We start from the raw sequence: 56371 nt of genomic DNA, 5'->3' as shown, positions 1-56371 counted from the left end.
GTACTGGGGCTGGCGGGGCGGCGGCGGCGGCGAACCGCTGCCGGCCGTGCTTCCGGCGCTGGCGGCCCTGGAGCTCCTGCACACGTTCGCGCTCGTGCACGACGACGTGATGGATGCCTCCAACACCCGACGCGGCCGGCCGACCGCGCACCGGGCCGCCGCCGCCCGGCACGTCGCCGCCGGCCACACCGGCGACCCCGACCGGTTCGGCGAGGCGGTGGCCGTGCTCGTCGGCGACCTCTGCATGGTCTGGGCCGACCGGCTGATGGCCCACGCCACCGTGTCGCCGGCCCGGCTGCTCGACGTCCGGCACTGCTACGACCGGATGCGGATCGAGACGATCGCCGGGCAGTACCTCGACGTCCTGGGCGAGAACGACGCCACGAACTGGTCGGTGGACCGGGCGCTGCGGGTCGCCCGCTACAAGACCGCCAGCTACACCGTCCAACGGCCGCTGCTCTTCGGCGCCTGCCTGGCCGGCGCCGACGCCGACGCGCCGCTGACCGCCGCGTACACCCGCTACGGCCTGGCCATCGGCGAGGCCTTCCAGCTCCGCGACGACCTGCTCGGCGTCTACGGCGACTCGGCGACCACCGGCAAGCCGACCGGCGACGACCTGCGCACCGGCAAGCCGACCGTGCTGCTGATGCTGGCCCGACAGCTCGCCACCGGGACTCAACGCCGGGCCCTGGAGCGGGCCGGCGCGGTCACCGACGCCCGGGAGGTGGGCCGGCTGGCCGAGCTCGTCGCCGACACCGGGGCGGTAGCCCGGGTCGAGCGGATGATCTCCGACCGGGTCATCGAGGCGCTCGCGGCGCTCGACACCGCACCGATCGACGAGACCGCGCGCACCGCGCTGAGGGGTCTCGCTACCGCCGCCACCAACCGGCAGGCATGATGAGCGACATTTCGAAGGAGGTGGTCCCGTGCGGACCGTGACGGGACGTACGGACCAGGTGGTGATCGTCGGTGCCGGGCTCGGCGGGTTGGCCTGCGCGCTGCACCTGGCCGGCAGCGGCCGGCAGGTGACGGTGGTCGAGCGGGAGGCGGTGCCCGGCGGCCGGGCCGGCCGGCTCAGCGTCGACGGGTACGAGTTCGACACCGGCCCGACCGTGCTCACCATGCCCGACCTGATCGCCGAGGCGCTCGGCGCGGTGGGTGAGGAGCTGAGCGACTGGGTGGAGCTGATGCCGCTGGACCCGGCGTACCGGGCGTACTACCCGGACGGCTCGACGCTGGACGTCATCACCGACACCACCCGGATGGCGGCCGAGATCGCCTCGGTCTGCGGGCCCAGGGAGGCCGACGGCTACCTGCGCTTCGTCGACTACGCCCGCGAGCTGTGGCGGCTGGAGCGGACGGACTTCATCGAGCGCAATCTCGACGCACCGACCGACCTGCTCACCGGCAACCTGTTGAAGCTGTTGGCCAACGGCGCGTTCCGGCGACTCCAGACGAAGATCAACCAGTTCTTCCGGGACCCACGCACCCAGCGGATCTTCTCCTTCCAGGCGATGTACGCCGGGCTCTCCCCGCACGACGCGCTGGCCATCTACACGGTGATCGCGTACCTCGACTCGGTGGCCGGGGTCTACTTCCCGCGCGGCGGCATCCACGCGGTCTCCCGGGGGATGGCCGGCGCGGCGGAGAAGCACGGCGTGCAGTTCCGCTACGGCACCACCGTGGCCCGGGTGGAGACCGCCAACGGCCGCGCGACCGGGGTGGTCACCGCCGACGAGGAATTCATCCCGGCCGACGTGGTGGTGCTCAACCCCGACCTGCCGGTCGCCTACCGGGACCTGCTCCCGCCGGCCCGGCAGCGCCGGCTCACCTACTCACCGTCCTGCGTGGTGCTGCACGTCGGCTCCCGACAGGGCTATGAGAAAATCGCCCACCACAACATCCACTTCGGACGGTCCTGGAAGGGCACGTTCGACGAGGTGATCCGGCGAGGGGAGCTGATGACGGACCCGTCGCTGCTGGTCACCAACCCCAGCCGCACCGACCCGTCGGTCGCCCCGGCCGGCCGCCACACCTACTACGTGCTCGCCCCCGTGCCCAACCTCGACCGGGCCCCGTTCGAGTGGCGCGGCGACCTCACCCGCCGGTACACCGACCAGCTCGTCGGGACGCTGGAGGAACGCGGGTACGTCGGCTTCGGCGACGGCGTCGAGGTGCTGCGCGCGGTCACCCCCGCCGACTGGGCCGAGCAGGGCATGGCCGCCGGCACCCCGTTCGCGGCCGCGCACAGCCTCTTCCAGACCGGCCCGTTCCGCCCGTCGAACCTGCACCGGACCCTCGACAACGTGGTCTTCGTCGGCTCCGGCACCCAGCCCGGCGTCGGTGTACCGATGGTCCTGATCTCCGGCAAGCTGGCCGCCGCCCGAGTCACCGGGGGTGACCAATGAGCTCCCGGGAGGCCCACCTGGTCGAGCTGGTCGACGACGACGGCCGGGCGCACGGGGAGAGCACGGTGGCCATCGCCCACCAGCCGCCGGGCCGGCTGCACCGCGCCTTCTCGGTACTGCTGGTCGACCCGGACGGCCGGGTGCTGCTGCAACGCCGGGCCGCCGCCAAGACCCGCTTCCCGCTGCGCTGGGCCAACTCGTGCTGCGGCCACCCGGCACCGGGCGAATCGTTGGTCGAGGCCGCCAACCGGCGGCTGGGCGAGGAGTTGGGCGCCGGGCCCGTCGACCTCACCGAGGTCGGGGTGTACGTCTATTACGCCGAGGACCCCTTCACCGGCCGGGTCGAGCACGAGTACGACCACGTGCTGCGCGCGGATGTGTCGACCGACACTCCCCTGCGGCCCGATGCGGGCGAGGTTGCCGAGGTGCGCTGGGTCGACCCGGCCTCGCTGGAGGCCGACCTCACCGTCGACCCCCGCGCGTACGCGCCCTGGCTGGGCGGGGTGGTGAACCGCCTGCTGCACCCCTCGGGGCCGGCGGCGGACGTCCCCGATCCCAGCTCGGCCCCGTCCGGCTCCCCGGCGGATGACGCGTCGGAGCGGTCGGGTGGCCGATGAGGCGCTGAGCGCGGGGGCCGTTGCACGCCGACTGGGTGTCGCGGTCACCACGCTGCGCACCTGGCACCAGCGCTACGGACTCGGCCCCAGCGAGCACGTACCCGGCCACCACCGGCGGTATACGCCGGCCGACCTCGCGCGCCTGGAGATCATGCGCAGGCTGACCGCGGAGGGGATCACTCCGGCCGAGGCGGCCAGCTGGGCCCGGCAGGCACCCGCTCAGCCCCCGGCCGGGCAGCCGCTCACCGGCGGCCTCAGCAAGGTGCGCCCGGTCGCCACCCGCGACGGGGGTGGCCAGGCCATCCCGGTCGGCCGGGCCGGCCCGGCGGCCCGAGGGCTGGCCCGGGCCGCGATGCGGCTGGACTCCGTGGCGATCAGTGTGGCGATCGCCCGCGCCCTGGCCGCCGAGGGCGTCGTCGCCACCTGGGATGGGCTGCTGCGGCCGGTGCTCGTCGGCATCGGCGAGCGGCACGCCGCCACGGCCGGCCTGATCGAGGTGGAACACCTGGTGTCCCGGTGCGTCTCGGAAGCGTTCGCGGTGGTCACGCAGGCCCGCGTGACCACCGGTCCGGCTCGGATCCTGCTCTCCTGCGCCGATGAGGAGCAGCACACTCTGCCCCTGGAGGCGCTGGCCGCTGCACTGGCCGAGGCCGGCGTGGCGTACCGGATGCTCGGTGCCCGGGTGCCGACGGCGGCGCTGGTGGAGGCGATCAACCGTACCGGCCCGGCCGCCGTGGTGGTCTGGTCGCACACCCGGGCGACCGCCGACCCGGCACAGCTCACCGCGCTGCTGGCCGGCCCTCGTCGGCCGCTGCTCGTGCTGGGCGCCGGCCCCGGATGGCAGGCGGACTCGCTGCCGGCCGGCGTGGTCCGCCCGGTCGACCTGGCCGAGGCGGTCTCGCTCGCCCTGGCGATCCGCGACTCCCTGGAGCAGTCGACAGTGGACTGAGCGCCGCTGCCGTTTTCGCGCCTCGTCCACTAGCGTCGGGTGGCCACGTTCCCGGCCCTCGGAGTGACGATGAATGCACGCGCCGTCCTGGCGTTCGGCATCACCCTGATCCTGTTCCTCTCCGGCTGCGGCGAGCGGACGACCACCCGGTCACCGCAGGCCGCCGGCCCCTCCCCAGGGGCCTCGACACAGCCGAAGCCGACACCGAAGCCGACACCGAAGCCGACCACGCCCAAGCCGACCAAGGCCGCCCCGCTGCCGCTTCGGCCGCTTCCCACCATGCTCCCGGCGGGGCTGCGCCGGAGCACCGGCGGCCGGGCGGTGGCGTTGACCTTCGACGACGGGCCCGACCCGGTCTGGACGCCCAAGATCCTGGACCAGTTGCGCCAGGCCGGAGCGAAGGCCACTTTCTGCGTGATCGGCAGCCGGGCGAGGGCACACCCCCACCTGGTCGCGCGGATCGTCCGGGAGGGGCACCAGCTGTGCAACCACAGCTGGCGGCACGACCTGGACCTCGGCCGGCGGCCGGTCGCCGAGATCCGGGCGGATCTGGTACGGACCACCCGGGCCATCCAGGCGGCGGTGCCGGGCGTCCGGGTGCCGTTCTACCGGCAGCCGGGCGGGCGGTGGAGCCCGGAGGTCGTGGCGGTGGGCCGGCAGCTCGGCATGCAACCGCTGCACTGGCGCGTCGACCCGCAGGACTGGGCGAAGCCCACCGCATCGACGATCCGGCACCGGGTGAACGGCACGGTCCGGCCCGGCGCGATCGTGCTGCTGCACGACGGCGGCGGGGACCGGGCGGCCACCATCGCCGCCTGCGCCCACCTGATCGGCGACCTGAAGCGACGCTACGGCCTCGCCCGCCTCACTTAGCCCTGCCCTGAGCTGCGGCTTTGCGAGCCGGCCCGCCGCCGGCCATACCGATTTGTTCGGCGGGCCGACCGTCACGTATGCTTTCTAAGCCTTCGGCGGGGCCGGATGGGAGCAAGTCCGCAGAAGTTGCGAGTGTGCAATGATGGCGGGGCCGCCCTCATCGTCTAGTGGCCCAGGACGCCGCCCTTTCAAGGCGGTAGCACGGGTTCGAATCCCGTTGGGGGTACGACCGGCGCAAGCCGGAGCAACACCAGTAACATCAGCAACATCAGCTAGGTCCTGTGGAGCAGTTGGAGTGCTCGCCGCCCTGTCAAGGCGGAGGTCGCGGGTTCAAGTCCCGTCAGGACCGCAAGCGCTGACGCCGCGTGTAGTTTGCGCGGCGTTCTGCGTATCGGAGCAGGTCCCCTGCCGACGGCGAACCCGCCGCTTGGGTACCATGACCCGAGCAGCACGGCCAGGTAGCTCAGTTGGTACGAGCGTCCGACTGAAAATCGGAAGGTCGGCGGTTCGACCCCGCCCCTGGCCACATAGCCTTTCGCCGGGCTACACAGCGCCGACCAGCGGAAACGATGGTCGGCGCTGGCTTTTCCGGCCGTACGGTTGCCACCCTGAGCTACGGGTTGGCCTCGCAGTAACTCAGGCGTTCGACCACGCAACAGCGTTCGAGGATCTTGCGAGAGTGCCGAACTCGGCCAAGCCTGGCCCCGTGCTCTGCTCCGTAGAAGCCGGTTGCCGCGCCCCGATCCGCGGAGTCGGAGGCGGGAAGGCGCACGGTCACACGTCCAGGTCGGCGGCTCGTCGGTGCTTCCACGCTGTCGACGGACACGACCCTCGAAGGACGAAGGGCTACGGCGCGATTCGGACTCTGTGAAGGCCAAGGTCGGGCTCGACCATTGCCAGGTCCGGCGTTACGACGCCTGGTAGCGACACCTGACACCTTCCTCGGTCCGCAGCCGCTGCCTCAGGCCACCGCCGGTCAGCCCCGCACCGACGTCCGCCAGGGACCACCACCGCCCGGCGTGCGGACGTCCGTGTCCGGAATCCAGCGCTAGCGATGCTGCGACACCAAGGCATCAGCCGGTACTGTCCGGGCCTATGGGACAGGAAACGGCTGGTCCGACAGGAATCCGGCAGGACGTCGCGCGGTACGCGCTCCGCAGCAGTCTCCTCGTTCCCACCCCCGCCGACCGGGCCTTCGCGGTCTTCACCGGTTCGCTCACCGACTGGTGGGTTCCGGAATACACCTGGTCCGGGCCGGCGGCCCTGGCCGAGCTGGGCATCGAGCCGCACGCCGGCGGCATGCTCTACGAGATCGGCCCGTACGACTTCCGCATCGACTGGGGCCGGGTGCTCACCTGGGACCCGCCCCGACGCCTGGTGTTCGTCTGGCAGATCGGCCCGGACCGGGCGCCCGTCCCCGACCCCGCTCGGGCCAGCGAGGTGGAGGTGCTGTTTGTCCCCGAGAGCCCGGAACGGACCCGGGTGGAGGTCGAGCACCGGCACTTCGACCGGCACGGCGAGGCCGCCGAGGGGTACCGGCAGGCGCTCACGGCGGGTTGGCACGAGCTCCTCTCCCGCTACCTGGCCTCGGTCACCCGCCCCTGATCGCAGCCCCGCGTCGGGCGGGAGCCGCCGGGGCGGGTCAGTGGCCGATGGGCCGGGGACGCCCAGCGGCGGGATGCAGACCTCGGGCGCCCAGGTCGGCGCGGCGGCCCGCGGCGGCGCCCGAGCCGAAGCCGGTTCCGGCGAGTCGCCGGGGCGCGGCCGAGCGTAGCCGGGGATAGGCCTCGGCGACCCGGCGCTGGACCCGATCCGAGCGGTCGGCCAGCACCAGCGCGACCGAGGGCACGCCGGCCTCGGCGGCCTCGGCGACCGCGCCGGCCTCCGCCTCGGCCAACCGCCCGCCGACCACCTGGGCGAATCCGGCGAGCCAGGAACGCCGAAACGCGGCCGGGTGCTCGTGCGCCGGAACGGCGGTGCCGGCCAGCCCGTGCGCCGCCTGTACCAGCAGGGAGGTGAAGAGCAGGTCGACCCGTTCCAGGTCGCTGGCGAAGCCGAAGAGGTGCATCGCGAAGCCGCTGCCCTGCCGGCGACGCACGCAGCGGCAGCGCAGCGGGTCGGCGACGGCGGCGAGCAGGCCGGCCTTGTCCCGGGCGTACGGGGCGATGACCTCGACCACCCGGTCGCCCACCGGGTCGGTAGCCGGGTCGCGGGCCGCCAGCAGTGCCCGGTCCACGCCGTAGCGGGCGATCAGCTCGGTGGCCTTGGCGGTGAAGGCGGCCGACTCCTCCGGCGTGCAGGCGGGATCCTCCGCCTTCGCCAACAGCTTGCGCACCTTGGCGAGCATGGCCTCCGACATGTCACCAGAGCTATCACACGACGCCGACAGCGTTCGGGCCAGCATCCGGAGGGATCGACCCGTATCATCGTCGCGGTCGGTTCACCGTCCCACACGGACGGCCATCAACAGTTGGAGGCATCCCATGTTGTCCCCGGTCGTCCGCCTGCTGTCCACCACGACGGCGGTAGCGGTGTCGGCGCTCGCCCTCGCCACGCCCGCCCAGGCCGCCCCCGCCCAGCCGGAACCCGCCATCAACCTCGCCGGCTCCTTCGCCACCTGCTACGGCGGCGAGGTGCGCTCGTACTTCCAAACCGGGGGCTGGGGTGGTGAGGCCGGCACCTACCGGGCCACCAGCCGCTGCTCGGACGTCAACGTCCGCAACGCGAGCAGCTTCGGCACCCAGGCCTGCGTGGTCTTCGTCGACCGGACGAACAGCTGCAACTACTGGACCTACCTCCCCGCGAAATCGGGGTGGATCACGGTGGCCACCAACGTCCGCGACGGGGTGAACTTCCGGGTCCGCTTCTCCAACCTGCGCTACGAGTACGAGCCGCTGACCGCCTACCACGCGTTCTGAGCGACCGCGCCCCGGCGCCCGTCCCCCCGGGTGTGGACGCCGGGGCGTCAAGCGGCCCGGCTGCGCAGGGTGGCCACGGTCGAGCCGGCGAGGGTGAGCAGGCAGTCGGGGAGCAGGCCGTCGGCGACCGCCGCGCCGAAGAGCGCCTCCCCGGTGTCGGCGTCGGCGTTGGCGTACGCACTGACGAAGCGGGCCACCCAGCGGGTGTCGTAGCCGGCCTCGTCGATGCCCGGGAAGTCCAGCGCCGCGCCGCCGGGGTCGGGCACGTCCCCGAGCATGGTGGCCGCCAGACACCAGGCCACCCCGTACGCCCCGGCGAGGCCGGACCGGTCGACCACCTTGTCGAAGGCGCCCACCACCGCGTCGCCGTCCCCGGCCAGGGCCGAGTGGAGCACAGAGGTCGCGTCGTTCAGCGTCTGCTGCGGTACGTCCGTCACCCGGCGCACTGTACGACGGGTGGTCAACCCGTGACCACCTGACAGCATGGCCCCGATCACCGCACGTACACGTGCGGGGCTAGCAGGCAATTGACAGGCATCCACGGTCCCGCGGCCCCGCCAGGCACGCTAAGGTGCGCAGCGGACCTTCGCCGGAGGAAGGACGACCATGCTCGTATCACACGGCTCGCGCGCCGCCGCCCTGGTGGCCTGCGGGGCGTTACTCCTCGCCAGTGCCGGCTGCGACGCCGACACGTCCAAGGAGGCGACCACCACCCCACAGGTCCGCCTCTACGGCTCCGACGGCAACATGACCAACGCCTATGCCGAGGCACTGAAGGAACGCGCCAACCTGATCGACGGTATGAAGGGCACAATCCCGCTCACGCCGTTGCCGGACTCCTTCAAGAACCGGCTGCGGGCCGTCGACCCGAAGCTGGGCGACTACATCTACGCGGCCGAGGCGTACGACGCGGTGATCATCAGCGCCCTGGCCGCGCAGCTGGCCGGCAGTACCGGCCCGGCGGAGATCGCCAAGCAGATCATCGGCGTCACCAACAACGGCCAGCGGTGCGAGCAGGCTGGCGACTGCCTCAGGCTGGCCCGCGACGGCCAGGACATCGAGTATCGGGGAGTGTCGCTCAACCGGGCCGGGTTCACCGATGCCGGGGAGCCGGCCACCGCCAGCTACGCCACCCTCACCTTCGGGCAGCAGAAGCTCGACGACGGCAAGACCGAGTTCGTCGGCGCCGGTGACGACTCGGGGGCGAGCACCAAGAACCCGCCCCGGCCGCGCCGGCAGGGCAGCGGGAAGGTCCCCTCGGCGCCGCTGGTGCTCGGCGGGCTGCTGCCGCGCACCGGCGACCTGGCCCTTGCGTACGCGCCGATGGCCGCCGGGGCCGCGCTGGCGGTCAAGGACATCAACGCCGCGGGCGGGGTGCTCGGCAAGCCGATGGTCTGGCGCGACGGCGACGACGGCACCAACCCGGACGTCGCCAAGGCCACCGTGGCCAAGCACGTCAGGGACGGCGTGCACGTCATCATCGGCGCCGGCGGCTCGGGCATCTCCCGGGCCGTGCTGCCGGACGTGGTGGCCGCCGGCCGAGTGCTCTTCTCGCCGTCCAACACCGACGCCGGGCTTACCTCGATGGACGACCAGGGGCTCTACTTCCGTACTGCCCCGCCGGACAGTCTCCAAGGCCGGGCGTTGGCGGACGTGATCCTGCGCGATGGGCCGCACAAGATCGTGCTGGTCTCCCGGAAGGACTCCTACGGCGAGGGTCTCCAGGAGACGGTCCGCGCCGAGCTGGAGCGGGCCGGGCTCGGTGCGGACCGGGTAAAGCTGCTGACGTACGACCCGCCGGCCGACGCGGCGGCCCCGCCGCTGGACTTCAGCGCCGGCGCCCGGGAGATCAAGGAGTACGGCGCGGAGGCTGTGCTGATCATCGGCTTCGCCGAGTCCGCACAGGTGATCCGGGCGCTCGCCGACTCCGGGGTGCAGATCCAGCACTGAACCGCCGTGCGGGGTCAGCGGGGCCGCCGGCGCTCCAGGAACTCCGTCATCCGCCGGTGCTTCTCCTCATCCTCGAAGAGCACCGCCTGGCTGACCAGGTCGAGGTGCGGGTGGGCGGCCAGCGGCGCGTCCACGGCAAGCTTGGTCAGCCGCAGCGCCAGGGCCGACCCCTTGGCCATCTCGTCGAGCAGCCCGTGGGCGACGCCCAGCAGCTCCGCCGGCTCGGCGACCACCCGGTTCACCAGGCCGATCCGCAGCGCCTCCTCGGCGTCCACCCGGCGGCCGGTGAAGAGCAGCTCCTTGGCCCGGGCCTCGCCGATCAGCGCCGGGAGTCGGTGGGTGGCGCCGGCCCCGGCAAGGATGCCCAGCCGCACCTCCGGCTGCCCGAAGACCGCGCGGGCCGTGCACACCCGCAGGTCGCACGCGTACGCCAGTTCGGCGCCGCCGCCCAGCGCCGGGCCGTCCACGGCGGCGACGGTGGGCATCGGCAGCGCCCGGATCCGGGCGAAGGCGGCGCTGTTGATCGCGGCGAGCGCGTCCAGCCGGCCCCGCTCGCGGAGCTGGCCGATGTCGGCCCCGCCGGCGAAGATCCCCTCCGCGCCCCCGGTGAGCAGCAGCAGCCGGGGCCGCGCCTCCAGCTCGGCGCAGACGGCGTGCAGCTCGCCGATCAGGTCGGCGTCGATCGCGTTGCGCTTCTCCGGCCGGTCCAGCGTCACCACCAGCCGGTCCGGGTGCTCCTCGATCCGTAGGCCGTTCACCGCTTCTCGCCCCCTTCCCAGCGGTAGAAGCCCTGACCAGCCTTCTTGCCGAGCCGGCCCGCTCCGACCATCTCGACGAGCAGCGGCGGCGGTGCGAACCGGTCCCCGTACGCGGCCTGGAGGGTGCGGGCGATGTCCAGCCGGACGTCCAGCCCGACCAGGTCGGTCAGCTCCAGGGGGCCCACCGGGTGCCGGTAGCCGAGCACCATGGCCTTGTCGATGTCGGCGGGTTCAGCCACCCCGTCGGCGACCATCCTGATCGCCTCCAAGCCCAGGGCCACCCCGAGCCGGGAGGTGGCGAAGCCCGGCATGTCGCGTACTACAACGGGGTCCTTACCCAGTCGGCCGGCGAGCGCGACGGCCGCCGCGGTGGTCTCGTCGGCGGTGTCCGGGCCGACCACGACCTCCAGCAGCGCCATGGCCCAGACCGGGTTGAAGAAGTGCAGCCCGACGAAGCGCTCCGGCCGGTCCAGCCCGGCGGCCAGCTCGCCGATGGAGATGCTGGAGGTGTTGCTGCCCAGCAGCGCGGGGCGCAGCGCGGCGGCGTCCCACAGGACCGCCCGCTTGAGCTCCAGCCGCTCGGGCACAGCCTCCACGACCACGTCGGGCTCGGGCGCGACCTTCGCGAGGGACGCGACCAGCGTCACCCGCTCCCGGCTCGCGGTCGCCTCGTCTTCGGCGATCTTCCCTCGTCGGACGGCGCGTTCCCACAGCTCGCCGAGCCGCGCCCCGGCGGCGCTCGCCCGGTCGGGGTCGACCTCGACGAGTTCGACGCGGTAGCCCGCACCGGCCGCCACGTAGGCGATTCCGAGGCCCATCGTGCCCGCCCCGACGACGACAAATCGACTCATGATGTCTCCTCGCTGCGTTCGACGGCGCGCGGGGTTTCCGCCGCGCCGGGCCGCCCGCTCCGCTGGCTCATGCGTGCGACCCTATGCAGCACCGTCACCGGCGGCATGCGTGGGGGAGCACCGAACCGGGTAACACGGCCGTCAACCGAGGGAAGGACCGGACATGAGCCAGGCACCCGAGAATGTGGAGAACGCGGCCACCGTGGAGACTCGCGGGGACGAGCGGGTCGACCTGCTCCGCGCGGACACCAACAACGATGGCAAGGCCGACGTCTGGGTGGTCGACACCGACGGCGACGGTCGGGCCGACCTGTTCCAGTTCGACACCGACGGCGACGGCAAGGTGGACATCACCATGGTCGACATCGACGAGGACGGCACCCCCGACGAGGTGGTCGACGGCGACGGCGGTCTCCCGCCCGAGCAGCACACCCCGACCGTGCAGGTCTGAGGCCCGGTCAGGGCCCCTGTCGACGCATTCGCCTCGACGGGGGCCCCGGACCACGGCCACCATCGGGGCCGGCCCGTGTGGCGTCACTCAGCGGGCCAGCGTCAGCGTCGCCAGATAGTACGGGGCGTCCCGGTCGTCCACGTCGGTCAGCCGCCACGGGGTGTCCCGGACCAGCTCGGCCAGCTCGGCCACCGAGCAGAACAGGTAGTCGAACCACTCGGTGCCCAGCTCCCGGTAGCGCAGCCGCAGCCGCAACTGGCCGCCGAGCCGGCCGCGTCGCCGGTTGAGCTCGTGGTAACCGGTCTGCACCGGGTCGGTGGTGCCGTACGGGTCGGTGCCGTGCGCGATGACCTGCGCGCCGGGCCGGGCGAGCGCGGCGAGCGCGGCGAGAAACGCCGGCGCCCGGTCCCGGCCCTCGATCAGCCCGAGGTTGTTGCCGAGCAGCAGGAGAGTGTCGTACCGCCGCCCGTCGGCGACGTGCTTCTCGACCGTTGCGTGCACCAGGTCCCGCACCCCGCGCCGGCGGCACACCCGCAGCGCCCCGAGCGAGGTGTCCAGCCCGGTCACCGGCACCCCGCGTTCCTGCAGCAGCAGCGCGATCCGCCCACCGCCGACGCCGATGTCGAGCGTCTCGCCCCGGACCCGGTCCACCGCCCGGTGGTCGTATGGCTGCCACTCGGCGGGGCCGGCGAGGTAGTGGGCGGCGGGGGCGCCGTTGATCAGGCCGTCGTCCCGCTCGATGATCTCGATGACGGGCCGGGGTAGCCGGCCGCCGGCCATCGGGCGGGGGCCGACTCCGGTCTGCACGGCGAGCGCGTCGCGCAGCAGCTCGCCGAAGACGTCTCCGCTCCTGGGTTCCCCGATCACAGGGTTCACGCTAACCCCGTTGTCGTCGGGCTGCGCGGCCGTATCCTTGCGGGCGTGACCACCTTGGACCGCCTGGCTGCGGAGAAGTACGTACTCCTGACGACGTTCCGCAAGGACGGGCGGGCGGTGTCCACCCCGGTGTGGGCCGTCCGGGACGGCGACACGCTGGCCGCCTGGACCGCCGTCGACTCGGGCAAGGTGAAGCGGATCCGCCGCAGCGGTGCGGTGACGGTGGCCCCGTGCGACCTGCGGGGCCGGCCGCACGGCGAGGCGGTGGCCGGTCACGCCATCATCTGCGACCCGGCGGAGACCCGCCGCATCCGCGAGCTGCTGAAGCAGAAGTACCGGCTGATGGGCCGGCTGAGTCTGCTGGGCAGCCGGCTGCGGCGGGGTGAGCGGGGAACGGTGGGCATCCGGATCACCCTGCCCGAGTGAGCGCGGCGGGCCCGAACATGAAAGGGCGGCAGACCATCGGTCTGCCGCCCTTACGCATACGTCTCTCTGCGGAACTTGCAAACGTTCAGTCCCCCTGACGCTGCTGGGGGATCTGCCCCTGCAGCAGGGCCCGAACCTCCGACTCGCGGTAGCGACGGTGCCCCCCCAGAGTCCGGATGGCACTGAGCTTGCCAGCCTTCGCCCACCGGGTCACCGTCTTCGGGTCGACACGGAACATCGACGCCACCTCGGCCGGTGTGAGCAGCGGCTCCGGTTCGTGCGTTCGCGATGCCATATCGGTCACTCCTCCACAGGTATAGACACCGGCCGGGGTCCCGCCGGCCGACGCGTCTCCCATGGTCCGGCTAGTCCCCGATGTCCGACATGGGCCGAACGGCCGAAGGTCCCTAGACGGACGGATGAACCATGCCCGATATATACTACTAATACACGTCAGAAAGTAGTTTATTCGGACTCGTAATCACTGGTCGTGGTGCTCCAACTACGAACCAGCTTCGGAATGGGAGCCCTCCCATTGGCGATTTGCGACCCTCAGGGTGGGACTTTGCCCAGGTAACGGCTAGTTGCAGCGCTCCAGCAACTGGACCGCCCGCCAGCGGGCCACCAGCGTGTCGTACGCCGCGGATGCTTCCTCGGCCTCGCCCTTGGAGAGCCCGGCGAGGCCGCTCGCGACGAGCGCCGGAGAGTCGTCCTCGGCGAGGGTCTCGTCGGAGAGCAACTGGACGAGGCCGCCGTAGTCCAGCTCCACCACGGAACGCGGATGGAACTCCTCCAGCCACCGGGCGGCCTCCTCGACCGCCTCCGTGATCGGTGCCTCGCCGACGGTCTTGCGTAACACCGACAGCGCGCGGGACGACCGGCGACGGGTCTTGGAGATCTCCGTCCGGTAGCGCAGCGAGCGCTGCCCCGGCTGGATCACCAGGTCCCGCTCCTCGGCGTCGAACAGCACGAACCAGCGCAGCGGCACGCCCCACGTGGCGATCTGCTCGTGCACCCGGGGGACGCCATGCTCCAGCACCCGGGCCCCGCTACGCCAGCCCTCCACCACCGCCTTGGCCTGGCCGGCGAGGATCGGCGGCACGAATGCGTCGGCCAGCACCGCCGGCACGCCGTCGCGGGCGCTCAGCGCCGCCTCGGCCACCCGGATCCGCAGGTTCCACGGGCAGACCAGCAGGGAGTCCTCGGCCTCCAGGACGTACGCCTCCTCGGGCGGGTCGGGCAGCCGGGTCCAGCCCGCGCCCAGCGCCTCGATCACCGCCGTGCGCTGCCGAACGGGCCCCTCCGACTGGGCCACCGCACGCCCCTCGGCCACGTAGCGCCGCCAGTACGACTGGCGGTCCCGATCAAAGGCGGTCAGCGGCTCGTACACCCGCAGGTAAGAAGCGAAGAGCGACGGCACTGCGCGATCCTCCCACGCGGACGGAATCCGGACGCCGGCAGCGCCCTCGGTCGCACGCCTGACGTCCCTACTCACCCGCCGGACCCGACAGACGGGGACGTGATGTGGGACGACAGTACGGCTTGGGCCGATATTAGGCTCGACGGCGCCGGCACCATCCCGCCGGCGTGCCAGAAGGTCCGCGGCCCACAAGGACGCACACCGACACAGGAGCCAGCAATGGGCGTATTCGCCAGCACCGACGATCCGTCGTCCACCGGCCACGAACAGGTCGTGTTCTGCCAGGACAGGCAGACCGGCCTCCGCGCGATCATCGGGATCTACTCCACCGCGCTGGGCCCCGCGCTCGGCGGCACCCGGTTCCACCCGTACGCCAGCGAGGAGGCGGCGCTGGCCGACGTGCTCGACCTCTCCCGCGGCATGGCGTACAAGAACGCCCTGGCCGGGCTGGACCTCGGCGGTGGCAAGGCAGTCATCTGGGGCGACCCGGAGCAGATCAAGAGCGAGGCGCTGCTGCGCGCGTACGGTCGTTTCGTCGAGTCGCTGAACGGGCGCTACTACACCGCGTGCGACGTCGGCACCTACGTCGCCGACATGGACCAGGTCGCCCGCGAGACGCGCTACGTAACCGGCCGCAGCGTCGAGCACGGTGGCGCCGGGGACTCCTCGGTCCTCACCGCCTGGGGCGTGTTCCAGGGGATGCGGGCCGCCGCCGAGCACGTCTGGGGCATCCCGACGCTGAACGGCAGGCGGGTCGGGGTGGCAGGGCTGGGCAAGGTCGGCAAGCACCTGACCCGGCACCTGCTCGACGACCACGCCGAGGTGGTGGCGACCGACATCGACCCACGGGCACGCGACTGGGTCCGCGCCAACCACCCACAGGTCGAGCTGGTCGACGACGCCGCCGCGCTGGTCGCCGCCGACCTCGACGTGTACGCCCCGTGCGCGCTGGGTGGCGCCCTGAGCGACGACACCGTGCCGGTGCTACGGGCGAAAGTGGTCGCCGGAGCGGCCAACAATCAACTCGCCCACCCGGGGATCGAGAAGCTGCTCGCCGACCGGGGCATCCTCTACGCCCCCGACTACGTGGTGAACGCCGGAGGTGTGATCCAGGTCGCCGACGAGATCGAGGGCTTCAACTTCGACCGGGCCAAGCTGCGGGCCACCAAGATCTACGACACCACCCGGCAGATCCTGCGGCTGGCCGACGAGGAGGGCCTCCCCCCGGCGGTGGCCGCCGACCGGCTCGCCGAACGCCGGATGGCCGAGGTCGGCCGGCTGCGGACCATCCACCTGCGTTGAACCTCACGTCCGGCCCGAGGACGGAACAGCCCCGGGTCGGACGCCCGGATGGAACCGGACGGCGAGCGGCGTTAAGCTGGGAATCCGGGTGGTTACCGCCCATCTGGACCCGGTCACTGGCACGTCAGCGCCCGCCCCTTACGTCGGTACAATTGGTGACGGTCGGATGACTGCGACGCGCAGAGCCGGCCTGCGGTAACCCGAGGTGCCGAAGGCCGGCATCCCCATGTACCGTAAGAGCCACGAGAGATGCCTGACGTCATCGGGGCCCGCCTTCGGGCTGCCCCGAATTCTGTGCGAGGGGGTCGAGCCATGGGGCGCGGCCGTGCTAAGGCCAAGCAGACGAAGGTGGCCCGGGAGTTGAAGTACCACTCCCCGAACACCGACCTCACCGCCTTGCAGCGCGAACTGGCGGGTGCTGGTAAGTCGGAACACGACTTCGTCGACGACAAAGAGTTTGCCGACGACGATGACGAGGACCACGCGGACGAGGACCCTGATCCCTGGGTCCGACCGACCCGTTGACCTCCGGGAACAGCTGAGCACGCGGTAGTCCGCGTGCTCGCGCACGTGCCCATCCCGGGGCCGGCCTACCAACCGATGATCAAGGATCTGCCCCGCCGGACATTGTTCCGGCCGATCGGCAGATCCTTGATCTCGGAGGCATGCCCTCAGCGTGGGCGGTTGTTCCAGTTGTAGAACGTCGGGATGTTCTCGAAGTGGTTCCAGGCGCAAACCGCGCCGGCACCCTCGCCCCCCGCCGCCTCCGACCGCAGCCGGCGCGCGTCCTCCGCCTCCTGGAGCAGGTTGGCCAGCCCGGCGGCGGTGTCCCGCACCCGGTCGACGACCGGATCCGTGCTGACTACTTCGACGCGCTCAGACTGCCGGTGTCCCGTGATCTCGGGCATGGTCCAACACTCCCTCCAGTAGGCGGATCTTGCTGTTGCGGCAGTGCTCGGTCTCCGTACCGTCGAAGCGCCCCAGCTCGAAGTAGCGGTTGGCGGCGTGCCCGCCCCCGCAGAAGCCGAAGTACGGGCAGGACACCCGGCACGCCTCCACGCCGGTCAGGAACTCGCCCACCCACGCCGTCCCCCGCTGCGCCCCGGTAAGGATCTCGGCCAACGGGGTGGTCAGCACGTTGCCGCTGCTGAAGTCGCCGTACCGGGTGTCGGTGAAGCCGGCCAACTCCGGGCTGAGCACCGTCACCGACCCGTCGTGGCCGACCGTGGGGATCGGGTCGAGCCGCCGGGGCAACAGGTCGTCGGCGTTGCCGTCGAGCACCGCCGCCGCGTACCGCAGCGACCACTCCACCTCGCGCAGATGGATGCGTGGGTCCCGGCGCCACGCGGCGACCAGTTCGGCCCAGAACGCCCGGACCGTCGCCGCGTCGTGGGCATTGCCCCGGGTGTTGACCCCCTCGGTCTCCTCGATGTTGACCCCCAGCACGTCGCAGCCGAGGCCGAGGAAGTAGTCGTACAGCTCGGCGGCTCGGTCCGGGGTCGGATCGCCGACCACCGCCAGCGCCGAGAACGGCAGCCCGTGCCGCCGCAGGGTCTCGATCCCACGCACGATCCGGTCGTAGGCCGGGCGGCCCGCCCGGGTGACCCGGTCACCGTTGCGCCCGCGCGGCCCGTCCACGCTGACGCTGACCCGCACCTGGTGCTCCACCAGGAAGCCGCACCAGTCGTCATCGATCAGGGTCGCGTTGGTCTGCACATGGTGCTCGACCTCCGGCCCGAACGGCGCGAGCAGCGCGGCCAGGTGCTCGCGGCCGGCTGCGAGAGGCTCTCCGCCGTGCCACACCACCGAGAACCGGCCGGCCCTCGCCCACGGGTTCACCGAGGCGGCGACCGCCTCGGCCACCGCGACCGGCATCCGCCGATCAGCCGAGCGATGCGGAAGGTAACAGTAAGCACAGTTCAGGTTGCAGAGGGTGGTCGGCTGCATCACCACGTACGACGGGACGGGGGAAACTCCCCGCATCCCGCTCATCGGCCGTTCCCGAGCAGACATCGCCCTCCTCCCTGGCCCGAAGGGTGTCCCTTCAGGCTAGGCGGCGATGGCCACTCGGGTGAACCCCCGATCAGGTGCTCGGCTGATCAGCGTTGCGTGATCAGCCCCGGGTGTGCTGGCCGACCATCTGCACCTTGCCGGTGCCCTCGATGATCTCGCCGGCCTGCCAGGCGTCCACTCCCCGCCCGGTCAGCGTGGCCAGGGCCCGGTCCGCGTCCTCGGCGGAGACGATCGCGAACATGCCGACGCCCATGTTGAAGGTCGCGTCCATCTCGGCGTCCTCGATCCGGCCCTTGGACTGGATGAGGTCGAAGATCGGCTGCGGCTTCCAGGTGGAACGGTTGACCACCGCGTCGACGTGCTCCGGAAGGATGCGGACCAGGTTGCCCGGGATGCCGCCGCCGGTGACGTGGGCGATCGAGCGCACCTCGGCCTCGGCGATCAGCTTGAGGCAGTCCTGGGCGTAGATCTTGGTCGGGGTGAGCAGTTCCTCGCCGAGGGTGCGTTGCCGGCCGAAGTCGTCAATCACCACGTCCAGCCGCATCCGGCCCGCGCCCAGCAGCACGTGCCGGACGAGCGAATAGCCGTTGGAGTGCAGGCCCGAGGAGCGCATGGCGATGACCACGTCGCCGATCTCGACCCGCTCCGGGCTGAGGATGTCGCTCTCCTCGACCACGCCGACGCCGGTGGCGGAGACGTCGTACTCGTCCGGGCGCAGCACGCCCGGGTGCTCGGCCGTCTCGCCGCCCAGCAGCGCGCAGCCGGCGTACCGGCAGCCGTCGGCGATGCCGGCGCCGATCTCGGCGACCTTGTCCGGGACGACCTGGCCGCAGGCGATGTAGTCGAGCAGGAACAGCGGCTCGGCGCCGCAGGCGACCAGGTCGTCGACGACCATCGCGACCAGGTCGATGCCGATCGTGTCGTGAATGTCGAGCTGCTGGGCGATCACCAGCTTGGTGCCGACCCCGTCGGTGGAGGACGCCAGGATCGGGTTCTTGTATTTCTTCGTGTCCAGCCGGAACAGGCCGGCGAAGCCGCCGAGGTCGCCCATGACCTCCGGTCGGCGGGTCTGCTTCACCTTGGACTTGAGCAGCTCGACCGCCCGGTCGCCCGCCTCGATCGAGACGCCGGCGTCCGCGTACGAGACCGAGCGTTTGCGCGCGGCACGGCCACTGCCGGCCGTCCAGGGCTGGCGGTCACCGCCGCCGCCGTTCGGGCTGCTTCCTGTGCCGCTGCGCTCGGACACGTGCGTCACGGTTCTCCCCTTTGTGGTTCTCGCAGGGCGCCGGGGGTCACCGGCCGGCCCACGTCTGGCGGTGCTATGGGCGGTGTGCGGTCGCGCCGCCCGAAGTGGCGACGAGCCCAGGGAAATCCGGGTCATCGGCGACCCGGCGTCCTACTCCTTCGAGCACGTGCTTGCCGATCAGGTTCCCAGCCGGCAGCTCGATCGGGTACTCCCCGTCGAAGCAGGCCCGGCAGAGCCGGGTCTTCGGCTGCTCGGTCGCGGCGATCAGGCCGGCCAGCGAGACGTAGCCCAGCGTGTCGGCACCGATGGAGCGCCGGATGCCCTCGTTGTCCAGCCCGTTGGCGAGCAGCTCGGCCCGGGTGGCGAAGTCGATGCCGTAGAAGCACGGCCAGTTGACCGGCGGGGAGGAGATCCGTACGTGGACCTCCAGCGCGCCGGCCTCGCGCAGCATCCGCACGATGGCCCGCTGGGTGGTGCCGCGCACGATCGAGTCGTCCACCACGACCAGTCGCTTGCCCCGCACGTTGGCCCGCAGCGGGTTGAGCTTCAGCCGGACGCCGAGCTGACGCAGGGTCTGCGACGGCTGGATGAAGGTCCGCCCGACGTAGGGGTTCTTCATCAGGCCGGCGCCGTAGGTGATGCCGGACGCCTCCGCGTAGCCGATCGCGGCCGGGGTGCCGGACTCCGGCACCGGGATGACCAGGTCGGCCTCGACCGGGTGCTCCTTGGCGAGCTGGCGGCCGATCTGCACCCGGGCGGCGTACACGTTGCGCCCGGCGATGGTGGCGTCCGGGCGGGCGATGTAGACGTACTCGAAGAGGCAGCCCTTCGGCTCCGGCGCGGCGAAGCGGGCCGAGCGCAGGCCGTTCTCGTCGACCGCGATCAGCTCGCCCGGCTCCACCTCGCGGACGACGCTCGCGCCGACGATGTCCAGTGCAGCCGTCTCGCTGGCCACCACCCAGCCGCGCTCCAGCCGGCCGAGGACCAACGGGCGCACGCCGTGCGGGTCGCGGGCCGCGTAGAGCGTCGACTCGTCCATGAAGACGAAGCTGAAGGCGCCGCGAAGCTGGGGCAGCACCTCCAGCGCGGCGGCTTCGACCGAGAGGTCGGGCCGGCTGGCCAGCAGCATGGTCACCAGCGACGTGTCGTTGGTCGAGCCGTCGGCTTCCAGGCCCCGCTCGGCGACCTCGCGCTGGAGCTCGGCGGTGTTGACCAGGTTGCCGTTGTGAGCCAGCGCGATCGTGGTGCCTGCGGTGGTGGAACGGATGGTCGGCTGGGCGTTCTCCCAGGTCGAACCGCCGGTGGTCGAGTAGCGGGCGTGGCCGATCGCCAGGTGCCCGCGCAGGCTGGCCAGGGTGGGCTCGTCGAAGACCTGGGCCACCAGACCGAGGTCCTTGTAGACCACCACGCCCGAGCCGTCGCTGACGGCGATCCCGGCGGCCTCCTGGCCGCGGTGCTGGAGGGCATAGAGCCCGAAGTAGGTGAGGTTGGCGACCTCTTCCCCGGGCGCCCAGACGCCGAAGACGCCACACGCGTCCTGCGGGCCGGGTCGTTGGGGATCAAGGTCGTGGCTCAGCCGGCCGTCGCCTCGGGGCACCTGCCGCTCCCTCATGCTGGTCTGGACGGGCCGGGCGGGATCTCGGGGGCGGATCCGCGTTTCCCTCGGCCGGGACCATTGTCGTCACCTGACAGTGTACGCGAATCCGTGTCGATACATACAGTCACGGTTCAGCTCCGCTGGGTGATCTCCGACGAGGGTTGACCGCCCGGGTGGAGCGGAAGGTGCGCGGAGAGGTCCGCACGGGCGCCACTGACCCGCACCCGGCCCTCGGCGACCGCGTCCGACCAGCTCAGCCGGCCCGTCGCCAGCTCCAGCCAGGTGATCGGGTCCAGCTCCACGACGTTCGACGGGGCGCCACGGGTGTGTCGGGGACCAGGAATGCACTGAACTGCACCGTATGGTGGGACACGGACCTCAACCGATCGGCCGGGGACGCGCTCGGCGAGGGCGGTCAACAGCGCCCGGACCGCCTCCCGGAACACCAGCCGTTCGGGCGTACGATCCTCGTCGAGTGCGGCTAGGGCTGCGGCCACAGCTGCGAACTTACTGCGCGGAGAGGACACAACGGGACGATACGACCCGCCTCCGGCGCTTTCGACGTCGGCCCTGGGTCGCGCCGATCCGGTCAGACAAGGCATAGTTGCCGTCGGCGTATTCGTACCGTGATGATCCCCGGCCCGGCGCCCCGCCGGCCAGGGAAGTCAGACCGGAAGGCGGTGGACGTGTCAACACACCGACGTGCCTGGAAGCAGCGGGCCGGTGTGGTCGCGGCGTTGGCATTCGGCGCCCTACTCGCCGCCCCCGCCACACCTGCCCTGGCTGCCGAAATCAGCATCTCCCCCAGCTCGGGGACCATCGAGGCCGGCGGCAGCACCTCGATCAACGTGCAGCTGACGCCGAAGGACGAGGACGAGAAGGCCGTCAGGGTCGATGTCGTGGGTCTCCCCCGCGGCGTGACCTGCGCGGGCGGCTGCGGCAATGTCGGCCTCGACGGCGCCGCCCCGGTGAGCCACGTCGTCCAGCTCCGTGCCTCCGGCGACGCACCGAACGCGAACCAGCGAGTGACCATCAGCACGTTCAGCCTTCAGGCCGGCCGCAACAGTCAGGACTTCCAGCTCAGCGTCAAGGCGAAGGCCGCGCCGGAGCCGACGCAGCAGGAGGTGCAGACCGTCAGGTCGGTCTCCGGCAGGGTGGTGGCGACGGCCAACGGCCGGGCCGTGCCGAACGCCATCGTCATGCTCCAGGACAGCGCCAGCCACCGCTACGAGACCACCAGCGACGGCAGCGGCAACTACCGCTTCACCGGCAGCACGTCGAAACCGATCACCCCGGGCCGGATCGACCTCGGCGCGATCCAGGGCGAGATCCGCGCCACCAAGTCCTTCACCGCCGAGGCCGGGCAGAGTGTCACCGGGCAGCGGATCAGCCTTGCGATCAAGGTCGAGGTGACTCCGAGCCCCACCCCGTCGGCCAGCAAGGAGCCGCTGCCCACCGAAGAGGCGACCGAGGAGGCCGCCGAGGAGAGCCCCGAGGCCAGCCCGGGCGCCCCGCAGAACGCCGCCGCCGAGGACGAGGACTCCGGCGGCTTCGGCTCCTGGCTGCTCATCCTGCTCGGTGGCCTCTTCGTGGCCGTGGGCGTGGGCACCATCGTGCTGCTCTGGATGAAGCGCCGGGAAAACGGCGACGACATCGACGACGTCCCGGCCGGCGGTGCCGCCGCGGGTGCGGTGCCGGCCGCCCATGGGGCATACCACGGGGCGGACGACAAGACCCGGGTGGTCAACCGGGTCGGTGCCGGGCCGGACCCGACGATGGTCGGCGGCGCCTCGCTCAGCGACGCGCCGACGATGATGCACCGGCCGGTCGTTGACGACGTCCCCCCGGACCCGTACGGCGCACCGCCACCCAGCTACGGTGCCGGCGGCCAGCAGGGCGGCTGGGTCGGCAGCGGCGGCTACGCCGACGAGCCCCAGGGCGGCTACGGCGCGGCCGGCAGCTACGGCAACGCACCCGCATCCGGAAGCGGCTACGCCGGCGCGCCCGGTCAGTACGGCAACGACGCTCCGGCCGCCGGCGCCGGCTACGGCACCGCCGCCGGCGGCGGATACGGCGCAGGAGGCGGTTACGCCGGCGCGCCCGGTCAGTACGGCAACGACGCCCCGGCCTCCGGCGCCGGCTACGGCAACCGGGACTACGGCGCGCCGACCGACGCGGCAGCCGGGGGCTACCCGGCCCAGGGCGGCGGGTACGGCGAGCGCTACGACGAGCCGACCGGCCGCTACACCGGCGAGGGCGCCGGCTCGTACACCCCGCCGGCCGACCCGTACCCCACCAGCACCTACCAGGCCGACCAAGGGCAGGGCTACGGGCAGCCGGAGCCCCCGCAGTACGGCGGCCGGGGCGGCGAGCCCGCCGGCGGCGGGTACGGCCAGCAGGCCGGCCAGCAGGGCGGCTACGACGCCGGCCGGCAGGGCGGCGGCTACGGCGGCGAAGGCGGCTACGGCGGCGAAGGCGGCTACGCCCAGGGCGGCTACGGCAGCGCCGGTGCCCATGACCAGCGTGGCGGCTACGGCACCGAGGGCTACGGCGGCCAACAGGGCGGCTACGGCCAGTCCGGTGGGTACGGCCAGGAGCCCCCGCAGCAGCGCGGCGGCTACGACCAGCCGACCAGCTACGACCAGCAGCAGGGTGCCGGTTACTACGGCGACCAGCCCCAGCCGGACCGGGGCCGACCCGACGGCCCTCCGCCGCAGCAGCAGGACCGCAGCGGTCGGCGGCTGGACTGGCTGGACAACGACTGACCGACACGGGCGAACCCCGTACGACACGAGAGCGGCTTGCCCGGTCGGGCAGCCGCTCTCGTCGCGTCCAGGGTCGAACCGTCGCCGGCTACGACCGTTTCATCAGGAGCCGTCGACGTCCTCGACAGGGGGTCAGGCGGCGGAGAAGACGCCCTGGCGCAGCACCGGGACCACCGTCGACACGCCCACCTGGACGGCGACCTCCACGTCACCGGCGAAGCCGCCCTTGGCGAGTTCCCGGCCGGAGACGCAGCCGCGCACGGCGGCCGGCACATCCGGGGTACTGGCCAGTGCGGCGAGCGCCATCGCCGCCTCCACCGACAAACCGCCGGCCACTCCGGAGCGGGCATCGAGCACGCACGCCGCCCCGAGTTGGTCCTCCACGCATGGGCGCAGCGAGCCGTCCGGCCAGCGTTCTCCGGAGGCGACCACCCCGATCGGGGAAAGCGACCACGGGTGGCCCGGGGTCGTCTGCCGACGGCCCACCGCGGCGACGGCGCCGACCCGGCGGGCGTACTCCCCGGCCTTGGTCACCCTAGGGGAACGGGTGCACCCGCATGCCCCGGGCGGCGGCCACCTCCACGTTGGTGGTGAACGAGAGCACGTCCACCACCAACAGGATGGCGCAGACCCGGCCGAGCTCCGCTGCCCCGGTCAGCCCCCAGTCGAACCGGGCGCCGGAACCGGGTTGGACGAAGACGGCCGGGGTCACATGCTCAGCGCTGATCGGGCCCGGCGGGCTGCCCGGCGTCACCCGGGCCGGCCGACGGCTCGGCGGCCGGCTCAGCCTCGTCGGTCACCGGGGCGTCGGCCTGCTTCGCCGGGGTGGGCTGCGCCGGCTCGGCCCGCTCGGAGCCGCCGAAGAGCCGGGGCAGGGTGGCGCTGTGTGCGGCGCGCAGCTCGTCCAGGCCGATCCGGAACTGGCCGCGCACCTCAAGGGCACCGCCGGCCTGGTCGGTGACCCCGATGATCTCCCACGGCACCCCGCGCTCGGCGCAGAGGGCGGTGAACGCCTTCTCGTGCCCGCGCAGCACCGAGACCAGGACCCGCCCGGCCGACTCACTGAACAGGAAGACGAACGGCATCGAGCCGTCGGCGAACTGCTCCGGCACCGCGATCTGCGCGCCGACCCCGCGCCGCAGGCAGGACTCGATCAGGCTCTGGGCGAGACCGCCGTCGGAGAGGTCGTGTGCGGAGCTGACGTGCCCGACCCGGGCGGCCTCGGCCAGCAGGTCGGCGAGCTGCCGCTCCCGGCCCAGGTCGACCTGCGGCGGGATGCCGCCGAGGTGCTGGTGGGTCACCCAGGCCCACTCCGAGCCGGAGAGCTCCACGTGCGTCTCACCGAGCAGGAAGAGCTGGTCGTGCTCGCCTGCCTGGCGCGGGACGAAGCCCATCGACACCCGCTCGGCGACGTCGTCCAGCACGCCGAGCACGCCGACCACCGGGGTCGGGTGGATCGCCGCCGCGCCGGTCTGGTTGTAGAAGCTGACGTTGCCGCCGGTCACCGGAATGCCCAGCTCCAGGCAGCCGTCCGCCAGGCCGCGCACGGCCTCGGCAAACTGCCACATCACGCCCGGGTCCTCCGGCGAGCCGAAGTTCAGGCAGTTGGTCACGGCGATGGGCTTCGCGCCGGTCACGGCCACGTTCCGGTACGCCTCGGCCAGCGCAAGCTTTGTGCCGTTGTACGGGTCGAGGCGGGCGTACCGGCCGTTGCCGTCCAGCGACAGGGCGACGCCCAGGCCGGTGTGCTCGTCGATCCGGATCACGCCGGAGTCCTCCGGCTGGGCGAGCACGGTGTTGCCCAGCACGTACCGGTCGTACTGCTCGGTGACCCAGGTCTTGTCGGCCAGGTTTGGCGAGGCGATCATGCGCAGCACGGTCTCGCGCAGCGCCTCCGGGTTCGACGGCCGGGGCAGCGTCTCGGCCCGGTCGGCCTGGAGCAGGATCAGGTCGGCCGGCTCGCGCATCGGCCGGGCGTAGACCGGGCCGTCGTCGACCAGCGAGCCCGGCGGGACGTCCACCACGAGCTGGTCGCGCCAGGTGACCACCAGTCGGCCCGGCTGGCCGTCCGGAGACGGCGCGGTGACCTCGCCGATCGCGGTGGCCCAGACGCCCCACTTCTCGGCGGTCTTGAGTACCGCCTCCAGCTTGTCCGGGGAGACGACCAGCAGCATCCGCTCCTGGGACTCGCTGGCCAGGATCTCCTGCGGCTCCATCGAGGCCTCGCGCAGCGGAACCCGCTCCAGCCAGACCCGCATGCCGGTGCCGGCGGAGGCGGCGGTCTCGGTGAGCGCGCAGGTCAGACCCGCGCCGCCCAGGTCCTGGATACCGACGACCAGCTCGGCGTCGTACAGCTCCAGGCACGCCTCGATGAGCAGCTTCTCCATGAACGGGTCGCCGACCTGCACGGACGGGCGGCGCTGCTCGCTGCCCTCGTCGAAGGTGGCGCTGGCCAGCACCGACACGCCGCCGATGCCGTCCCGGCCGGTCCGGGCGCCCATCAGCACCACGACGTTGCCGGGACCGGTGGCCTCCTTCTTCTGCAGCCGGTCGACCCGCAGGACGCCGAGGCAGAGCGCGTTGACCAGCGGGTTGCCCTGGTAGCAGGGGTCGAAAACGACCTCGCCGCCGATGTTGGGCAGGCCCAGGCAGTTGCCGTAGCCGCCGACGCCGGCCACCACGCCGGGCAGCACCCGGGCGGTGTCGGGGTGGTCGGCCGCGCCGAAGCGCAGCGGGTCCATCACGGCGACCGGGCGGGCGCCCATGGCGAGGATGTCCCGGACGATGCCGCCGACGCCGGTCGCCGCGCCCTGGTACGGCTCGACGAAGCTCGGGTGGTTGTGCGACTCGACCTTGAAGGTCACCGCCAGCTCGTCGGAGACCTGCACCACGCCGGCGTTCTCGCCGATGCCGGCGAGCAGCCGGTCACTCGGCGGGGCCTTCTCGCTGAACTGGCGCAGGTGCACCTTGCTCGACTTGTAGGAGCAGTGCTCGCTCCACATGATCGAGTACATGGCCAGCTCGGCCTGGGTGGGGCGACGGTCGAGGATGTGCAGGATCCGGTCGTACTCGTCGTCGCGCAGGCCCAGCTCGGCGTAGGGCTGGAGCTCGCCGGGGGTGTCCGTGGCGCGCGACACGGTGTCCAGGCCGTGCGCCCAGTCGCCGGTCGGCGCGGGGCGTGCCTGGTCCGGGCGGCGGACCGGCTCGACGGGCCGGGTCGGGCCGACCGGGCCGGGCTGCGTCGCCACGGTGGCCGCGAGCGGCTCCGCCGGGGCAGCCGGGAAGCCGCCCGGGGTCTCCCGTGTCGCCGGGTCCGGATGGGTGGTCATGACCTCTCCTCGCTGCGCTCGCCGCCACTGGGGCGGTGGAGCCGACCGATGGTGCCGCGCACGGTCACGCCGGGGCCCCCACCAGGTGCTTGAGCACCGAGGTGAAGAAGCCGAGGCCGTCCAGGGAAGGGCCGGTGAGCGCCTCCACGGCGTGCTCGGGATGCGGCATGATGCCGACCACATTGCCGGCAGGGTTGGTGATCGCGGCGATGTCGCGCTGCGACCCGTTGGGGTTGCCGCCGACGTAACGGGCGACGACCCGACCCTCGCCCTCGAGCCGGTCCAGGGTGGCAGCGTCGGCGACGTAGCAGCCCTCGCCGTTCTTGACCGGGATCAGCACCTCCTGGCCCGGCTGGAACGTGTTCGTCCACGCCGTGCCGGTGGCCTCGACCCGCAGGACCTGGTCCCGGTTGCGGAAGTGCAGGTGCTGGTTGCGGGTGAGCGCGCCGGGCAGCAGGTGTGCCTCGCAGAGGATCTGGAAGCCGTTGCAGATGCCGAGCACGGGCAGGCCGCCCCGGGCGGCGTCCACCAGGGTCTCCATCACCGGGGCGAACCGGGCGATGGCGCCGCAGCGCAGGTAGTCACCGTAGGAGAACCCGCCGGGCAGGACGACGGCGTCGACCCCGCGCAGGTCCGCCTCACCGTGCCAGAGCCGGATCGGCTCCCCGCCGGCGATCCGGACGGCACGGGCCGCGTCCCCGTCGTCGAGCGAGCCGGGGAACGTCACCACACCGACCCGGGCGGTCACGAGTGTGCGTCCGCGGTCTCGTCGGCCTCGACCAGGCGGACGGTGTAGTCCTCGATGACCGGGTTGGCGAGCAGTTTGTCGGCGATCTCCCGGGCCCGGCCCAGGTCCGGTTCACCGGTGAACTCGATCTCGATCCGCCTGCCGATCCGGACAGAGGCGACGTCGCTGACGCCGAGCCGGGGCAGCGCGTTTGCGACGGCCTGGCCCTGAGGGTCGAGGATCTCGGGCTTAAGCATGACGTCGACGACGACGCGAGGCACTGGGCACTCCTGACTGTGTACGCAGTTGGGTGCCGACCCACAACGGGCGAGCGGAGCCAGCCTACCTGGCAGATACCGCCTCAGCCGCACCGGCAGGGGCAGTGCAGGCAGTGATCAACATAACCGGCGGGACGGGTGGCCACATCGTGTCCGATCACCCGCAGAGCGTCCGAGAGCAGGCGATTCGCCACGCCCGGGGTCGCCGAATTGTTACATCACCCAGTCTCGATCAAGCGCGTGCCGGCAGAGCCGACCACCCCTAGCATCCATCGGCAGGAGTCGATACGCTGGCCCCCGGCCCATCATCGGTGGCGGCAGCGTCTCCTACGCCCCGTGGGCCGCCGCCGTTTTCAGTAACGGCTACCGCGGCTGCTCCGCCTCCAGCCAGCTCAAGACCGCCAGCGTCCGGGTGACCAGCACCAACGTCACCGACGCGTACGGAGGCCAGGCAACCCGCAGCACCCGGGTCAACGGCAACGCGTGGCGGGGCGACTCGGGCGGCCCGCAGTTCTACAACGGCCAGCAGGTCGGCGTCGCCTCCACCGCCGACGGCCAGAACATCCAGAACTACGGCAGCGTCGCGTACAACCGGGCCTGGATCACCTCGGTGGCCGGTGTCTGACGGTCCCCCTCCCCGACACCCCGTCTGGGCCCTGTCGGGTGGTTGACACCGTCCTCGGCACGGATGGTCGGCACAATGCCGGTCGTCCGCGCCGACTCGTTTCGCAGCATCCGGTCAGCTGACCACGGCCGACGAACCGACTCCCTCCGGGTACGACAGCATCGAAGTGTGCTGGTCGTGACGACGGATCAACTGCCCGGCTACGAGATCCGCCAGATCCTCGGCGAGGTGGTGTCCTCGATGGCCAGGACACGCAACCCGTACCGCGAGGGGGTGAAGAACCTCCGCGGCGGCGCGTACGACCCGATGGCGCCGGACAATCTGACCCGCTGGCGTACGGACTCGGTGGCCCGCCTCGGCGAGGAAGCCCGCCGGCTCGGCGCGAACGCCGTGATCGGCATGCGCTTCGACAGCCGGGACTGCGGCGAGATGTGGATGGAGATCTGCGCCTACGGAACGGCGGTGATCGTGGCCTCCCTGACCCCCGACGTGATGCCCCCGGACCAGCCCCTGATCGCGGCCGAGACGGCCAACGACCCGGCGATCGTCGAGGCCCCCGGCGGCATAGCCGAACCGGCCAGCGCCCCCAACCTCACCTCAGCCCCCGAAACCCCCACCCCCTAACCCCACCAGCCACACCCCGTCGCCACCCCGCCCGTCCCCGTCCCCGTCCCCGTCCCCGTCGATCATGAGATTGGCGGCAGAGTTGATCTCCAACAAACCCCGTCAACTCGATGATCGACGTGGGCGAGGGTACGGGGGGTTAGAGGATGGGGGGTGGGGTGTAGCTGGCGGCCTGGGGGTGGGCGGTAACGATCTTGGCGATTCGGGCGTTGACCGCGTCGACCTGGGCTCCGGCGGCGCCGGTGAAGGCGGTGCGGTCGGAGATCAGGGCGTCGATGTCCGCGCGGGTCAGGCCCAGCCGTTCGTCGGCCGCCAGGCGGTCGAAGAGGTCGTTCTCGGCGGCCCCTCGCTCCCGCATGGCCAGCGCCACGGCGACGGCGTGTTCCTTGATCGCCTCGTGCGCGGCCTCCCGGCCGACGCCCCGGCGCACCGCGGCGACCAGGATCTTCGTGGTGGCCAGGAACGGCAGGAAGCGCTCCAGCTCCCGGTTGATCACCGCCGGGTACGCCCCGAACTCATCGAGCACGGTGAGGAACGTCTGGAACAGCCCGTCGGCGGCGAAGAACGCGTCCGGCAGGGCGACCCGGCGGACCACCGAGCAGGAGACGTCCCCCTCGTTCCACTGGTCGCCGGCCAGCTCGCCGACCATCGACAGGTAACCCCGGATGATCACCGCGAAGCCGTTCACCCGCTCGCTGGAGCGGGTGTTCATCTTGTGCGGCATCGCGCTGGAGCCCACCTGGCCCGGCTTGAAGCCCTCCGTGACCAACTCCTGGCCGACCATCAACCGGATCGTGGTGGCCAGCGACGACGGCGCGGCGGCGACCTGTGCCAACGCGGCGAGCACCGCCATGTCGATCGAGCGCGGGTAGACCTGGCCGACGCTGTCGAGCACCCGGGAGAAGCCGAGGTGCTCGGCGACCCGGCGCTCCAGCTCGGCGACCTTGCCGGCGTCGCCGTCGAAGAGGTCGAGCTGGTCGGCGGCAGTGCCGACCGGACCCTTGATCCCGCGCAGCGGGTACCAGTTGATCAGGTCCTCCAGCCGCTCGTACGCGATCAGCAGCTCCTCGGCGGCCGAGGCGAAGCGCTTGCCCAGCGTGGTGGCCTGCGCGGCGACGTTGTGCGAACGGCCGGTCAGCACCAGGCCGGTGTGCTCGTGGGCGAGCGAGGCGAGCCGGGCGAGCGTGGCGACGACCCGGTCCCGGACCAGCTCCAGCGAGGCCCGGATCTGGAGCTGCTCGACGTTCTCGGTGAGGTCCCGGGAGGTCATCCCCTTGTGCACGTGCTCGTGCCCGGCGAGCGCGCTGAACTCCTCGATCCGGGCCTTCACGTCGTGCCGGGTGACCCGCTCGCGCTCGGCGATCGAGGCCAGGTCCACGTCGTCGAGCACCCGCTCGTACGCCTCGACGACCCCGTCCGGGACGGCCACACCGAGGTCGCGCTGGGCCCGGAGGACGGCGAGCCAGAGCCGCCGCTCCATCCGTACCTTCTCCTCCGGCGACCAGAGGGCGACCAGTTCGGGCGAGGCGTAGCGGTGGGCGAGCACGTTCGGGATCGTTGTCACGTACCTCATTGTCCCGCACGCCTGGCCCACCGGCCGAGCCAGGCTATCTCCGACACCCCTAGGAGTTGGTCAGGAGGCGCCGGTCACACCGTCGGGATGTCGTGCACCGTGGCGCTCGCCACGACGGTCCTCGTCTGCGTGCCGTGGGCGTTGCGGACCGTCAGCAGATACGTGTGCTTCTGGACGTCGCCCCCGCTGCCGGAGCAGGGGAAGTTGAAGGCCTCGCTGCCGGCCGACGGGTAGCCGTCGGCGTACACGCCGGGGCCGTCGATCGAGAGGGCGACGGAGTCGACGTTGCTGACCTTCCACTCCACGAGGACCGGGGTCCCGGCGATCGGGCTGACGTTGGTCCCGGCCGGACAGGTCGGCTTGTCGGCGACCCGGAAGTAGGCGATGGTGGGACCGCCCGACTTCGTGCCGGACTGACTGCCGCCACCGGGCGCGCCACCGCCCTTCGCGCCACCGCCCGTAGCGCCACCACCGGGCGCGCCACCGCCCTTCGCGCCGCCACCGGGCGCGCCACTGTCCTTCGTGCCGCCGCCCGTCGCGCCGGCGCCGGGGGCGTTGGTCGTCGCGGCGGCGCCCGGTGCCGCAGCCGCGTCGTCGGGGGCCCCGGTCACCGTCGTCGACGCGGTGGACTCTGTGGAACTCGTCGTGGACGTGCAGCCGCTGGCCGCGAGCGCGACTACCAGGACGACGGCGGTGGGGCGGAGCAGGGCTCGACCAGGCATGGCCACTCCTTCGGGGGCGCCGCCGGCGAGGTCCGGGGCGGCTGGAACCCACCATAGGTACGCCCGGCAACAGCGGCCCGACCTGCCCAGATAGCGGATCAGTACGGCGCGGGACGACCGACATTAATGTTGAGGTAGACCGCGCGGAACGTTTCGCTCGCGTCATGCCCAAGGGACGGAGGGCAGCGGCTCGCGGGGTGCTCGCTGCGCCCCCTGCCTTGGTCGACGGGAGGCCGCTGGGCAACCCAGGCAGGTCAGCCGGTGTCAGGACGCGGGTGCGGGGCGGCCGGTAAGTGCCCGCCAGAGCCCGGCGCACGCCTCCTCCTCGGTGTCGAACACCAGCCGGACGTCGTACCTGCCGCGCTCGTAGGCGCCGATCTCCCACCGCTGCCCGGCCGACCGGCGCAGGAACCAGAAGTCGGGAGGGACCGGCACGTGTTCGTGCACGCCTTCCAGCTCGAAGGCGTCCGGTGACATCCCCGTCGCCAGCAGGGCGTCACGCACCTCGTACCGGTCCACTCCCGACCTCCCCTGTTCACGGGCCTCAGCAGACGGGCACTGCGGCGCCCGTCCCACCCTGGCTCGGCACGGCGGTCGTCGGGCACGACGGCACGGCGGCGCTCAGGTACTCCTCGACGATGTACTGGTGGTCGATGAGCCACTGCACGTTCAGGGTCCCACCGGCCTGTGGCACGTACGCCTGGTTGAGCTGGAACTGGGTGCCCAGGCCGGGCTGGGCGAACCACGGCGCGATCGGGCCGGAGTCGACGTCGAACGGCTTGAGCACGCAGTAGGTGTGGTAGTTGGCCAGCGGGGCCGCCGCCGGAACGCCGGGCGGGGGCGGCGGGATCGGCGGCGTGTTCAGGCTCTGGGGTGCCAGCGAGCGAGCGCTGAACGGGGTGCCGAGCGGGGACAGGAAGCCGCCGCCGGGGAAGCCGAAGCGGTCGAGGCGGTACCCGAACAGCAGGGTCTGCCGGGCCTTGATCGGCTCGCCGTGCGGGCCGAGGACGTAGCCGTCCTGCGGCGGGAAGCGCAACTGGGCCGGGCTGCCGGCGGTGTAGTTCGCCAGCCACTGGCTCTCGGTCTGCGCGCCGAGCCGCTGGTAGCCGGCGAGCAGCGGCCCGACCGGTGCGGCGGCGGGCAGTTGGGCCGGCCCGAGCAGCCTGTTTCCGGAGAAGAACTGGGTGGTCTCCGGGGCGTTCGGCGGCAGGCCGGGACGGCAGAGACTCTCGGACGGCGGCGGTGACGGTGACGGCTGGGAGGGGCCACCACCGGGGTTGGGGGCCGGGGGGGGGGCGGGGGGGGCGCCCCCCCCCCCCCCCCCCCGCCCGTCGTCGGTGAGCACGTCGGCCTGGGCCACCCCGGTGGGGATGGTGGCCTGCGACGCGGCACCGGGGAGCAGGACCAGGGCCGCGCCGGAGAGCGCGGCGACCAGCCATCGTCTGGATCTCACTACGAACCTCCTGATGAAGGACGACAGGTGCCTTCATCGTGGAGAGGTTCGAAGTTGAATATGAGTTTTTGTGCGTTTTGTCAGTCGGTGGTGGGAAGAGCGCCGGTCAACACGTCTGCGCCATAGCGTCCGAACCGGCTGGGACGGCGTGGCCGGGCGCGATGTCGGGCAGCCCCGGGGCGAGGCCCGCTGCGGGTCAGCGCTCCAGGATCGCCGTCACGCCCTGGCCGCCGGCCGCGCAGATCGAGATCAGGCCGCGCCCGGAACCCTTCTCCGCCAGCAGCTTCGCCAGGGTCGCCACGATCCGGCCGCCGGTGGCCGCGAACGGGTGCCCGGCGGCCAGCGAGGAGCCGTTGACGTTCAACTTCTCCCGGTCGATCGCGCCGAGCGGCGCGTCCAGGCCCAACCGCTCCTTGCAGAACTCCGGCGACTCCCAGGCCGCCAGGGTGGCCAGCACCTGGGAGGCGAACGCCTCGTGGATCTCGTAGTGATCGAAGTCCTGCAACGTCAGCCCGGCCCGGGCCAGCATCCTCGGCACGGCGTACGCGGGGGCCATCAGCAGCCCTTCGTCGCCGTGCACGAAGTCGACGGCGGCCGTCTCGCACCAGCTGAACCAGGCGAGCACCGGGAGGCTGTGCTGGCGCGCCCACTCCTCGCTCGCCAGCAGCACGGTGGACGCGCCATCGGTGAGCGGGGAGGAGTTACCGGCGGTCATGGTGGCCCGGTCGGCGTCCGGGCCCCGGTTCCCGAAGACCGGCTTGAGCGAGCCGAGCTTCTCCAGGCTGCTGTCCGGGCGCAGGTTCTGGTCCCGGGTCAGCCCCAGGTACGGCGTCATCAGGTCGTCGAAGAAGCCCCGCTCGTACGCCGCGGCGAGCCCCTGGTGGGAGCGGAGCGTCAGCTCGTCCTGGGCCGCCCGGTCGATGTTCCAACGCAGGGCGGTGCGGGCCGCGTGCTCGCCCATCGACAGCCCGGTACGCGGCTCCGCGTTGCGCGGGATGTCCGGCCGGAACGGCTGCGACGGGCGCAGCTTCGCGGCGATCTTCAACCGTTCGCCGAGGGTGCGGGCGGAGTTCAGCCGGAGCAGGGTGCGGCGCATCTCCTCGTTGACGGCCAGCGGCGCGTCGGAGGTGGTGTCCACGCCACCGGCAATGCCGACGTCGAGCTGGCCGAGGGCGATCTTGTTGGCGACCAGGATCGCCGCCTCCAGGCCGGTGCCGCAGGCCTGCTGGATGTCGTACGCCGGGGTGTGCGGGTCGAGGCGCGAACCGAGCACCACCTCACGGGTCAGGTTGAAGTCCTTCGAGTGCTTCAGCACCGCACCCGCGACCACCTCGCCGACCCGCTGGCCGGCCAGCCCGAACCGGGCCACCAGGCCGTCCAGCGCCGCGCCGAGCAGGTCCGCGTTGGACGCGCTGGCGTACCGGGAGTTGGACCGGGCGAAGGGGATGCGGTTGCCGCCGATGACCGCGACCCGCCGGATGCTCTGCACGATCCCGCCTCCAATTCAGGGCTTGCCCATAACCTACTGGCCAGTAGGCTACGCCTATGACCGACAGGTACGCGAGCTTCGTCCGATCAGGGGCCGGCCGGGCGCTGGTCAAGCGCCTCGGGCTGCCCGACCCACCACGACTGCGCCGGCACACCCCGGGCGACCCGCTGCTCCCCGGGCCGGTCCTGCTCGGCGCGGCCACCGGAAGCCGGCTCTCCGAGCCGGTCGGCAAGATCCTGACCGCCGCCGGGGTCGAGCTGGCCGACCCGGCCGCCGCCGGCACCGACCGGCGACACGCCGCCCTGGTGTACGACGCCACCGGCGTCACCGACTCCACCGGCCTGCGCCAGCTCTACGACTTCTTTCATCCGCAGGCCCGGTCGGTGCTGCCCAGCGGGCGGGTGATCGTCCTCGGCACCCCGCCCGAGGAGTGCGGCTCGCCGCGCGAGGCGACCGCCCAGCGAGCCCTCGAAGGGCTGACCCGCAGCATCGGCAAGGAGTTCGGCCGGGGCGTCACCGCCCAACTCGTCTACGTCACCGCGACCGGCGACGCCGGCACGACCACCGGCCTGGAGTCCACCCTGCGGTTCCTGCTCTCCGGCCGGTCCGCGTACGTCTCGGCGCAGGTGGTCCGGGTCGGCACCGGCACCGCCGAGCCGCCGGCCGACTGGGACCGACCGCTGGACAGCCAGGTCGTCCTGGTCACCGGGGCGGCCCGGGGCATCGGTGCCGCCCTGGCCCGGGTGCTGGCCCGCGACGGGGCCCAGGTCGTCGCGCTGGACGTCCCGGCCGCCGGGGACGAACTGGCCGCCGTGGCCAACGAGATCGGCGCCACCGCCGTGCAGCTCGACCTGACCGCCCCGGACGCACCGACCCGACTCGCCGACCACCTGGCCGGCCGGCACGGGCACGTCGACGTGGTGGTGCACAACGCCGGCATCACCCGGGACAAGACCCTCGGCCGGATGGACGTCGACCGGTGGGACTCGGTGCTCGACGTGAATCTCTCCAGCCAGGAGCGGATCAACGACGCGCTGCTGGAGCGGGGGCTGATCCCGGCCGGCGGGCGGATCGTCTCGGTCTCCTCGATCGCCGGGATCGCCGGCAACCGGGGCCAGACCAACTACGCCACCTCCAAGGCCGGGGTGATCGGCCTGGTGCAGTCCCTCGCCCCGGTGCTGCGCGAGCGCCAGATCAGCATCAACGCGGTCGCCCCCGGCTTCATCGAGACCCGGATGACCGCCCGCATCCCGCTGATGATCCGGGAGGCGGGCCGCCGGATGAACAGCATGTCCCAGGGCGGCCTGCCGGTGGACGTCGCCGAGACGATCGGCTGGCTGGCCTGGCCGGCCAGCGGCGCGGTCAGCGGCAACATCGTCCGGGTCTGCGGCCAGAGCCTGCTGGGGGCGTGATGGCCAGGGCGGACGACCACGCCGACGACCTGTCGGTGCAAGAGCTGATCGAGGGGCCGACCGAGGTCATCTCCGCGCAGGAGTTGGCCGCCGTCCGAGCGGCCCGTCCCGCCGGCGCGGGAGGGCCCGGCCCGGCCCCCGCCGAACAGCAGGAGCTGTCGGGGCTCACCGATGACGCTGCTGGGGGCAGGGCGGTCGTGGAGCTGCCCCGGCTGCCGCAGGCCGGCCCCCTCTACCGGCGCGCCCTACTCGGGGCCCTGCCCGGGGTGGGTCGCCGACGCGGCGACACCCTGCCGGGGGTCGAGCTGACCGTCGCCGGGGTCACCGTCGACCGGGCGCACCTGGCCGACTACGACCGGGTGTGCGGGTTCCGGCTGGCCGATCGACTGCCGGCGACGTATCCGCACGTCATGGGTTTTCCGCTGGCGCTGCGGCTGATGACCGGGCCGGAGTTCCCCATGCCGCTGGCCGGCCTGGTGCACGTGGCCAACCGGATCACCGTGCACCGACCGGTCGAGGCCGGCGAGACGCTGGACTTCAGCGCGTACGCGGAGCGTCTGCGCCCGCACGACCGGGGCCGGCAGGTCGACGTGGTCCTGGTCGGATCGATCGGCGGGGAGGAGGTGTGGCGGGGCGTGTCGACGTACCTCGGCAAGGAGCGCGCGGCCGGCGGCGGCGAGCGGCGCGGTCCGGGTGAGCGGCCCGGGGCACCGGCCGCCACCGCCCACTGGCGGGTGACCCCCCGGGTGGGCGTGCACTACGCGCGGGTCTCCGGCGACCACAACCCGATCCACACCTCCCGGCTCGGGGCACGGTTGTTCGGCTTCCCGCGCCCGATCGCGCACGGCATGTGGAGCAAGGCCCGCTGCCTGGCCGCCCTGGAGAACCGGCTGCCGGAGGCGTACACCGTGGAGGTGGCCTTCAAGCTGCCGGTGCCGCTGCCATCCACAGTGGCGTTCAGCGTCGGCGCCGACGGCCCGGGCTGGGAGTTCGCCCTGAACGACGCGCGGGCCGGCCGTCCGCACCTGGCGGGCGCTGTGCGCTGAGCGAGGCCGGGGGTTGGCGGCGGCCCCCCGCGTGCGCTAAGTTGTTCTCACATCGAGTTCTTCTCAGATTGAGAGCGACGACGTGAACGAGCAGGATTACCTGGCCGCCTACGACCCCCGGGCCCATCCGCCGGTCGCCGTCACCGTCGACGTGGTCGCCCTGACCATCCGCGAGGGCGCGCTGCACCTGCTGCTCGTCCGCCGGGGCGCGCCGCCGTTCGAAGGCCACTGGGCGCTGCCCGGCGGCTTCGTCCACCCCGACGAGGACCTGGCCGCCGGCGCGCGCCGGGAGCTGGCCGAGGAGACCGGGCTCGGCGGCGAGCGGCTGCGCCGCGTCCACCTGGAGCAGCTCGGCAGCTACGGCGTCCCCGACCGGGACCCCCGGATGCGGATCGTCTCGGTCGCACACCTCGCGTTCGCCCCCGACCTACCCGACCCGGCCGCCGGCAGCGACGCCGACGAGGCGCTCTGGCTGCCGGTGACCGTGCTGCCCAGCCGGCAGCTCGCCTTCGACCACGCCCGGATCACCGACGACGGGCTGGAGCGGGCCCGGTCCAAGCTGGAGTACGCGCCGCTGGCCACCCGCTTCCTCGACAGCGAGTTCACCATCACCGAGCTGCGCGCCGTCTACGAGACGGTCTGGGGCCACCCCCTGCACGCCGGCAACTTCCACCGCAAGGTGCTCTCCGTGCCGGGCTTCGTGGAGAGCACCGGCAACAGCACCGAACGCGGCGGCACCCGCGGCGGCCCCCGCGCCAAGCTCTACCGCGCCGGCGACGCCCGACTGCTGCACCCGGCGTTGCTGCGCCCCGCCCGCGAGGAGACGATCCGATGAGGACCGACGAGGCAGTCCGGCTGGTCGCGGCGGCCCGCACCGACGCCGACCTCTTCGGCGCGGACGCACCGGCCCGCCGCTACCGCGAACTGGTCGCGGCCCTGCACCCCGACCGGCTGGGCGCGCTCGACGAGGCGGTACGCGCCGAGGCCACCGACGCTTTCGTGCGGGTCACCACCCGCTGGCGGGCCGGCCGAGCGGCGGGGCCCGCCGGGTTCGTGCTCGGGGTGTACCCGCTCGGCCCGCTCAGGTTCACCGGCGACCTTGCCGACCTCTACGACGTGGGCGCGGACCGGCTGCTCAAGCTGCCCCGCAACCCCGCCGACAACGACCTGATGGCCCGCGAGGCGCACGCCCTGCGCACCGTCGAGGAGCGGGGCGACCCGCGCTACCTGCCCTACCTGCCCCGGCTGGTCGACTCCTTCCGGCACCGGGATGTCTCGACCGGGGCCGAGCGGCGGATCACCGTGCTGGCCACCGCGCCCGGGCTGCACAGCCTCGACGAGGTGCGCCGGGCGTACCCGGGCGGGCTGGACGCCCGGGACGCGGCCTGGATGTGGCGGCGGCTGCTGGTCGCCCTCGGCCTGGCCCACCGGGCCGGCGTGGTGCACGGCGCGGTGCTGCCCCGGCACGTGCTGATCGAGCCCGACGGGCACGGCGTGGTGCTCGTCGACTGGTGCTTCTCGGTGGTCGGCGGCGGCACGATCGCGGCGCTGGTGCCCGGCCACGAGGACTGGTATCCGCCGGAGGTCGCCGCGAAGCGCCCCTGCGGACCCGGCACCGACCTGGCGATGGCCGCCCGCTGCATGACCTGGCTGATGGGCGACCGGGCGCCGCGCGAGCTGCGCGCCTTCGCCGACGGCTGCCGCCGCCCGGCCCTGAACGCCCGACCCGACGACGCCTGGCACCTGCTCGGCGAACTGGACGAGGTGCTGGAGCGGCTCTACGGGCCGCGCACCTTCCGACCCTTCACCCTCAACCCCTAGGGAGGCTGCCATGGGCAGTGGAATGTGGTCCACCGACGTGTACGACGCCGCAGACAGCTATCGCCGGGCCACCGGCAAGAGCGCGTTCTCCTACAGCGACAGCGGGGCGCGGAGCGTGCACGACGCCCTCGACCCGCGCGGCGCGGTCCGGGAGAGCCGCGACTCGGCCGAGCACCCGCAGTCAACGGCCATCTCGGTGCTCTTCGACGTGACCGGCTCGATGGGACACGTGCCCCGCACCCTCCAGACCAAGCTGCCGCAGCTGCTCGGGCTGCTGCTGCGCCAGGGGTACGCCCGCGACCCGCAGATCATGTTCGGCGCGATCGGCGACGCCACCTGCGACCGGGTGCCCTTGCAGGTCGGGCAGTTCGAGTCGGACAACCGGATGGACGACGACCTCGGCCGGATCGTGCTGGAGGGCGGCGGTGGCGGCCAGATGACGGAGTCGTACGAGCTGGCCATGTACTTCATGGCCCGGCGCACGGCGACGGACTGCTGGGACAGGCGCGGCCGGCGCGGCTACCTGTTCATCATCGGCGACGAGTTGGCCTACCCCCGGGTGGACCGGCGTCAGGTCAGCCGCCTGATCGGCGAGGACCTGGGCGAGGACGTGCCGCTGCGGCAGATCGTCGACGAGGTGACCCGCCGCTGGGACACGTACTACCTGCTCCCCGCCGGCAGCCACTACGCCGGCAACGCCAAGGTGCTGGACTTCTGGCGGGACCTGCTCGGGCAGAACGCCGTCGTGCTTGACGACCTGGACGCCGTCTGCGAGACCATCGCGCTCACCGTCGGCCTCGGTGAGCAGGCCGTCGACCTGGACCAGGGGCTCGCGGACCTGAAGCGGGCCGGTTCGACGGCCACCGGCACGGTGTCCAGGGCGCTGGCCCCGCTCAACGCGGCACGGGGCCAGGTGGGCGCGCTGCCGGCCCAGTCCGCGCTGCCCGCCACCGGCGCCGGCGCCCGGGGGGTCACCCGGCTGTGAACCACGTGATGGTGGTCGACCTCGGCTACGGCGACGCCGGCAAGGGCACCGTCGTGGACTGGCTCTGCGCGACCCGGCCCGTCCACACGGTGGTCCGCTTCAACGGGGGCGCGCAGGCGGCGCACAACGTCGTCCTGCGCGACGGGCGGCACCACACGTTCGCGCAGTTCGGGGCCGGGACGTTCCGCCCCGGGGTGCGGACCCACCTGACGCGGCACGTGGTGGTGGACCCGTTGGCCCTGGCCGCCGAGGCCGACCACCTCACCTCGGTGGGGGTGCCCGACGCGCTCGACCGGCTCACGGTCGACGGGGAGGCGCTGCTGGCCACGCCCTACCACCGGGCCGCGAACCGGGCCCGGGAGCTGGCCCGGGGAGCCGACCGGCACGGTTCCTGCGGGCTGGGGGTGGGCGAGGCCGTCGCGTACGGGCTCGCCCACCCGGACTCCGCGCCGAGGGTGGCGGACTGCCGCACCCCGGCGGTGCTGCGCCGCCGGCTCACCGCGCTGCGGGGCCGGCTGACCGCCGAACTCGGCCCGCTGGACGCCCCGCCGGTCGCCGACTGCCTGCCGGCGTTCACCGGGTTCGCCGACCGGGTGGCGATCGTCGACCGGGCGCACCTGGCCGGGGTGCTGCGCGCCGGGGCGTGCGTCTTCGAGGGGGCGCAGGGGGTGCTGCTCGACGAGTGGCACGGCTTCCACCCGTACACGACCTGGAGCACCACCACGTTCGCCAACGCCGAGTCACTGCTCGCCGAGGCGGGCCAGGCCGGTACGGCCGAGCGGCTGGGCGTGCTGCGGATCGCGACCACCCGGCACGGCCCGGGGCCGCTGGTCACCGAGGACCCGACCCTGGCGCTGGCCGACCCGCGCAACCCGACCAACCCGTGGCAGGGGCGGTTCAGGTTCGGCCATTTCGACGCGGTCGCCCACCGGTACGCCCTGGCGGTGGCCGGCGGGGTCGACGGCCTCGCGCTCACCCACCTGGACCTCGCCGACCGGGGGCTGCGGATCTGCCGCCGCTACGACACGCCGGACCGGTTGGAGCCCGGCCCGCCCGGCGACCTGGACCGGCAGGCCGCCCGCACCGCCCGCCTGCTGGCGGCCCGCCCGGTTTACGACGACGGCCCGCCGTCCGACTGGCCCTCGGCGGTGGAGGAGGCGCTCTGCGCCCCGGTCGTGCTCACCTCCCACTCGCCGACCGCCGAGGGTAAGGCGGTAAGGAAGGGCACGCTGTTAGCGCCTTTTGTATAGGAAGAGCCCCTTCCTGACACCCTGCCGGCAGAACATGAAGGCATGCAGTCGGTGCTCGACCTGCTCCGCGACACGGTCACCTCACCGTGGGTCTATCTGGTGATCTTCCTGGTCACCGCGGTGGACGCCGTCTTCCCGGCGGTCCCCGGCGAGACGATCGTGGTCACCGCCGGGGTCTTCGCCGCGGGCGGGCAGCCGGAGCTGGCCGCGGTGATCGTGGTGGCGGCGGTCGGCGCGCTGGCCGGCGACAATCTGTCGTACGCCATCGGCAGGGGCGGCGGCGCGCACCGGCTGGCCCGGCTGCCAGCGGAGAGCCGCCGTCGGACCGGATCGGAGTGGGCCCGCCGGGCGGTGGACCGGCGCGGCGCCATCATCCTCATGACCGCCCGGTACGTGCCCGGCGGGCGGACGGCCGTGACCCTGACGATGGGCGCCGTGCGGTACCCCCTGCGGTCGTTCCTGCTCTTCGACACCCTGGCCGCCGGGTCCTGGGCGGTCTACTGCGGGCTGCTCGGCTACTTCGGCGGGCTGGTCTTCGAGCGGAATCCCATCGCGGGCGTGCTGGCGGGCGTCGGGCTGTCGTTCGTGATCACCGGGCTACTGGAGGCGATCCGCCGGCTGCGGCGCCGCGCCCACCGCCGCGCCGCCGCCCGGAGTTGAGCAACAACGCTCATCTGCAAGCTGACCCACTCCCGGGTGGCGCAGGCGTTGAAGAACCCGACGTATGCCGGCGTCTACACGTTCGGCAAGACCCGGGAAGTGCGCACGGTCCTGCCCGACGAGTCGGTCCGCTCGACCCGTCACCGTCGTGCGCGGGAGAACTGTGTCACTGGTGCATCCCCTGGGACCCGAAACCCAGGAGATCTACCGGCAGAAAGGTCGCGGGCTCGTTCCGGCTCAAGCCGGAGCCACCCGTGGCGAACGACTGCGGACGCACAGCGGGTCGGCGCGGAGATGGTGGACCTGCCCGTCCGGCCCAGTGTCCAAGCCCACTGACCAACCGCCACGCGAAGTGCACCGACCGTGCACTATACTGCACTTGTGGATGAGGGTACCGCAGCGCTCGCGTTGGCGATCGGCGTCAGGATCAGGCAGGAGCGGCAGTCGCGGCGCTGGACGCTGGATCAGCTGGCGGAGGCTGCCGGAGTGAGCCGTCGGATGGTGGTCAACGTCGAGCAGGGCGCCGCCAATCCGAGCGTGGGGACGCTGCTGAGGATCAGCGATGCGCTCGGTGTTGGGCTGCCGGCGTTGGTGGAGCCGCCGCACCCCAGGCCGGTGAAGGTCACTCGTCATGGTGATGGCGCCGTGCTGTGGAGTGGTGAGTTCGGGGGAAGCGGGGTGTTGATGGCTGGCACCGAGCCACCGGATGTGGTCGAACTGTGGGACTGGACCCTTGGGCCTGGTGACCGGCATGGGAGCGAGGCTCACGCGCCGGGGACCAAGGAGCTGCTGCAGGTCCGCCAAGGCGCGATCACGGTTGAGGTCGCTGATCAGTCGTTCACCCTCGACGTTGGTGATGCGCTCGCGTTCCCTGGTGACGTCGCGCACTCCTACACCAATCCAGGCACGCTGCCGGCGAGGTTCTCGCTGGCTGTCTTCGAGCCGGGCGTGGGGTCGGGTACGCGGTCGGAGGCCGTCGATGCCTGACCTCGGCATGCTTGATACGACGACCACAGCCCCGTCGAGCACCGCGAACGCGTCATCGGTCACCTGGAACAGCGCGACCACGGGCTGGACACCGGTGCCGCGACCCAGCAACGGCGGCGCCTCGCTGCGATCGGCGATTGGCAGACCCACCGCGAGCGGCCATGAACGGCCACAGTCCATCACTACCGTGACTCGCAGGAAGGTGCATCACATGGATGCCAGGTCGACCCTTGCGACCGGGAACGCGCCGCGCAACCGTCCAGACAGGCGCGACTACGCCACCCTTGGCGACGATTCGTGGGCCGTGCACGGCGGCAACCGCCCGGACGACACCACAGGTGCGATCCGCACCCCGATCGTGATGGCGAACTCCTACCGGCTCCCACACGACCCGGCCAGCCTGGACGACTCCGATCCCGACGCGCTTGTCTACACCCGCGAAACCGGCGCCAACCAGCTCGGCCTGCAGGCGAAGCTCGCCGCGATCGAGCACGGTGAAGCAGCGGCAGCCTTCGCCACCGGCATGGCCGCCCTGCACGCCGCCTTCCTCGCCCTGCTCAACCCCGGCGATCATGCGATCGTCTCGAACGTTGTCTACGGGCGGGTCTTTGGACTGTTCAGCTCCCTGCTGCCGGCCAAGCTCGGCATAGAGGTCGACTTCGTCGACATCACCGACCTTGACGCCGTGCGGACGGCCGTCCGCACCAACACCCGGCTCATCCACACCGAGGCCATCGCCAACCCCGATCTGCGTGTCGCCGAGATCGCCCCACTGGCACAGATCGCCCACGCCAGCGGTGCGCGGCTGACAGTCGACTCGACCTTCACACCGCCGCCCATGTTGCGGCCACTTGACCATGGCGCAGACCTCGTCATCCACTCGCTGACGAAGTACATCAACGGTCACGGCGACGCGATGGGCGGTGCCGTGATCGGCGACCGCAGCCTCATCGACGAGATCAAGTCCGGTCCGATGCACCACATCGGCGGCGCCATCACCCCGTTCAACGCCTGGCTCATCATGCGCGGATCCATCACCCTGCCCCTGCGGCTGCAACGTCACTGCGACAACGCCCACGCCTTCGCCACATTCCTCGCCCAAGACCCCCGGATAGCTCACATCGCGTATCCCGGTCTACCCAGCGACCCCCACCATCCCGGCGCAGCCGCCCAGTTCAACGGCACCTACGGCGGCGTCGTCTCCTTCGCCATCGCAGGCGAGCACGAGGACCGCGTGCGATTCGTCAACGATCTGCGGCTCATCACCTCCGCGGTCTCGCTCGGCCACGACGAAACACTCATCGCCTACGAGCACTATCCCGAGGCGAGAGCAATCGCCTTCGCCGCTCCGTTCCGCGACCACGGACTCATCCGACTCGCAGTCGGCCTTGAATCAGCAGACGACCTCATCGCCGACCTCGACGCCGCCCTCACCACCGCCTACGGCCCACCAGCAGCCAGCCGCTGAATCAGCCAGAACTGCCTTCGTCGGCGATCCGGCCGCGGACAACCGCACGTCCCGAGTTTCGACCGCGGTCGGGGAATCGGTGATGACCGGCGTCAGGTCGCTGTCCGGGACGGCGTTGGCCGTCCCCTGGCGCTGAGCGTCCTCCCATCGGCGCGCCGCCACCGAGACCAACCCGCACTGCGGGAGTTCGGTGCAGATCGGCGCGACGGCGTACATCACCGTCGGCGGGCAGACCGCCGCATCGGTCAAGGAGTACATAAGGAACAGGAACGGCACCGCGTACGCCGACGGCTCGTAGCGGGAGCCCCGGTCGGTCCCGCCGGACTACTGCTGCGGCGGGTGCCAGGTGCTGCCGCGCAGGAGTTGGTCGGCGCCGAGCCAGGCGACGTTCATCATCCGGGTGGCGGTCTTCTCCGGGTCGGCCTCCGGGTGGTCGGCGAGCCAGTCGGCCAGCGACTCGCTCGCGCCGACCAGGGCGTACGCGACGACCTCCAGGTCCGTTGCGCTCACCTCGCGCCCCCGGGCGCGCAGCGCGTGGTCGAGCATCCCGGCGACCACCTCGACCAGCCGAGCCCGCATGCCGGCCAGCTCGCCGGCGAACGGCTGCGAGCCGCGGGCCTGTCGGTAGAGCACCGCCCAGCCGTCCCGGTGCGCCCCGACGAAGCCGAAGAACGCCCGCAGCCCCCGCCAGAGCCGCTCGTCGGCGGCGAGGTCCGGGGCGGCGGCCCCGGCGATGGCCTTCGTCATCCGGGTGCCCTCGCGGTGCAGGCAGGCGACGAAGAGCTCCTCCTTGGTGCCGAGGTACGCGTAGACCATCGGTTTCGAGATGCCGGCGTCCTCGGCGATCTCGTCCATGCTGGCGGCGTGGAAGCCGCGTCGGGAGAAGACCCGGACGGCCGCGTCGAGCATCTGCTGCTCGCGTACGGCCCGGGGGAGGCGCTTGAAGGTGGGGCTGCTGGACACCTTGCGAGCATACCTACTCGTGCGTAGGGTTACGCTTCAGTAACCATAATCGCCCGCCCGAGAGGTTCATCTCCATGACTGACTTCGACCCGGCCAACTTCGCCAACTACGGCCCGAAGGAGTTCGCCCAGCTGGTCAAGTCCACCCCCGACGGCAAGATCGCCGAGGTGATGTCCAGTGACCTGCGCGGCAAGGTCCTGAGCGAGGTTTTCGGCCGGATGCCGTCGCTGTTCCGTGCCGACCGGGCCGGTGCCACCAACGCGGTGATCCACTGGAACATCACCGGTCGCCCCGACGGTGGCACCGACAGCTACGAGGTCGTCATCGCCGACGGCGCGTGCACGGTCAACGAGACCCCGCAGCACGACCCGAAGCTGAGCCTCACCATGGGCCCGGTCGAGTTCCTGAAGATCGTCTCCGGCGGCGCCAACCCGGTGATGATGTTCATGACCGGCAAGTTGAAGGCCAAGGGCGACCTGGGCCTGGCCGCCAACATTGCCAACCTGTTCGACATGCCCAAGGCCTGAGATGGCCGAGTTCTCGCTCGATCTGAACGAAGAGCAGCGGGACCTGCGGGACTGGGTGCACGGCTTCGCCGCCGACGTCGTGCGCCCGGCCGCCGCCGAGTGGGACGAACGGGAAGAAACCCCCTGGCCCGTCATCCAGGAAGCGGCGAAGGTCGGCCTGTACGGCTTCGAGTTCCTCGCCACCTGCTGGGCCGACCCCACCGGCCTCTCCCTGCCGATCGCCAGCGAAGAACTCTTCTGGGGCGACGCCGGCATCGGCCTGGGCATCTTCGGCACCTCCCTGGCGGTGGCCGCCATCTACGGCGCGGGCACCCCCGACCAGCTCGTCGAGTGGGTCCCGCAGTGCTTCGGCGACGTCGATTCGCCCGCCGTCGCGGCGTTCTGCACGACCGAGCCGGAGGCCGGCTCCGACGTCGGGGCGATGCGCACCCGGGCCGTCTACGACGAGGCCACCGACGAGTGGGTGCTGCGCGGCCAGAAGGCGTACGCCACCAACGGCGGGATCGCCGGAGTGCACGTCGTCACCGCCTCGATCGACCCGACGCTCGGCTCGCGCGGCCAGGCCGCGTTCGTCGTACCGCCGGGCACCGCCGGGCTGACCGGGACCCGGAAGCTGCGCAAGCTGGGGCTGCGGGCCTCGCACACGGCGGACGTCTTCCTCGACGACGTCCGGGTGCCGGGCCGCTGCCTGCTCGGCGGGCGGGAGGCCCTGCTGGAACGGCTCGACCGGGCCCGCTCCGGCCAGCGGGCCTCGGGCCAGGCCGCGATGCGCACCTTCGAGCTGTCCCGGCCCACCGTCGGCGCGCAGGCGCTCGGCGTGGCCCGGGCCGCCTACGAGTACGCCCTCGACTACGCCAAGGACCGGGTCCAGTTCGGCCGGCCGATCATCGAGAACCAGGCGGTCGCGTTCGCGCTCGCCGACATGAGGATGGAGATCGACGCGGCCCGGCTGCTGGTCTGGCGGGCGTCCTGGATGGGGCGCAACAACCGTCCGTTCACCGCTGGCGAGGGCTCGATGTCCAAGCTCAAGGCCGGCGAGGTGGCCGTGTCGGTCACCGAGAAGGCCGTCCAACTGCTCGGCGGGGCCGGTTTCCTGCGGGATCACCCGGTCGAGCGCTGGTACCGGGACGCGAAGATCTACACCATCTTCGAGGGCACGTCCGAAATCCAGCGGCTGGTGATCTCCCGCGCCATCTCCGGCGTGCACGTGCGCTGACCGCCCACCACTGAGGCCCACCGTCGTCGGCGCCCGCTCTCCCAACGAGGGCGCCGACGACGGAGGCGGGGCCGCCCGGTACGGCCCGCGAGCAAGGCAACGGCGGCCCGTACGCACCGACGACCAGCACTGGAAGGACACCACCGGCGAGGAGCCCCAGACGAGGAGCCCTTCGCGCATTGCCGCAGGAGGCCCTCGCATGGACCTGCCGTTCATCGCCGCCACGCTGATCCGACGCGGGCTGCTCACCCCGGGCCCACCGGTCCGGGTCGCCACCCAACTCGCCGCGCTCCGCAAGTGGGGCTGGGGGCTGGCCGGCGAGCTGCGCCAGGCCGCCGCCCGGGACCCGGGTCGCACCGCCGTGATCGACGAGCAGGGCACCGCACTGACATATCGGGAGCTGCTGGACCGGGCCGAGCGGCTGGCGAAGTCGCTGCGCGGCGCGCTCGGCGTCAAGGCCGGCGACCGGGTCGGGCTGCTCTGCCGAAACCACCACGGGCTGATCGAGGCTACGGTCGCCACCACCCTGCTCGGCGCGGACGCCGTACTGGTCAACACCGGGCTCTCCGCCACGCAGCTGACCACGGTCGCCCAGGAGCAGTCGCTACGGGTTCTGGTGCACGACGACGAGTTCGCCGAGCGGCTCGCCGGCCTCCCCGCCGAGCCGCAGCGGGTCGGCGAGGCCCGGTTGGCGGAGCTGATCGCCGGTGCGCCAACCGGCGAGCTCCGGCCGCCGCCGCGCGACGGCCGGACCATCGTGCTCACCTCCGGCACCACCGGCACCCCCAAGGGGGCCCGCCGTCCCACCCCGCAAGGCTTCGGCCCGCTGGTGTCCATCATCGACCGCATCCCGCTGCGTGCCCGGGAGACCGTGCTGATCGCCGCGCCGATCTTCCACACCTGGGGGTACGCCGCCCTCCAGGTCTGCTTCGCCCTGCGGGCCACCATCGTGCTGCACCGCCGCTTCGACCCGGCCGCGACGCTGGACGCGCTGGTGGCACAACGCTGCGACGCCATGTTCGCCGTGCCGGTGATGGTGCAGCGGCTGATGGAGGTGCCCCCACCCGCGCGGAGACTGCCCCTGAAGGTGGTCGCGGTCAGCGGGTCGGCGCTGCCCGGCGGGCTGGCCCTGAGCTTCATGGACGCCTACGGCGACGTCCTCTACAACCTGTACGGCTCGACCGAGGTCTCCTGGGCGTCCATCGCCACCCCCGGTGACCTGCGCCAGGCCCCCACCACCGCCGGCCGACCGCCGCACGGCACCCGGCTCCGGCTCCTCGACGACGAGGGCCGGGCGGTGCCCGACGGTCGGGTCGGCCGGATCTTCGTAGGCAACGAGATGCTCTTCGAGGGCTACACCTCCGGAGCGGGCCGGGAGAGCCACGACGGGCTGCTGGACACCGGGGACCTCGGCCGGGTCAACGGCGACGGGCTGCTCTTCGTCGACGGGCGGGCCGACGACATGATCGTCTCGGGCGGTGAGAACGTCTTCCCGTCCGAGGTGGAGGAGTTGCTCGCCCGGCTCCCCCAGGTTCGGGAGGCGGCCGTGATCGGGGTGCCGGACCCGGAGTTCGGTCAGCGGCTCGCCGCCTTCCTCGCCCTGCACCCCGGCGAGACGCTGGACCCGGAGGCGGTCCGCGAGTACGTCCGGCACTACCTGGCCCGGTTCTCCGTCCCCCGGGACGTCGTCTTCGTGAAGTACCTTCCGCGCAATGCCACCGGCAAGGTGCTCACCCGGGAACTGCGCCGCTACCACGACTGACGGGCACTACCCCGGCCACGCCACCAGCACGGCCGAGGGACTTTCCCCCGGCCGTCGATCGGGCACACCAGGGATTCGCCCGAGCCGACGGCCAGGGTGCGCCGGGGGACTCTCCCGGATACCCCGGGATCGCCCGGCTGGAAGGCTGGACAGCATGAAGATCACGAGTCGCCCGCCCCTCCTCGTCGCCATGGCGCTCGGCGCCGTGCTGACCGTCACCGCCCCCGGCACGGTCTCCGCCGCCCCGCGCACCACCGACGCCTCCACCCCCGGCTCCGTCGCCGTGCCCCCCTCAGCCGTGACTGCCGGCTCCGTGGGCGACGGGACGGCGGCGCTCGGCCGGGGCGGCACCGACTGCCGACCCGGCACCCTCGACCCCAGCCCTCTCCGGACAGCGATCGCCGGCCTACCCAGCGCCGACGCGACCAGCGCCCAGGCGCGGATCACCACCCCGGAGGGTTGCTGGACGGGCACCAGCGGCGTACGGGACCTGCGCGCCCCGGCCCCGGTGCCGCCGCACGCGCGGTTCCGGGTGGGCAGCGCAACCAAGGTCTTCACCGCCGCCCTGGTGCTCCAGCTCGCCGCCGAAGGGCGGGTCGACCTGAACGGGCCGGTGCAGGGATACCTACCCGGCCTGCTGCCCGCCGACTACCCGACCGTGACCGTCCGCCAGCTGATCGACCACACCAGCGGCATCCCAAGCCCGATCGTGCCGGACGACATCGAGTGGCAGCTCGCCCGCCGGTACGACCGGTGGACCCCGGAGCAGATCGTCCGGCGCGGGCTGGACAACGGCCGTGAGTTCGAGCCCGGGGAGAAGCAGCACTACACCAACATGGGCTACATCGTCGCCGGCCTGCTGATCGAGAAGATCACCGGCCACTCGTACGAGACGGAGCTGGACCGGCGGATCGCCCGACCGCTCGGCCTGCGGGACACGTACGCGCCGGGCGACGACCCGCGCATCCGTGGCCCGCACGCGCACGGCTACCAGGCCGTGGTCCGCGGCGGGGCGACCGAGCTGGTGGACGCGACCACCTGGAGCCAGACCTTCACCCCGGCCTCCGGGAACGTCATCTCCAGCCTCGCCGACCTGGACACCTTCATCACGGCGCTGTTCAACGGCCGAGTGGTGCCGGAGCCGCAGCTCACCGAGATGTTCACCCTCCCACGGGTGGACGACGTCGAGGGCGGGCCGGCCCGGTACAGCGCCGGGCTGACCGCCATGCGACTGCCGAACGGCGAGACCCTGTGGGCCAAGACCGGCTCCCGGTTCGGCTACCTGACCGCCGTGGCTTCGACGCGGGACGGCCGGTTCCGGGTGGAGTACTCGATCACCGCGACGAACGCCAAGAGCGAGAAGCTGAGCGCCACCGCCCAGGCCGTCATCGGCGCCGCCCTCGGTATGTTCTGACCCACGCCCGCCGATCGTCCCGACGGCCCCGGCCGACCCGACCCACGGTTCACGGGTACAGGGTCAGGCCGGGTGCCCAGGCGATCGCGGCGAGCTGTTCCACGGTGAGCAGGGGCTCGTCGGCGGTCTTCGAGGTCCGCAACCGGTTGCCGCCCGGCTCACCCCGGAAGTTGCTGGTGATGACGAGCACCGAGGTGCCGTCCGGCCGCAGCAGCATCACCCACAGCTGCCGCTGACCCGGCCCCGCGACCATGCTGCTGACCAGGGCGGCCGAACCGTTCGGATAGTCGACGACCTCGCAGTTGTCCGGGTCGAGCGCGTGCCGGCAGCTCGGCACGGCCTCGTCCGCGGGCGTCGGCATCACCCGGATCAGGAAAACGCCGGACTCCTCGCCCCGCCGGACCGTCCCGTCCACCGTGTACTCCCGGTAGCGGGGATGGTACTGGAACTGCGGCTCGGAACAGCCCTTCAGCGCCGGGTCGATCCACACCCCGCTGGGCAGTAGGGCCGGCAGCGCGTCCCGGAGCGCCCCGGTCAGTCGGGCGACCCCGGCCCCGGCTGCCTCCGTCGGCCGGGTACGGACCGTGTCGTGCGACTGCAGGGGCGGCAGGGGCCCGCTGGTCTGCGGGTTCACCCCGGCACACAGGGGCACGGGAGTCGAAGGAGCCCCGGTGGGCAGGCCGAGCACCGGCAGGCTGATCGGGTGGGGCGGGCCTCCTGCCACCAGCGCTGGCACCACGGCCACCGCGGCGACGGCGGCCGCGACGCCGATGCCGCTCCACACCCAAGACCGGTGCCGGCGACGCCGCCGCTCGGTGCTGATCAGGTGCTCCACGTCGATCCGGGTCGCCGGCGGGTCAGCCGCGGTGGCATGCAGTTGGGACGTGATCTCATCCATCGGCGCGTACCCCCTCGTGGGTGGCCGGCACGCCGACGAGGCGGCCCCGCAGCGCCTCGATGGCCCGCGCGGCCTGACTCTTCACGGTTCCGGTGGTGCAGCCCAGTTCCCGGGCCGTCTCCTCGACCGAAAGGTCGCAGAAATAGCGCAGCACCAGGACGGCCCGCCGTCGGGCCGGCAACTCGGCCAGCAGGGCGAGGATGGTCAGCCGGTCGGCGGCCCCGTCGGTCGCCGACCGCGCCGCGCCGTCCGGCACGTCCGCCCAGGCGGCCTCCCGCCGCCACGGCCGGCGGCGCTCGTCCAGCCAGACCCGCAGCAGGACGCGCCGGACGTACGCGTCCGGGTTGTCCATCGCGGAGACCCGTCGCCAGTGTCGCAACAGCCGGACCAGCGCCATCGACACCAGGTCGTCCGCCGTGTGCCAGTCGCCGCAGAGCAGGTACGCCGTGCGACGCAACGGGTCCAGCCGCGAAGCGACGTACTCGCGGTAGCCCTCGATGTCGGCAGGCAATCCGCCACCCCCTCACCTCACCTGTCAAACGGAGGTGCGATGGGCGGGGGTTGCCTGCTCAGCGGGGAATTGTGATCCGGCCGTCGACCGCCGCGGCGGCAATGTCGGTGCGATGGTGGGAACCGGCCAGCTCTATGCCGTCGACCAGCGCGTACGCGGCATCCCGGGCGGCGGCCAGGGTGGGGCCGGTGGCCGTACCGCAGAGGACCCGGCCGCCCGCGGAGAGCAACGCGCCGTCGGCGGCCCGGCGGGCGGTGCCCGCGTGGATCACGCCCGGGCGATCGGCGCCGGTGATCACGTCGTCGGTGCGCGGGGCCCCCGGGTAGTTGTCGGCGGCCACGACCACGGTCACCGCCGCGCCGTCGCGCCAGCGCAGCGGCGGGTGGTCGGCCAGGGTGCCGGTGGCGGCAGCGTGCAGCAGGCCACCGAGCGGTGTCTCCAGCAGGGCGAGCACGACCTGGGTCTCCGGGTCGCCGAAACGGGCGTTGAACTCGATCACCCGAGGGCCGGCGGCGGTGATCGCCAGGCCGACGTAGAGCAACCCGGCGAACGGGGTGCCCCGGCGGCGCATCTCGGCCAGGGTGGGGTGGACGACGTCGGCCATCACCTCGTCGACCAGGCCGGGCGGGGCCCAGGGCAGCGGCGCGTACGCCCCCATGCCGCCGGTGTTCGGACCGGAGTCGCCGTCGCCGACCCGCTTGAAATCCTGCGCTGGCAGCAGCGGCACCGCCGCCTCACCGTCGGTGACCACGAAGAGGGAGACCTCGGGACCGGACAGGTACTCCTCGACGACGACCCGCCCACACACCTGTGCGTGTCGTAGCGCGGCAGCCCGGTCGTCGGTCACCACGACGCCCTTGCCGGCGGCCAGCCCGTCGTTCTTCACCACGTACGGCGGGCCGAACTCGTCCAGCGCGGCGGCCGTGGCCGCCTCGTCGGTGCAGGTGTACGCCCGGGCCGTGGGCACGCCGGCGGCGGTCATCACGTCCTTGGCGAACGTCTTCGAGCCCTCCAGCCAGGCGGCCTCGGCGGACGGCCCGAACGCGGCGATGCCCTTCGCCCGCACGGCGTCGGCGACCCCGGCGACCAGCGGCGCCTCCGGCCCGATCACCACCAGGTCCGCCCCGGTTTCCACGGCCAACGCGGCCACGGCGGCAGGGTCGGCGGGATCCACCGCCCGCAACTCGGCCACCCCGGCAATCCCCGGATTACCCGGCGCCCCGATCAAAACCTCAACGGCCGAATCCGCGGCAAGCCCAAGGGCGAGCGCATGCTCCCGCCCCCCACCACCCAAAAGAAGTACCCGCACGCGAAGGAACTCTACCCACCCCCCACCCCCACCTTGTTGATCATGAAGTTATTAACAACGACACGCCGCGCCGGTGGCAATAACTTCATGATCACAGGCGATGGGCGGGCCAGAGGGCCTGGCGGACCGTCCAGGGGATGTAATCGGGGCTCAGGGTGTCCGACCAGGTGAAACGCAGGATTCGCCAGCCCGCGTTGATCAGCCGGTTCTGGCGGCGGCGGTCGGCGTGGACCGCCTGCGGCCCCCCGTGGGGCCCGCGCCCGTCGGCCTCGGCGATCAGGCGCGCGGCCCGCCAGCCGAGGTCACCAATGCCGAGCAGATAGCCGTCGGCGTCCCGGACCTCCAACTGGAGGACGTCGGGTGGCACGCCGCCGTCGGCGCAGCGCAGCCTCGCCCGGGTCTCCAACGGCGACTGCGCCCGGCCGTCCGACTCCTCGAGATGCCGGCGCGCTGCCACCGCACCCCGCTTGCCCCTGATCATGGACGGCACCAGGCGTAACTCCTCGGCCCCCACGAGCCCTCGGTTCAGGGCGGAGTCCAGCAGGGAGACGGCGACGTAGCGGTCCGCACGGAGCATGAGGTCGGAGATGGTACGCAACGGCCCGGTCGTCGTGATCCCACCGACCAACCCGAGCTGATTCGGCGCGATCACCAACTGATGAACGACGACCTCGGGATGAGCGGCCCGGGCCGGCCTGGCAATCGGCCCGGGAACGGACAGGTGAATCTCGTCGGTGCGAGGCAGGCCGGCGATCCGATGAAGCTCGGCGGCGGTCCCGAGTACGGCGACAGCGGCCGGACCGAAGGACGCCATCGCAGCCCTGATCTGGGCCGCCCGGGGGACACCGTCGTACAGGTCGGCGTCCACGAGATAGCCGCCCCGCGCGATCGCCCGCCACCGCCCCGACCGGCACAACCGCTGGACCTCGTGCGTCGTGAAACCGGCGGCGCGGGCCTGTGCCAGCGTCACCACCCCGTCCCGCGCCCCCGCGACCCGTCGCACAACCTCCATCGCATCCACGCCGACCACATTCCCGGCCCACGCCGGCCAGCGAAACCCCCTGTGGAAAACCCACCCCAACCTGTGGAAAACCCCAGCCCCACCCCGCCTCGCCTGGTTGTTGATCATGAAGTTATTGCCAATAACGCGCCGAACTGCGGGCAATAACTTCATGATCGACGAGGTGGGTGGGGGGTGGGGTGGGGGTGGGTGGGTGGGTGGGTGGCGGGGTGGGGTGGGGGTGGTTAGGGGAGGAGGGGGTGGCGGGTTACGTTTTCCTCGCGGCCGGGGCCTACGCCTACCACGCTGACGCGGGTGCCGCAGAGTTCCTCGATGCGGGCGATGTAGCGTCTCGCGTTCTCCGGGAGCTCGGCCTCGGTCCTCGCCTTGGTGATGTCCTCCCACCAGCCGTCGTGCTCTTCGTAGATCGGCGTGGCGTGGTGAAATTCGGTCTGGGTCATCGGCATGTCGTCGAAGCGCTCGCCGTTGATCTCGTACCCGACGCAGAGCGGCACCTTGGGCAGGCCGGTGAGCACGTCCAGCTTGGTGATCACCAGGTCGGTGACGCCGTTGAGGCGGCAGGCGTACCGGGCGACGACCGCGTCGAACCAACCGCACCGGCGCTCCCGGCCGGTCGTGGTGCCGTACTCGTGGCCGACCTTGCGCAGGTGCTGGCCGTTTTCGTCGAACAGTTCGGTCGGGAACGGGCCGGAGCCGACCCGGGTGGTGTACGCCTTACTGACCGCGATCACCTTGTTGATCGCCGTCGGCGGGATGCCGGCCCCCACGCACGCCCCGCCCGCCGTCGGGTTCGACGACGTCACGAAGGGGTACGTGCCGTGGTCCATGTCGAGCATGGTGGCCTGGGCACCCTCCAGCAGGACCGTCTCGCCCCGATCCAGGGCGTCCCACAGCATCACCCGGGTCTCGGCGATGTACGGCTTGAGCCGCTCGGCGTATGCCAGGTACTCCTCGACGGTCGCGTCGACGTCGATCGCCTTGCGGTTGTACACCTTGAACAGGATCTGGTTCTTCTCGCGCAGCGCGAGTTCCAGCTTCTTACGCAGGATGCCCGGATCGAGCAGGTCCTGCAGCCGGATGCCCATCCGGGCGACCTTGTCCCCGTACGCGGGACCGATGCCCCGGCCGGTGGTGCCGATCCGCGAACTGCCGAGGTACCGCTCCACCACCAGATCGAGGGCCCGGTGGTGCGGCATGATCAGGTGCGCGTCGCCGGAGATCCTCAGCCGGGACACGTCCACCCCTCGTTCGGCGAGGCCGTCGATCTCGGTCAACAGAACCTTCGGGTCGACCACCACACCGTTGCCGATGATGATCATCGCGCTCGGTGAGAGCGCACCGGACGGCATCAGGTGTAGGGCGTACTTCTGCCCGTCGGGGGTGATCACGGTGTGGCCGGCGTTGTTGCCGCCGGAGTAGCGCACGACGTAGTCGACCCGCTCACCCAGCAGGTCGGTAACCTTGCCCTTGCCTTCGTCGCCCCACTGAGCGCCGAGGAGCACGATCGCTGGCATCTTTTCCGCCTCCAGAAGGCTCGGGTGCCAGGTGGCGACCGGTCGGCGAGCCCGGGGTGTCAGGCTAACAAGAGGTCATGGCGGGACCAGCAGGGGTTCGCCGAAGTCAGGAGGCTCCTTCGTGTACGACGTGGTGCTGCTCACCCTCGGCTCCGGGGGGGACGCTCCCGGCGAGGGCTGCGGCAGTGGCGGCGCCTGCTGCGGCGGCGCGACCGGGTCCGACACCGGATCGGCCCCGAAGAAGCCCGACGAACGCTGCGACACCCCCCGGGTGCCGGTGCTGGCCTGCACGGACGCGCTGATCGCCCGGGGCGCCCGGGTGGAGATGGTCACCGCCCGCTCGGACGCGGAGATCGACGAGGTGCTGGCCCGACTCGACGGCCCACCCCGCCCCGATGGGCTCACCTGGCCCGACCCCGACTCGAAGACCCGGCTGGTCGTGGCCACGGCCAACGACGGGCAGTTGCGCGCCGTCGTGCGCCGCCTTGTCCGGCGGTACGCCCCACCGCCCAGCCGCCGCCCCACCGACCTGCCCGCCAACCGCACGGTGCCGGACCTGCCTACGGTGGGCGTACTCCCGCTCGATCCGGCCCGGGGCGGCGGGCAGCGCGACTTGGCCACGCAGCTCGGGCTGCCGCGCGACCCGGCGGCCGTAGCCGCCGCGATCCTGGACGGCACCCCCCGGCGGCTCGATCTGCTGCGCAACGACGGCGGCTCGGTGACGCTGGACGGCGCGCTGATCGGCGCCGCTGACGACGCCGGCCGGCCGTTGCACTGGCGGGGCCGGGTCGAGGTCGACGACGCCGTGCTCTCGACCGGCGACGAACCCCTGCTGGCCTGCGCCATCGGCAACGCGGGCGGGTACGCCCGGCTCGACGGGCTGCCCCTGCTCACTGCCGGAGACCCGACGGACGGCGTGGTCGAGGTGGCGGTGGCCGTTCCCGTGGTGACCCGCTCGGCGTTGGGCAGGAAGCGGGTGCGGTTCGAGGTACGCCGGGCGCGGGGACGCGCGGTGGCCGTCATCCCGCGCGACGAGCGGGTGCCCTACCTCGACGACGGGGTCGAGGGGGAGCTGAGCCGGAAGCGGTCCTGGTGGACCGAGCCGGGGGCCTGGGCGGTCTGGACGGCCTGACGTACGTCTGCGGCCGTCCGCCGGACGACACGCCCGGCCCGAGGCAAGACCACGTGCCGGTACGGCCACCGGGCCGGATGATGTAACCGACGCGCCGGCGGTGTCCGGGGGAAGCTCCTCCGGAGACACGGGCCGGGGCCTGCGGAGATTGGCGTCGATGGTCGGCGGCTCGGCCTCGGGGCCTATCCTCGGCAGGAGGAATGGGGGGGAACCGTCGTGGACGACAACGCCGACC

General features: G+C 72.3%; 55 protein-coding genes, 3 tRNA genes and 2 pseudogenes (1 of these 60 only partly in view). 33 read left to right on the top strand and 27 right to left on the bottom strand.

Annotated elements, in window-relative coordinates:
* From SNR22_RS15840 to SNR22_RS15800, 9 genes are all read left to right on the top strand, one after another.
* Positions 1 to 898: the 3' portion of a polyprenyl synthetase family protein gene (locus SNR22_RS15840; protein WP_320067335.1), read on the top strand. 254 nt of this gene lie to the left of the window's left edge; 898 of the gene's 1152 nt are visible here — the last part of the coding sequence; its start codon lies beyond the left edge, outside the window; its stop codon occupies positions 896 to 898.
* A gap of 28 nt (positions 899 to 926) precedes the next feature.
* Positions 927 to 2408 carry a phytoene desaturase family protein gene (gene crtI / locus SNR22_RS15835; RefSeq protein ID WP_320067334.1) on the top strand — a complete coding sequence of 494 codons (1482 nt, stop codon included), beginning with the start codon at positions 927 to 929 and terminating at the stop codon, positions 2406 to 2408.
* Positions 2405 to 3025, top strand: a complete 621-nt coding sequence (gene idi / locus SNR22_RS15830) for an isopentenyl-diphosphate Delta-isomerase (RefSeq protein WP_320067333.1) — start codon at positions 2405 to 2407, stop codon at positions 3023 to 3025. The genes crtI and idi overlap by 4 nt, the downstream gene beginning before the upstream one ends.
* On the top strand, positions 3015 to 3974 hold the full coding sequence (locus SNR22_RS15825; RefSeq protein ID WP_320067332.1) for a MerR family transcriptional regulator: 960 nt from the start codon (positions 3015 to 3017) through the stop codon (positions 3972 to 3974). Before idi ends, SNR22_RS15825 begins: the two co-directional genes overlap by 11 nt.
* 69 nt (positions 3975 to 4043) lie before the next feature.
* Positions 4044 to 4847 (top strand): polysaccharide deacetylase family protein, encoded by an 804-nt coding sequence (locus tag SNR22_RS15820; RefSeq protein WP_320067331.1) that lies wholly within the window; start codon positions 4044 to 4046, stop codon positions 4845 to 4847.
* Between the two features lie 153 nt (positions 4848 to 5000).
* Positions 5001 to 5073: transfer RNA gene (locus SNR22_RS15815), tRNA-Glu, on the top strand.
* Between the two features lie 49 nt (positions 5074 to 5122).
* Positions 5123 to 5196, top strand: a tRNA-Asp gene (locus tag SNR22_RS15810).
* Between the two features lie 103 nt (positions 5197 to 5299).
* Positions 5300 to 5373 (top strand) — tRNA-Phe (locus tag SNR22_RS15805).
* A 569-nt stretch (positions 5374 to 5942) separates the two neighbouring features.
* On the top strand, positions 5943 to 6452 hold the full coding sequence (locus SNR22_RS15800; protein ID WP_320067330.1) for an SRPBCC family protein: 510 nt from the start codon (positions 5943 to 5945) through the stop codon (positions 6450 to 6452).
* A gap of 37 nt (positions 6453 to 6489) precedes the next feature.
* On the opposite strand, the gene SNR22_RS15795 is transcribed toward SNR22_RS15800, so the two are convergent.
* Complete coding sequence (locus SNR22_RS15795) at positions 6490 to 7206, bottom strand: DUF2786 domain-containing protein (RefSeq protein WP_320067329.1); 717 nt, start codon at positions 7204 to 7206, stop codon at positions 6490 to 6492.
* Between the two features lie 124 nt (positions 7207 to 7330).
* Here SNR22_RS15795 and SNR22_RS15790 point away from each other — a divergent pair, with 124 nt between their 5' ends.
* Positions 7331 to 7765 (top strand): hypothetical protein, encoded by a 435-nt coding sequence (locus tag SNR22_RS15790; RefSeq protein WP_320067328.1) that lies wholly within the window; start codon positions 7331 to 7333, stop codon positions 7763 to 7765.
* A 47-nt stretch (positions 7766 to 7812) separates the two neighbouring features.
* On the opposite strand, the gene SNR22_RS15785 is transcribed toward SNR22_RS15790, so the two are convergent.
* Positions 7813 to 8202, bottom strand: a complete 390-nt coding sequence (locus SNR22_RS15785) for a hypothetical protein (RefSeq protein ID WP_320067327.1) — start codon at positions 8200 to 8202, stop codon at positions 7813 to 7815.
* Between the two features lie 169 nt (positions 8203 to 8371).
* Between SNR22_RS15785 and SNR22_RS15780 the strand changes: the two genes are divergently transcribed.
* Positions 8372 to 9715 carry an ABC transporter substrate-binding protein gene (locus SNR22_RS15780; RefSeq protein WP_320067326.1) on the top strand — a complete coding sequence of 448 codons (1344 nt, stop codon included), beginning with the start codon at positions 8372 to 8374 and terminating at the stop codon, positions 9713 to 9715.
* Positions 9716 to 9729: 14 nt separating this feature from the next.
* On the opposite strand, the gene SNR22_RS15775 is transcribed toward SNR22_RS15780, so the two are convergent.
* Complete coding sequence (locus tag SNR22_RS15775) at positions 9730 to 10473, bottom strand: enoyl-CoA hydratase/isomerase family protein (RefSeq protein WP_320067325.1); 744 nt, start codon at positions 10471 to 10473, stop codon at positions 9730 to 9732.
* Positions 10470 to 11327: a 3-hydroxyacyl-CoA dehydrogenase family protein gene (locus SNR22_RS15770; protein ID WP_320067471.1), complete on the bottom strand. Its 858-nt coding sequence runs from the start codon at positions 11325 to 11327 to the stop codon at positions 10470 to 10472. The genes SNR22_RS15775 and SNR22_RS15770 overlap by 4 nt, the downstream gene beginning before the upstream one ends.
* Positions 11328 to 11487: 160 nt before the next feature.
* On the opposite strand from SNR22_RS15770, the gene SNR22_RS15765 reads away from it, so the two are divergent.
* Positions 11488 to 11775 (top strand): hypothetical protein, encoded by a 288-nt coding sequence (locus SNR22_RS15765; RefSeq protein WP_320067324.1) that lies wholly within the window; start codon positions 11488 to 11490, stop codon positions 11773 to 11775.
* Between the two features lie 87 nt (positions 11776 to 11862).
* On the opposite strand, the gene SNR22_RS15760 is transcribed toward SNR22_RS15765, so the two are convergent.
* Entirely contained in the window at positions 11863 to 12642 is a 780-nt protein-coding gene (locus tag SNR22_RS15760; RefSeq protein ID WP_320067323.1) for a class I SAM-dependent methyltransferase, read from the bottom strand.
* A gap of 54 nt (positions 12643 to 12696) precedes the next feature.
* On the opposite strand from SNR22_RS15760, the gene SNR22_RS15755 reads away from it, so the two are divergent.
* A complete protein-coding gene (locus SNR22_RS15755) occupies positions 12697 to 13077 on the top strand; it encodes a PPOX class F420-dependent oxidoreductase (protein ID WP_320067322.1) in 381 nt (126 codons plus the stop codon).
* Positions 13078 to 13162: 85 nt separating this feature from the next.
* Here SNR22_RS15755 and SNR22_RS15750 read toward each other — a convergent pair whose 3' ends face one another.
* Entirely contained in the window at positions 13163 to 13372 is a 210-nt protein-coding gene (locus SNR22_RS15750) for a BldC family transcriptional regulator (RefSeq protein WP_007073996.1), read from the bottom strand.
* Between the two features lie 285 nt (positions 13373 to 13657).
* Positions 13658 to 14497, bottom strand: coding sequence for a hypothetical protein (locus SNR22_RS15745; RefSeq protein WP_320067321.1), 840 nt, complete (start codon positions 14495 to 14497; stop codon positions 13658 to 13660).
* A gap of 219 nt (positions 14498 to 14716) precedes the next feature.
* Here SNR22_RS15745 and SNR22_RS15740 point away from each other — a divergent pair, with 219 nt between their 5' ends.
* Both SNR22_RS15740 and SNR22_RS15735 read left to right on the top strand, forming a co-directional pair.
* Positions 14717 to 15799: a Glu/Leu/Phe/Val family dehydrogenase gene (locus SNR22_RS15740; protein WP_320067320.1), complete on the top strand. Its 1083-nt coding sequence runs from the start codon at positions 14717 to 14719 to the stop codon at positions 15797 to 15799.
* A 312-nt stretch (positions 15800 to 16111) separates the two neighbouring features.
* Complete coding sequence (locus SNR22_RS15735) at positions 16112 to 16324, top strand: DUF3073 domain-containing protein (RefSeq protein WP_320067319.1); 213 nt, start codon at positions 16112 to 16114, stop codon at positions 16322 to 16324.
* Between the two features lie 146 nt (positions 16325 to 16470).
* On the opposite strand, the gene amcA is transcribed toward SNR22_RS15735, so the two are convergent.
* The 5 genes from amcA to SNR22_RS15710 all read right to left on the bottom strand — a co-directional run bounded on the left by amcA (position 16471) and on the right by SNR22_RS15710 (position 21152).
* On the bottom strand, positions 16471 to 16707 hold the full coding sequence (gene amcA, locus SNR22_RS15730; RefSeq protein WP_320067318.1) for a multiple cyclophane-containing RiPP AmcA: 237 nt from the start codon (positions 16705 to 16707) through the stop codon (positions 16471 to 16473).
* Positions 16676 to 17782 carry a cyclophane-forming radical SAM peptide maturase AmcB gene (gene amcB, locus SNR22_RS15725; protein ID WP_320067470.1) on the bottom strand — a complete coding sequence of 369 codons (1107 nt, stop codon included), beginning with the start codon at positions 17780 to 17782 and terminating at the stop codon, positions 16676 to 16678. Before amcB ends, amcA begins: the two co-directional genes overlap by 32 nt.
* A 130-nt stretch (positions 17783 to 17912) precedes the next feature.
* Positions 17913 to 19067 carry a phosphoribosylformylglycinamidine cyclo-ligase gene (purM, locus tag SNR22_RS15720; RefSeq protein ID WP_320067317.1) on the bottom strand — a complete coding sequence of 385 codons (1155 nt, stop codon included), beginning with the start codon at positions 19065 to 19067 and terminating at the stop codon, positions 17913 to 17915.
* Between the two features lie 64 nt (positions 19068 to 19131).
* Positions 19132 to 20655: an amidophosphoribosyltransferase gene (gene purF / locus SNR22_RS15715; RefSeq protein WP_320067316.1), complete on the bottom strand. Its 1524-nt coding sequence runs from the start codon at positions 20653 to 20655 to the stop codon at positions 19132 to 19134.
* 131 nt (positions 20656 to 20786) lie between these two features.
* Positions 20787 to 21152 carry a sterol carrier family protein gene (locus SNR22_RS15710; RefSeq protein WP_320067315.1) on the bottom strand — a complete coding sequence of 122 codons (366 nt, stop codon included), beginning with the start codon at positions 21150 to 21152 and terminating at the stop codon, positions 20787 to 20789.
* A gap of 132 nt (positions 21153 to 21284) precedes the next feature.
* Between SNR22_RS15710 and SNR22_RS15705 the strand changes: the two genes are divergently transcribed.
* Positions 21285 to 23420: a carboxypeptidase-like regulatory domain-containing protein gene (locus SNR22_RS15705; RefSeq protein ID WP_320067314.1), complete on the top strand. Its 2136-nt coding sequence runs from the start codon at positions 21285 to 21287 to the stop codon at positions 23418 to 23420.
* A 132-nt stretch (positions 23421 to 23552) separates the two neighbouring features.
* Here the strand turns inward: SNR22_RS15705 and SNR22_RS15700 are convergent.
* The 4 genes and pseudogenes from SNR22_RS15700 to purS all read right to left on the bottom strand — a co-directional run bounded on the left by SNR22_RS15700 (position 23553) and on the right by purS (position 27757).
* A pseudogene (locus SNR22_RS15700) lies at positions 23553 to 24132 on the bottom strand (hypothetical protein).
* Positions 24133 to 24136: 4 nt separating this feature from the next.
* On the bottom strand, positions 24137 to 26749 hold the full coding sequence (purL, locus tag SNR22_RS15695) for a phosphoribosylformylglycinamidine synthase subunit PurL (RefSeq protein WP_320067313.1): 2613 nt from the start codon (positions 26747 to 26749) through the stop codon (positions 24137 to 24139).
* Positions 26750 to 26813: 64 nt separating this feature from the next.
* Complete coding sequence (gene purQ / locus SNR22_RS15690; protein ID WP_320067312.1) at positions 26814 to 27497, bottom strand: phosphoribosylformylglycinamidine synthase subunit PurQ; 684 nt, start codon at positions 27495 to 27497, stop codon at positions 26814 to 26816.
* A complete protein-coding gene (gene purS, locus SNR22_RS15685) occupies positions 27494 to 27757 on the bottom strand; it encodes a phosphoribosylformylglycinamidine synthase subunit PurS (protein WP_320067311.1) in 264 nt (87 codons plus the stop codon). Before purS ends, purQ begins: the two co-directional genes overlap by 4 nt.
* A 367-nt stretch (positions 27758 to 28124) precedes the next feature.
* Between purS and SNR22_RS15680 the strand changes: the two are divergent.
* Together SNR22_RS15680 and SNR22_RS15675 are read left to right on the top strand one after the other, a co-directional pair.
* Positions 28125 to 28379, top strand: a pseudogene (locus SNR22_RS15680) (trypsin-like serine protease); the annotation flags it as partial.
* A gap of 63 nt (positions 28380 to 28442) precedes the next feature.
* Complete coding sequence (locus SNR22_RS15675; protein ID WP_320067310.1) at positions 28443 to 29003, top strand: YbjQ family protein; 561 nt, start codon at positions 28443 to 28445, stop codon at positions 29001 to 29003.
* A 139-nt stretch (positions 29004 to 29142) separates the two neighbouring features.
* Here SNR22_RS15675 and purB read toward each other — a convergent pair whose 3' ends face one another.
* The 5 genes from purB to SNR22_RS15650 form a co-directional block, all read right to left on the bottom strand.
* Positions 29143 to 30567, bottom strand: coding sequence for an adenylosuccinate lyase (gene purB / locus SNR22_RS15670; protein WP_320067309.1), 1425 nt, complete (start codon positions 30565 to 30567; stop codon positions 29143 to 29145).
* Positions 30568 to 30650: 83 nt separating this feature from the next.
* The gene (locus tag SNR22_RS15665; protein WP_320067308.1) at positions 30651 to 31298 is read right to left on the bottom strand and encodes a hypothetical protein; all 648 of its coding nucleotides are present in this window, start codon (positions 31296 to 31298) and stop codon (positions 30651 to 30653) included.
* A 264-nt stretch (positions 31299 to 31562) separates the two neighbouring features.
* The gene (locus SNR22_RS15660) at positions 31563 to 31817 is read right to left on the bottom strand and encodes a hypothetical protein (RefSeq protein ID WP_320067307.1); all 255 of its coding nucleotides are present in this window, start codon (positions 31815 to 31817) and stop codon (positions 31563 to 31565) included.
* Positions 31818 to 31842: 25 nt separating this feature from the next.
* Positions 31843 to 32751, bottom strand: coding sequence for a TNT domain-containing protein (locus SNR22_RS15655; RefSeq protein ID WP_320067306.1), 909 nt, complete (start codon positions 32749 to 32751; stop codon positions 31843 to 31845).
* Between the two features lie 196 nt (positions 32752 to 32947).
* Entirely contained in the window at positions 32948 to 34240 is a 1293-nt protein-coding gene (locus SNR22_RS15650; RefSeq protein ID WP_320067305.1) for an acetyl-CoA C-acetyltransferase, read from the bottom strand.
* Between the two features lie 56 nt (positions 34241 to 34296).
* Here SNR22_RS15650 and SNR22_RS15645 point away from each other — a divergent pair, with 56 nt between their 5' ends.
* The 10 genes from SNR22_RS15645 to SNR22_RS15605 all read left to right on the top strand — a co-directional run bounded on the left by SNR22_RS15645 (position 34297) and on the right by SNR22_RS15605 (position 43869).
* Positions 34297 to 35652, top strand: a complete 1356-nt coding sequence (locus SNR22_RS15645) for a 3-oxoacyl-ACP reductase (protein ID WP_320067304.1) — start codon at positions 34297 to 34299, stop codon at positions 35650 to 35652.
* Positions 35652 to 36698 (top strand): MaoC family dehydratase, encoded by a 1047-nt coding sequence (locus SNR22_RS15640; RefSeq protein ID WP_320067303.1) that lies wholly within the window; start codon positions 35652 to 35654, stop codon positions 36696 to 36698. Before SNR22_RS15645 ends, SNR22_RS15640 begins: the two co-directional genes overlap by 1 nt.
* An 82-nt stretch (positions 36699 to 36780) precedes the next feature.
* A complete protein-coding gene (locus SNR22_RS15635; protein WP_320067302.1) occupies positions 36781 to 37533 on the top strand; it encodes an NUDIX hydrolase in 753 nt (250 codons plus the stop codon).
* On the top strand, positions 37530 to 38519 hold the full coding sequence (locus tag SNR22_RS15630) for a serine/threonine protein kinase (RefSeq protein ID WP_320067301.1): 990 nt from the start codon (positions 37530 to 37532) through the stop codon (positions 38517 to 38519). Before SNR22_RS15635 ends, SNR22_RS15630 begins: the two co-directional genes overlap by 4 nt.
* A gap of 10 nt (positions 38520 to 38529) precedes the next feature.
* Complete coding sequence (locus SNR22_RS15625; protein WP_320067300.1) at positions 38530 to 39504, top strand: hypothetical protein; 975 nt, start codon at positions 38530 to 38532, stop codon at positions 39502 to 39504.
* On the top strand, positions 39501 to 40754 hold the full coding sequence (locus tag SNR22_RS15620) for an adenylosuccinate synthetase (RefSeq protein ID WP_320067299.1): 1254 nt from the start codon (positions 39501 to 39503) through the stop codon (positions 40752 to 40754). The genes SNR22_RS15625 and SNR22_RS15620 overlap by 4 nt, the downstream gene beginning before the upstream one ends.
* Positions 40755 to 40796: 42 nt before the next feature.
* Positions 40797 to 41414 (top strand): DedA family protein, encoded by a 618-nt coding sequence (locus SNR22_RS15615; RefSeq protein WP_320067298.1) that lies wholly within the window; start codon positions 40797 to 40799, stop codon positions 41412 to 41414.
* A gap of 36 nt (positions 41415 to 41450) precedes the next feature.
* Positions 41451 to 41750 (top strand): hypothetical protein, encoded by a 300-nt coding sequence (locus SNR22_RS29385; RefSeq protein ID WP_413775644.1) that lies wholly within the window; start codon positions 41451 to 41453, stop codon positions 41748 to 41750.
* Between the two features lie 45 nt (positions 41751 to 41795).
* Positions 41796 to 42401 carry a helix-turn-helix domain-containing protein gene (locus SNR22_RS15610; protein ID WP_320067297.1) on the top strand — a complete coding sequence of 202 codons (606 nt, stop codon included), beginning with the start codon at positions 41796 to 41798 and terminating at the stop codon, positions 42399 to 42401.
* Complete coding sequence (locus SNR22_RS15605) at positions 42394 to 43869, top strand: PLP-dependent aspartate aminotransferase family protein (RefSeq protein WP_320067296.1); 1476 nt, start codon at positions 42394 to 42396, stop codon at positions 43867 to 43869. Before SNR22_RS15610 ends, SNR22_RS15605 begins: the two co-directional genes overlap by 8 nt.
* 324 nt (positions 43870 to 44193) lie before the next feature.
* Here SNR22_RS15605 and SNR22_RS15600 read toward each other — a convergent pair whose 3' ends face one another.
* Positions 44194 to 44832 carry a TetR/AcrR family transcriptional regulator gene (locus SNR22_RS15600; protein WP_320067295.1) on the bottom strand — a complete coding sequence of 213 codons (639 nt, stop codon included), beginning with the start codon at positions 44830 to 44832 and terminating at the stop codon, positions 44194 to 44196.
* A 74-nt stretch (positions 44833 to 44906) separates the two neighbouring features.
* Between SNR22_RS15600 and SNR22_RS15595 the strand changes: the two genes are divergently transcribed.
* The 4 genes from SNR22_RS15595 (at position 44907) to SNR22_RS15580 (ending at position 49751) form a co-directional block, all read left to right on the top strand.
* Complete coding sequence (locus SNR22_RS15595; RefSeq protein ID WP_320067294.1) at positions 44907 to 45359, top strand: SCP2 sterol-binding domain-containing protein; 453 nt, start codon at positions 44907 to 44909, stop codon at positions 45357 to 45359.
* A 1-nt stretch (position 45360) separates the two neighbouring features.
* On the top strand, positions 45361 to 46575 hold the full coding sequence (locus tag SNR22_RS15590; protein WP_320067293.1) for an acyl-CoA dehydrogenase family protein: 1215 nt from the start codon (positions 45361 to 45363) through the stop codon (positions 46573 to 46575).
* A gap of 199 nt (positions 46576 to 46774) precedes the next feature.
* Positions 46775 to 48337 carry an AMP-binding protein gene (locus tag SNR22_RS15585; RefSeq protein WP_320067292.1) on the top strand — a complete coding sequence of 521 codons (1563 nt, stop codon included), beginning with the start codon at positions 46775 to 46777 and terminating at the stop codon, positions 48335 to 48337.
* A 154-nt stretch (positions 48338 to 48491) separates the two neighbouring features.
* The gene (locus tag SNR22_RS15580) at positions 48492 to 49751 is read left to right on the top strand and encodes a serine hydrolase domain-containing protein (RefSeq protein ID WP_320067291.1); all 1260 of its coding nucleotides are present in this window, start codon (positions 48492 to 48494) and stop codon (positions 49749 to 49751) included.
* A 49-nt stretch (positions 49752 to 49800) separates the two neighbouring features.
* Here the strand turns inward: SNR22_RS15580 and SNR22_RS15575 are convergent, their stop codons facing one another.
* From SNR22_RS15575 to SNR22_RS15555, 5 genes are all read right to left on the bottom strand, one after another.
* Entirely contained in the window at positions 49801 to 50649 is an 849-nt protein-coding gene (locus SNR22_RS15575) for a hypothetical protein (protein ID WP_320067290.1), read from the bottom strand.
* Positions 50642 to 51160: a SigE family RNA polymerase sigma factor gene (locus SNR22_RS15570; RefSeq protein ID WP_320067289.1), complete on the bottom strand. Its 519-nt coding sequence runs from the start codon at positions 51158 to 51160 to the stop codon at positions 50642 to 50644. The genes SNR22_RS15575 and SNR22_RS15570 overlap by 8 nt, the downstream gene beginning before the upstream one ends.
* 58 nt (positions 51161 to 51218) lie before the next feature.
* A complete protein-coding gene (gene purD, locus SNR22_RS15565; protein ID WP_320067288.1) occupies positions 51219 to 52469 on the bottom strand; it encodes a phosphoribosylamine--glycine ligase in 1251 nt (416 codons plus the stop codon).
* 91 nt (positions 52470 to 52560) lie between these two features.
* Positions 52561 to 53481 (bottom strand): hypothetical protein, encoded by a 921-nt coding sequence (locus tag SNR22_RS15560; RefSeq protein WP_320067287.1) that lies wholly within the window; start codon positions 53479 to 53481, stop codon positions 52561 to 52563.
* A gap of 233 nt (positions 53482 to 53714) precedes the next feature.
* A complete protein-coding gene (locus tag SNR22_RS15555; RefSeq protein ID WP_320067286.1) occupies positions 53715 to 55004 on the bottom strand; it encodes an adenylosuccinate synthase in 1290 nt (429 codons plus the stop codon).
* Positions 55005 to 55125: 121 nt separating this feature from the next.
* Here SNR22_RS15555 and SNR22_RS15550 point away from each other — a divergent pair, with 121 nt between their 5' ends.
* On the top strand, positions 55126 to 56136 hold the full coding sequence (locus SNR22_RS15550; protein ID WP_320067285.1) for a hypothetical protein: 1011 nt from the start codon (positions 55126 to 55128) through the stop codon (positions 56134 to 56136).
* Positions 56137 to 56371 lie beyond the last annotated feature (235 nt).

This window comes from Micromonospora sp. RTGN7 (genome assembly GCF_033804645.1).
GTDB lineage: Bacteria > Actinomycetota > Actinomycetes > Mycobacteriales > Micromonosporaceae > Micromonospora.
This window is presented reverse-complemented; position numbering and strand designations above follow the sequence as displayed.

Excerpts from the sequence above, each read along its gene's own strand:
- idi (WP_320067333.1), top strand. The coding sequence starts at position 2,405 with ATGAGCTCCCGGGAGGCCCACCTGGTCGAGCTGGTCGACGACGACGGC.
- SNR22_RS15820 (WP_320067331.1), top strand. The coding sequence starts at position 4,044 with ATGAATGCACGCGCCGTCCTGGCGTTCGGCATCACCCTGATCCTGTTC.
- SNR22_RS15800 (WP_320067330.1), top strand. The coding sequence starts at position 5,943 with ATGGGACAGGAAACGGCTGGTCCGACAGGAATCCGGCAGGACGTCGCG.
- SNR22_RS15795 (WP_320067329.1), bottom strand. The coding sequence starts at position 7,206 with ATGTCGGAGGCCATGCTCGCCAAGGTGCGCAAGCTGTTGGCGAAGGCG.
- SNR22_RS15790 (WP_320067328.1), top strand. The coding sequence starts at position 7,331 with ATGTTGTCCCCGGTCGTCCGCCTGCTGTCCACCACGACGGCGGTAGCG.
- SNR22_RS15780 (WP_320067326.1), top strand. The coding sequence starts at position 8,372 with ATGCTCGTATCACACGGCTCGCGCGCCGCCGCCCTGGTGGCCTGCGGG.
- SNR22_RS15765 (WP_320067324.1), top strand. The coding sequence starts at position 11,488 with ATGAGCCAGGCACCCGAGAATGTGGAGAACGCGGCCACCGTGGAGACT.
- SNR22_RS15750 (WP_007073996.1), bottom strand. The coding sequence starts at position 13,372 with ATGGCATCGCGAACGCACGAACCGGAGCCGCTGCTCACACCGGCCGAG.
- SNR22_RS15740 (WP_320067320.1), top strand. The coding sequence starts at position 14,717 with ATGGGCGTATTCGCCAGCACCGACGATCCGTCGTCCACCGGCCACGAA.
- SNR22_RS15735 (WP_320067319.1), top strand. The coding sequence starts at position 16,112 with ATGGGGCGCGGCCGTGCTAAGGCCAAGCAGACGAAGGTGGCCCGGGAG.
- amcA (WP_320067318.1), bottom strand. The coding sequence starts at position 16,707 with ATGCCCGAGATCACGGGACACCGGCAGTCTGAGCGCGTCGAAGTAGTC.
- amcB (WP_320067470.1), bottom strand. The coding sequence starts at position 17,782 with ATGCGGGGAGTTTCCCCCGTCCCGTCGTACGTGGTGATGCAGCCGACC.
- SNR22_RS15705 (WP_320067314.1), top strand. The coding sequence starts at position 21,285 with ATGATCCCCGGCCCGGCGCCCCGCCGGCCAGGGAAGTCAGACCGGAAG.
- purL (WP_320067313.1), bottom strand. The coding sequence starts at position 26,749 with ATGACCACCCATCCGGACCCGGCGACACGGGAGACCCCGGGCGGCTTC.
- SNR22_RS15675 (WP_320067310.1), top strand. The coding sequence starts at position 28,443 with ATGGTCGGCACAATGCCGGTCGTCCGCGCCGACTCGTTTCGCAGCATC.
- SNR22_RS15665 (WP_320067308.1), bottom strand. The coding sequence starts at position 31,298 with ATGCCTGGTCGAGCCCTGCTCCGCCCCACCGCCGTCGTCCTGGTAGTC.
- SNR22_RS15645 (WP_320067304.1), top strand. The coding sequence starts at position 34,297 with ATGACCGACAGGTACGCGAGCTTCGTCCGATCAGGGGCCGGCCGGGCG.
- SNR22_RS15640 (WP_320067303.1), top strand. The coding sequence starts at position 35,652 with ATGGCCAGGGCGGACGACCACGCCGACGACCTGTCGGTGCAAGAGCTG.
- SNR22_RS15630 (WP_320067301.1), top strand. The coding sequence starts at position 37,530 with ATGAGGACCGACGAGGCAGTCCGGCTGGTCGCGGCGGCCCGCACCGAC.
- SNR22_RS15625 (WP_320067300.1), top strand. The coding sequence starts at position 38,530 with ATGGGCAGTGGAATGTGGTCCACCGACGTGTACGACGCCGCAGACAGC.
- SNR22_RS15615 (WP_320067298.1), top strand. The coding sequence starts at position 40,797 with ATGCAGTCGGTGCTCGACCTGCTCCGCGACACGGTCACCTCACCGTGG.
- SNR22_RS15605 (WP_320067296.1), top strand. The coding sequence starts at position 42,394 with ATGCCTGACCTCGGCATGCTTGATACGACGACCACAGCCCCGTCGAGC.
- SNR22_RS15595 (WP_320067294.1), top strand. The coding sequence starts at position 44,907 with ATGACTGACTTCGACCCGGCCAACTTCGCCAACTACGGCCCGAAGGAG.
- SNR22_RS15590 (WP_320067293.1), top strand. The coding sequence starts at position 45,361 with ATGGCCGAGTTCTCGCTCGATCTGAACGAAGAGCAGCGGGACCTGCGG.
- SNR22_RS15585 (WP_320067292.1), top strand. The coding sequence starts at position 46,775 with ATGGACCTGCCGTTCATCGCCGCCACGCTGATCCGACGCGGGCTGCTC.
- SNR22_RS15580 (WP_320067291.1), top strand. The coding sequence starts at position 48,492 with ATGAAGATCACGAGTCGCCCGCCCCTCCTCGTCGCCATGGCGCTCGGC.
- SNR22_RS15575 (WP_320067290.1), bottom strand. The coding sequence starts at position 50,649 with ATGGATGAGATCACGTCCCAACTGCATGCCACCGCGGCTGACCCGCCG.
- SNR22_RS15560 (WP_320067287.1), bottom strand. The coding sequence starts at position 53,481 with ATGGAGGTTGTGCGACGGGTCGCGGGGGCGCGGGACGGGGTGGTGACG.
- SNR22_RS15555 (WP_320067286.1), bottom strand. The coding sequence starts at position 55,004 with ATGCCAGCGATCGTGCTCCTCGGCGCTCAGTGGGGCGACGAAGGCAAG.